We start from the raw sequence: 56952 nt of genomic DNA, 5'->3' as shown, positions 1-56952 counted from the left end.
CCGGATTTGGCAGGTAGCTCGCACCTCCCCGGCATAGTTTGAGATACTCCAGGGCGCGTGCCTGCCCGGTGATCTCGAGGTCGCCGCGATAGACCGGGTCGTGCCAGCCTTCGATGTCGATGGCGCCCTTGTACCCGGCCAGCCTGAGTTCACTGATAACCCGGGTCCAGTCGCTATCGCCGAAACCGGGCGTGCGCATCTGCACGAAGGGCAAGCGGCCGAACACGCCGTGCTCGCGGATGACGTCCCAGCGCACAGTGGCGTCCTTGCCGTGGACATGAAAGATGCGGTGCGCCCATTTGCGGATCTGCGGCATCGGATCGATCAGGTAGACGAGTTGGTGGCAGGGCTCCCATTCGAGACCGAGATTGTCGTTGGGCAATTCGTTGAACATCAGCTCCCAGGCATCCGGATTGTGGGCGATGTTCCAGTCTCCGCCGGCCCAATTGCCGTCCATGGCGCAATTCTCGAAGGCGATGCGCACGCCCTTGTCGGCGGCGCGTCTGGCCAGTTCGCCCCAGACCTCGCGATAGCGCGGCAGGCTGTCGGTCAGCGGTTTCCCGCGGATGCGGCCGGTAAAACCGCTGACCAGCCTGGTGCCGAACAGATGGGCGTTGTCGATGACCGTTTTCCAGGCCTCGAGCACGCCGCGATCGGTGTCGCCGCTCTCGAGCGGATTGCCGAACACGCCGATCGAACTGACGGTCACGTCGGCATCGCCGATCGCCTCTTCAATCTCTCCGGCGAGCCGCGCCAGATCCTTGCCGCCGAGCGTCTGCCAGAAGAAGGGCTGGATGCTCTCGAAGCCGAGCGGCAGGATTTGCCTGATATAGGCGGCCGGGTCTTCTAGATTGGCCCGCACCATGGTGCCGATCCTGATGTCGAGAAGCGGGTTCGGCATGGTCATCCTTCCTGCGATGCGATGTTCACGCGACGACCGGTCTCGGCGCTCTCGATCGCCGCGAAGACCATGGCCAGGCTCTTGATGTTGTCCGAGCCCCGTGTCTCCGGCGCGGTGCCGGTTTCCACGGCTTGCACGAAGTCGGCAATGACGCCGAGATGCCCGCCGATACGGTCGGACGGATCGAGGGGAGGCACTGTCACCGGCCCGACCTTGTCGATCAGGCCCTCGCGCTCCGGCAGCACGACTTCCGCCTTCACCTCGTCATGGCCGTCCCAGATCAGGCTGCCGCGCTCACCGACGATACGCCAGCTGCCCTCCCAACTGGTGCGAAAGCCGTCGGCGCACCAGCTGCCCCGATAGGTGAACATCCTGTTTCGGCCGAGCCCGAAAGTGGCGCTTGCCGACGACCCTTGCCGATACCAGGAATTGGCCGGCTCCCATTCCTGGCAATAGACATCGGCAGGTTCGCCGTTGACCATGTAGCGAGCGGCATCGAAGGTGTGGATCGCCATGTCGAGCAACAGCACGTGGCGCATCTCTTCGCGAAAACCGCCAAAGTGCGGCGCCACGAAAAAATCCGCGTGGATGCTGGTCGGCGCGCCGATGGCGCCTGAATCCAGAAAGCGGCGGATGCGCCGGACATTGGCGACATAGCGGCGGTTCTGAACGACGGCGTGGACGCGGCCGGCGCGCCGCGCGGCGTCGACGATGGCGCGGGCGTTGGCCGGACTGTCGGCGAGGGGCTTTTCCGTCAGCAGGTGACAGTGATGGGCAAAGGCCGAATTGGCCACCTCGCGGCGGGCGGCCGGAACGACCACGTCGAACACCGCATCGGCTTTGGTCTGATTCAGAATGACGTCGAGATCGGTGCCGATCGCGGCCCCGGCAAGGTCGTATTCGCGGGCTCGCTGGCGTGCCCTGTCGGCGTCGAGGTCGACGAGACCGGCAATCCTGATTTCAGGGGACTGACGGGCGGCCTCGAGCCACGTTTTGCTCATGGCTCCGCACCCGACCAGGACGACATGCAGCATCCGGCGCTCCTCCGCCAACCCCTCCCGGTTGGCATTCACGGTCCTTCCGTAAACGTTTACGATGACACACCCGAAGGCGTAGAATGTCAACCGGATTTGTGGGCCGTTCGTCTGAGTGGCCTTGGCCGCGAGGTCCGCTAATGTTAGCGGGAACGGAAGGGGATTGGTCTTGGCATCCAGCATTCACGATCTTGCGCGTCATTTGAATATTTCGATCGGCACGGTGTCGCGCGCGCTCAATGGGCGCGCCGATGTCAATGCCGAGACGCGGCAGCGCGTGCTCGATGCGGCCCGCCTGCTCAACTATTCACCCAACCAGTCGGGCAGGAACCTGCGCCGAGGCACCACCCATGCCGTCGCGTTCATGCTGCAGCCCCACCCGGGCGATCAGCAATATGGCGAGCCGTTTTTCATTCCGTTCCTGAGCGGGCTGCAAGCGGCACTGGCCGAGCACGGGCTCGACCTGATCATCGTCATGGGCGCGCCCGCCGATTATCAGCAGGAGCGCCTGCGACGGGTCGTCGAGACACGCCGCGCCGATGCCGTGCTGCTGGCCTGGACCCGGCGTGAGGACGATCGCATCGACTATCTCAGCAGGGCCGGCTTTCCCTTTGCGACGCTTGGCCGAAGCCAGTCCGGTGACGAGACCTATCCCTCGCTCGACCTCGATTTCGAGAAGGCGGGCGCCGACGCAGTCGACCGCCTGGTTGCACGCGGCCACCGCCGCATCGCCGCCATCCGGCCGTCACTCGACCTCAACTTCGGCTATCTGTTTCTTGACGGCTATCGCAAGGCGCTGCGGCGGCACGGCATCCACATCGATCCCGAGCTGATCGCCGACGGCTTCATCAACGAAGCCGGCGGCTACGCGGTGACGCCGCAAGTCATGCGCTCGAAGGATCCGCCGACAGCGATCATCTTCAACAATGACGCGATGGCGCTCGGCGGCTGCAAGGCGCTTGCCGAGATGGGGATCATGCCCGGTCAGGGCATCGCGGTGATGGTCATCGTCGATACGCCGCTCTGCCGCTATTTCTCCCCGGCGCTGACCGCTTTCCGCCCGGCATTGGAGCCGATGGGACGGCGGCTCGGCGAAATCCTGCTCGCCTCGCTGCCCGCTTTCGCCGGGCCCACGGGGCCGCAGACCATCAGGGAGGTCTGGCCGCTGGAACTGGTCGCGCGCGACAGCGATTGACCACACGCCTGTGTCCGCCATCCGCATTTGCCGGCTTTCATAGCGAAGTGGCATCTTGAATAGTAAGCACGCTTATTATATGTATCGCTCATGGTTTCAGATGGCATCGATAGATTGGGATTTTTGATCCACGACGTGCAACGCCTGATGCGCAAGCGCTTCGAGGCGCGCGCCAGCGGGCTCGGCCTGTCTTCGGCGCAATGGCGGCTTCTGGTCCGCGTTGCCAAGGAGGCGGGCGTTGCACAGGCGCGGCTCGCCGAACTGCTCGAAATCGAGCCGATCAGCGTTTCACGCCTGGTCGATCGGATGGAGGAGGGCGGCTGGATCGAACGCCGCTCCGACGCGACCGACCGGCGCGTGCGCATGATCTTCCCGACCGAGAAGGCGAATGCGGCTTATGCGGACGTCAAGAGCCTTGCTGGCGAGGTCTATGAGGAATCGCTCAGCGGCGTTTCGCCGGAAGACCGGCGCATTCTGATCCGGGCGCTGGATGTAATCGTGCAAAATCTGACGGACAGCGAAGCTTCGTCGCTTGAAAAGATCAAGAGTGCGGAAGGTGCGGCAGCATGAACGCGGTAGCCAAGGTAGAAGAAAACGCTCCCAAGGTGGAGATGGAAGCGCCGGTCCAGCCGGCATCAACCCCGGTCGCGGTCGCTCCTCCCGTGCAACCCGCGCCGGCGCCGAAGAAGAAGCGCCGCATCGGCCGCTTCTTTTTGATGTTCGCCTTGCCGGCGGCATTGATCATCGGCGGCGGCTATGTCTGGGTGACGGGCGGGCGCTACCAGGAAACGGAAAACGCCAATCTGCAGCAGGCCAAGGTGTCGATCGCCTCTGATACGGCCGGTCGTATCGTCCAGGTCGCCATAACGGACAACCAGACGGTCAAGCAGGGCGATCTCCTGTTCGCCATCGACCCCGAACCCTACCGGATCGCGCTCGCCCAGGCGGACGCCGCGGTTGCTACCGCGCGCCTCAATGTCGAGCAGTTGCGCGCGGCCTATAGCCAGGCGCTGTCGCAGCAGAAGTCCGCTGCCAGCGAGGTCGACTATGCGCAGTCGCAATTCGATCGCGCCGCCGATCTTGCCCAGAAGGGCATCAACGCCAAGTCGTCGCTGGATCAGGCCAAGAACGATCTCGACAAAGCCAGGCAGCAACTGGCTGTTGCCGAGCAAGGCATCATCAGCGCCAAGGCGGCACTCGGCGGCAACCCGGACATCGAAACCGACAAGCATCCGACGGTGATGTCGGCGCTCGCGGCGCGCGACAAGGCTGCCTATGATCTGGAGCAGACCACCGTGAAGGCGCCTGCCGATGGTGTCGTCTATCAAGCCGCGTCCTTCAAGGTCGGCCAGTATGTCGGCTCCGGCACACCGTTGTTTGCGCTGGTCGAGACCGGCGACACCTGGGTTGACGCCAATTTCAAGGAAACCCAACTGACCAACATGAAGCCGGGCCAGAAGGCGGAGATCGTGGTCGATACCTATCCGGGCAGGACCTTCGAGGCGACGGTCAGGGCTATCGGTGCCGGCACCGGCGCGGACTTCTCGCTGCTGCCCGCCCAGAACGCCACCGGCAACTGGGTCAAGGTCACCCAACGCATCCCGGTGCGCCTGGAACTGACCGACCCCGACGCCAAGATGGCGCTGCGCACCGGCATGAGCGCCTCTGTTACGGTCGATACGGGCGTCGCGCGTGGCTGGCCGTCGATCTTCGGTCACGCTACGGCCGGCGAGCCCGCGAAGTAGTCGGCAGAAGCCCGCGGAGACCAGGCGGGTGAAAGCGAGTTGAAGGATTGGTCTGACGGGAGGGGTGGGAAGGATCAGCGTTTGGGCCGAGCCGCGTGGCAGCCGTCCAAAATCTGAAATCTTCGACACGGACCTGTCGGTCCTCAGGTTTCCGGGCGGCAGGCATCCGCTCATCAGAGACTTTCAGTCGATGTAACCCCCACATCGATAATCGCGTCCCACCGCGACGAAGGTCTCTCAACGGAAGGCTTTGCCGCCCGGAAACCCGTTGTACACGTTTCTGTTACCTTCTGGAAGTTCTGCGCCATGAGCACGTCCGAACCATTCAAAGAAGTGCCGCATCGTGGCCTGATCACGGTCGCGCTCATGCTGGCGACGGTCATGCAGGCGCTCGACACCACCATCGCCAACGTCGCGCTGCCGACCATGACCGGCGATCTCGGCGCCTCGCCCGACAACATCAACTGGGTGCTGACCTCCTACATCGTCGCCGCCGCCATCATGACGCCTGTCACCGGCTGGCTCGCCGACCGTTTCGGCCGCAAGGAACTGTTCCTGACGGCGGTGGTTGGCTTCACCATCTTCTCGATGTTGTGCGGCGTGGCGTGGAGCCTGGAAACCATCGTGCTTTTCCGGCTGATGCAAGGTGTGTTCGGCGCCGCGATCGTGCCGCTGTCGCAGACCTTCCTGCTCGACATCAACCCCAAGGAGCGCCATGGTCAGGCGATGGCAATATGGGGCGCCGGCATCATGCTGGGACCGATCCTCGGCCCCACGCTCGGCGGCTGGCTGACCGAGAACTTCAACTGGCGCTGGGTGTTCTTCATCAACCTGCCGGTCGGCATCGTCGCCTTTCTTGGCATGGCGGCCTATCTGCCGGCGGTTGCCCGGCGGGTGCGCAGCTTTGATTTCTTCGGCTTTGCCATGATATCGCTCGGCGTCGGCGCCCTGCAGCTGATGCTCGATCGCGGTGGCGAGGTTGACTGGTTTTCCTCGGTCGAGATATGGATCGAGCTCGGTCTTTCGCTCACCGGCTTCTGGGTGTTCATCATCCACACGATGACATCGGAACATCCGTTTATCGATCCGAAGATTTTCCTCGATCGCAATTTCGTCACCGGGCTGGCGTTCATCTTCGTCATGGGCGTGCTGATCCTGGCCTCGATGTCGCTGCTGCCGCCGATGCTGTCGACCATCTTCGGCTATCCGACGGTCACCATCGGCATCGTCATCGGGCCGCGCGGTGTCGGCACCATGATTTCGATGCTCGTCGTCGGGCGCATCATGGGCAAGGTCGATGCCAGGATTCTCGTCGTCATCGGTTTCCTCCTGACCGCGCAGTCGCTCTACACCATGGCAAGCTTCACCCCGCAGATGGATAACTGGCTGATCCTCAGCTCCGGCGTGATCCAGGGCCTCGGCATGGGCATGGTGTTCGTGCCGCTGTCGACGGTTGCCTTCGCCACGCTCGACGCCCGCTACCGCACCGATGCAACCTCGCTGTTCAGCCTGGTGCGAAATCTTGGCTCGTCGATCGGCGTGTCGGTCGTGACCGTGCTGCTGGTGCGCAACACGCAGATCAACCACGCCGAGCTTTCAACCTTCATCAACCCGTTCAATCCCAATCTCTGGGCGGTCTCGCCGGCGGCCGCCGGCGGCGACCCGACGGCACTGTCGCAGGTCGACCGCATGGTCAATCTGCAGGCGATGATGATTTCCTACGTCAACGACTTCAAAATCCTGATGATCATGACGCTGGCCGCCATCCCGTTCGTCTTCCTGCTGCGCAAGCCGAAAACAGCGCCGGCCGGCGGCGCGCCTGCCGCTCATATGGACTGATGTAGCGGCTGCTCGTCAGCGGATGTCCGCTGCCGGCGATGTCTTTGCTACCTGCCGAGCACCAGCGACCAGTAGCGCAGGTTGGGGTCGCGGCCGTCACGGACATAGGCAAGTCCGAAGCGGTTGAAGTCCGGATCGAGTATGTTGCGCCGGTGTCCCTGCGAATGCATCCAGATATCGAACAGCTTCTGTTGGTCGAAACGGCCGGCCGCGATGTTCTCGGCCGCGGCACCGTGCACGCCATTGTCCCTCATGCGCGAGGCGAAATCCTTGCCCCAGCCGGTGGTGTGGCTCATGTTTTCACGCTGCGCCATGTAGCCGGCCTGCTGCAATGCTGCTTGCTCCAACTGCGCGTCCGGGGTCAGCGGGCCGCGCCCGGCCGTGGCGCGCAGGCTTGCCAGCGTGCCGGTTGCCGAGGAGGAAACCCCGGCGCCTTGCCCTGTCGGCAGCGAGACGGTGCTGCAGGCGGCAAGCCCAAGCAAGGCCGCCAGGCCAGCCGCCTTGAGCCCAGCCGCCTTGAGCCAGGTGCGCCTGTTCAAGTTCGCGATCTGATCGCAATCGATTTTCGAAGTGGTCATGCGTGCCTGACTCGGTCCCGATCATGGCTTTTGCCGGGCAGGCGGTGAAAAATCTCGATCGAAGCGGCCCCTAGTTCACAAGCGTGATGAGGCGGCTGGAGTACATCTCTCGATTTCCGAACACCGCCGTGCAGTCGGTCTTGATGGAAGAGTTGCCTGTCATCTGCACGGTCAAGCCAACAAGCCTCAGGCAGTCCCCCTGACCACTCATGTCCGAATTGCCGGCAAACGAAACGGCCGCGTCAGGCGCATAGACGAATCCGCTAATCACGGAATTTGCGCCGCCATTCAGGGTCAAGGCCGAAACGTTCCCGCGGCTCTGGAAGATGGTGATGCCGGCGTAAGGTCCGCTGGTGGGCGGGGAAAGGTTCACCTTTTCATTGGCATTTATGATGATCTGTGCCCCTTCCGTGAGGAATATGGTTACGCCCTGGCCGCTCAGGCTGCCATTCCCGCCCGGCTTCAGGGTGACGCCGCGCAAGATGTAGACGCCCGGGTTGAACGTGATGTTTCCTGACAATGTCTTGTCGCAATAGGTGCCGGGCGACAGCGTGTAGGTTTTGCCGTTCGGCACCGGCAGGCAAAGTGTGTAGGGGGGAGGGACGATGTCGGCCAGGGGATCGAAGGACGCATATTGATGTTCGAGCGGCGTGCCGCAGGTGAGATTGGCAGCGGGCGGAGAAAGCCCGGAAGTGCCACCGACGGCCGATACGCAGCCCGCCGAGACCTGCGCGGAACCGCCCCTGCTGACGGCATCGGACGCGTCCGAGTTTGCCGCGATCACGCAGTTGCTCATGGCGACATCGGTCGAGCCTTGCAGGCTCACCGCCGCCGACGCATGCGGATCGAGCGCCAGCACGCAGGCCTGGGCGCCCGGGTGCATCTTGACCGTCGCCGACCGGTGAGCTGGCCAGGGGGCAGCGCCGTTGATGAAGCTCGGACGGTTGATGCCGGACGACAGCGAGATGTAATAGGCGCTCGGATCGCCGCTGGCGGTGGCCGAAAAGGCGGAAACGCTGTCTGAATATTCCTGTTGGTCGGCAATGCTCAAATTGGCTGCGAAGAATGTCAGCCCAAGCCCCTGGACATCGTTCGCGCTCATGCTGGGCAGGTATTTGGTGCCGACGGCAAGGCCAGCCGCGTCCAGCGAGTTCTGCAGTTGCGCGGCGTCATCGCTCGTGCCCGTCAGGTCGAGGGTGCCGGCGACGACAGCCATTATCGGCAGCAAGGCTACGGCGGTCGCCATGGCGAAATTGCCGCGTTCGCAAGACCAGAAGCCCTTCAATGTGAACATCGCCCCTCGCCAACGTTTGTAAAGCTCAGGTGATACGCTCTGGGTCTCTACGAGTAATTTAAGCAATAGCTAAAATGCATGGATTCTAAAATGAACTCAGTGGTTCGCCAGACGATGACCGCTCAGCAAACCTTATGAGACGCGGGCGACAATCCCGGGAAGATCGGCTATCATGCGAGCGTTCTTGAAGTGGCAGCTACGGGCAGCCACCCTAGGCGGTGACCGCCCCCCGAGAAAAACGGAGGAAGGTTATGGCCGGGTTTCATGTCATGGCGGACGCGTACGGGATGCATGTGCAACCAGCGGTCCGCCGAATTTCCACGGCGGACCTCTGGGACGCGCTCAGGCTTGGCGCCGAGGACTTCTGGGCCAAGCCCTCGCATTACGTGTTCCTGTGCCTGATCTATCCGGTCGCCGGCCTGATCCTGACGCAGTGGACGTCCGGCTCCAACGCCATCCAGCTCGTCTATCCCTTGATGTCGGGCTTTGCCCTGGTCGGGCCGTTCGCCGCGATCGGACTCTATGAGATCAGCCGCCGGCGCGAGCTCGGCATGAACACCAACTGGCGGCATGCGCTCGATGTTCGCCATTCATCGGCGCTGCCCTCGATAGCGGTTATCGGCATCATGCTGTTCGCGCTGTTCCTGTTGTGGCTGTTCACGGCGCAGTCGATCTACACCAGCCTTTTCGGCGGCGAGCCGCCGGCTTCGGTCGGGGCCTTCCTGCGCGATGTGCTGACGACCAGCAAGGGCTGGAGGCTGATCCTTCTCGGCAACGCGGCCGGCCTGGTCTTCGCGGTGGTTGTGCTGGCGACCACGGTCGTTGCTTTTCCGCTTCTGCTCGATCGGGATGTCGGCGCCGTTTCGGCGATAGAGACCTCGGCGCGCGCGGTCATGGCAAATCCGCTGCAGATGGCGCTATGGGGCCTCATCGTCGCGGTGCTGCTGGTGATCGGCTCGATCCCGCTGTTTGCCGGTCTCGCCGTCGTCATGCCGATCCTCGGCCACGCGACCTGGCATCTCTACCGCAAGGTGGTCGAGCCGGCCCAGATCCGGCCGCTGCGCCGGCCGATGTGACGCTTCAGCGCTGCGCGTCGGTCGCCATCTTCAGCGCCAGCGCCGTCAGCACGGTTCCCATCATCCAGCGCTGGATGACCAGCCACAGCGGGCGTCCGGCGAGGAAGGTGGCGATCGAGCCGGCCGTCAGCGCGATGACGGCGTTGACGCTGAGGCTGATCGATATCTGCGTCGCGCCCAGCACCAGAAGCTGCGACAGGACATGGCCCTTGCCGGGGCTGATGAACTGCGGCAGCAGCGACAGATAGAGAACGGCCACCTTGGGATTGAGCAGATTGGTCATCAATCCCATGGCGAACAGCTTGCGCGGCCGGTCCTTCGGCAGGTCGCGCACCTGGAATGGCGAGCGTCCGCCCGGTTTCACGGCCCGCCAGGCCAGCCACAAGAGGTAGAGTACGCCGGCAAAGCGCAGCACATCATAGGCATAAGGCACCGCGATCAGCAGCGCCGTGATGCCGAACGCGGCCGACAGCACGTAGAACAGGAATCCGACCGCAACCCCGCCAAGCGAGATCAGTCCGGCCTTCGGCCCTTGCGACAGTGAGCGCGAGATCAGATAGATCATGTTCGGACCCGGCGTCAGCACCATGCCGAGGCAGACCAGCGCGAAGGCGAGATGGTTGGCGGTATCGGGCATTGTTCGTTCCCCAGCCTGCCGCGATGGATGAGAGACCATGCGAGCGGCCAATCTGTGCCTGTCACCGCAGGCGCCCGCAAGGGCTTGACGGCGCCGGGCGTTGCGCCAGGGGAACGAACTCGGGTTAGCCGACGACGCGCAGGTTCGACAGCTCGTTGCCGATTTCCTTGAAATCGTTTGCCAGGCTGGCGCCGGTCGCATTCCAGAACAGCTTCGCCGGTTTGCTCGGATCCGTCGCATCCTTGCGGAAGCGCGAATTCGACGAGCAGGATTTCAGCGCATCGATCGCCAGCTTGTCGCTGGCCTTGGTCGTCGACAGGTCGAGCGCCACCGTCATCACCATGATGTTGGCTGCCTTGGCGTTGTTGCAGAGCGTGGCCATCTGCTCGTTGAGGGCATTGGTGTAGTTGCCGTTCGAATAGTCGAACTGACCGATGGCGCTCGATGTGCCCATGAACAGGCGTCCGACCGAGGTGCCGTTGTAGCCGGGGTTGAGGTAGCCGAAGGACGCGTAGGTCGATTTCGAATTGGCGGGGTCGGAATAGCCCAGCGAGGATGGCGTATAATAGGTGTTGGCGCCGTCGGTCAGCACGATCACAACCTTGTCGTTGCCTCTTTCGGTTTCCGGGCGCCCTTGCGTGAACGGCTCTCCGCTCGAGACCACCCGCCAGCCCCAGGCCATGCCCTCGGGAACATTGGTGCCGCCATTCGGCTGCATCAGGTCGATCGCCGCCTTGATCGAGGTGAGCCCGTCGGCGACGCTGACATCGGTCAGCGGCGTGATCGGGTTGGTGGTGCAGCTGTAATTCGGCCCGTTGCCGGCAGGCAGTGCCGGCGCATCGATCGGCCGCGGCTGGAAATATTTGGCCATGTTGCGCAGCCGCGATTGGCCGCTGCTGCTTGATGGATCGTCGTTCCACCAGCTGTTGATGGCACCATAAGTTACCGGTGCGGCCTCGTCGGGGTCCTGGGTGAGTCTCCAGTGATTGCCGGGTTCGTCGGGCGCGAACATCGGCACGAACATCGTTGCCGGATCGCCGACCCCGATGCCGGTGTTGGCCGAGCCACCGGACGGCGTGGCGTCGTTGATATTGTAAGGGTAGGGCCGTGCCTCGACGCAGCCTTGCCAACTGGCGAACGGACCGTAGGAATCGACATAGTCATATTCGTTGTGGCTGCTTTTGCAGGTGTTGTTCGAATTGTATGCGTCGCAGACCACGCGCTTGCTATTGACGACACGCTCGTGGTTGGTGACGACCTTCATGTCGCGATAAAGCGAAAACCGGGTCAGCATCTGGCCTTCCTCGGTTCCCCAGCCGGTGCCACGCTTGTACCAGATGCCGTTGGTCTGCTGGGCGTATTTGTTGGCGCCGTTCAGCGTCGACCAGTCGAAATTCTCGTTCGATACCGGCGACAGACCCTCGGTGTCCATCCACGAGGCGTTGCCGTTGCCGGGGCCGACATTGACGGAGGCGGCAAAGGGCACGAGGCCGAATTGCACCGGCCTGTCGACCTGCTTGATCATCGCGGCCTGCTGGGCAAGCGTGTCGACCAGTTGCTTGGCCGCTGTTTTGAGCAGATCGATGCGCTTTTGTCCTGAGCCGGTGCCGGGCGTGACCATCGATCCGGAATTGTCGAGCACCAGGGCAACCTCCAGCGTATTTTTCAGCCGTACTTCCGAGCATGCAGTGAAACCGATATCGGTTTCGCCGGTGCCGCCGAGCAGTATCTTCGCCGTCGGCAGGAAATAAGGATCGTAGGTCAAGGTGCTGCAAATCTTCATTGTTCCGCCGCCAGCGGTGCTGCTGGGCAATGTGAGATTGAGCGTCGCCTTGGCGGGATCGATGCTGTTCAAATTGGCGTTGAAAAAGTCGAGCGCGTAGGCTCTCAGCTGATCGTCGGTGGCGCCTTCCGTCAGCCGGCGGGCCGTGGCGAAGTTGGCGGCGTCGAGCGCGTTCATCACCATCTGCTTTTCACGGTTCATTTCCGTGAAATCGACCGCGATCGCCAGGCCGCCCATCAGAGGCACCATCGCCACAGCCGTCATGAGAGCATAGTTGCCGCGCCTGTCGCGGCGGAACTGACGCCAGATTTCAAACATGCTTGCAGCGGCCCCCGCCGACGGATTCTCGGCCGGCGCCAGCTTTCCACAAAACGCTGAAGGACGGGTTTGGGAAACCGCTCTATTGCTTGGTCGGCGCTTCACCAACCGCTAACCAATCAAGGCCGCGGCTTGCGCCGCAATTCGCGCCGATCAAGGCGAAAGCTGGTGACAGCATGGGCCGGTTCGGATAATTCGAACCGGCCGCGGGGAACCGTCGGCCGCTGTAACCGCAACGATCACACTGAAGGAAACGGCATGGCGGATTCGCCTGAAATCGTCGGCTCGCTCGAAGACGTCTCGAAAGCCTATTCGGCAATTTTTTGCGATGTCTGGGGGGTGGTGCACAATGGCGAATGGCATTTTCCGGCAGCCGCGGCTGCGCTGGCGGCGGCAAGGGCGGACGGCACTCCTGTCGTTCTGATCACCAATTCGCCGCGCCGCAGCGCCGATGTCGTGGAGCAGATGAGCGTGATCGGCGTCCCGCTATCAGCCTATGACCGTGTGGTGACCTCGGGCGACGTGACCCGTGATCTGATCGCGGAGGGCCCGCGCAAGGTCTTCCACATCGGCGCCGACCGCGATCTGACCCTTTATGACGGCCTCGATGTAGAACTCGTCGAGGAGTTCGAGGCCGCCGGCGTCGTGTGCACCGGACTGTTCGACGACGAGGTCGAAAAACCCGACGACTATACGGAACTGCTGCGCCGGTTGCGCGCCAGGAACCTGCCGTTCATCTGCGCCAATCCCGATATCATGGTGGAACGCGGCGAACGGATCATCTGGTGCGCCGGCGCGCTCGCGCGCGACTACGCGCAGCTCGGCGGTCGCACGCTGATCGCCGGAAAACCCTACGCGCCGATTTACGAGGTCGCGATGAAGGAGGTGGCCGAGATCCTCGGCCGGTCGGTTGAGCGTTCGCGAATACTGGCAATCGGCGACGGCATGATGACCGACGTCAAGGGCGCTGCCGACAATGGTTTCGACGTCCTCTATGTCTCTGGCGGCATTCATGCCCGCGACTATGGCGATCCATCCCGGCCGGATCCGGCAAAGCTCGGGCTCTTCCTGGAGCGGCACGGCTATCGTCCGGTGGCCGTGATCGCAAGACTGCAGTAGGTGGCAATGGTGGCGTTCCAGCATCTTACGACAACCGCGCCGCTGCCCGCCGATCTGCGAGGGGGCGTGGTCGCGATCGGCAATTTCGATGGCGTCCACCGCGGCCATCAATCCGTGCTCGAACGGGCATTGGCGGAGGCCGTGCGGCGTGGCGTACCGGCCCTGGTGCTGACCTTCGAACCGCACCCGCGAACGGTTTTCAGGCCTGATCTGCCGCTTTTCGTGCTGACGCCGCCGCCGATGAAGGCGCGCCTCCTGTCGCTGCTGGGCTTTGCCGCGCTCGTCGAGCAGCCCTTCACGCGCGACTTCGCCTCGCTGTCGGCGGAAGCCTTCGTCACCGATGTGCTGGAGAGGGCGCTGGGCATTACCCACGCCGTGACCGGTTTCGATTTCCATTTCGGCAAGGACCGCCAGGGCGGGCCGGCTTATCTGATGGCTGCCGGCGAGCGCCACGGCTTCGGTGTTACCCTCGTCGACGCCTTTCGCGACGAAGGCGCCGAGGTGGTTTCGTCGAGCCGCATCCGTGCCTTGCTTTGCAAGGGCGAGGTGGCCGAGGCCGCCGGTCTGCTTGGCTATCGCTTTACGGTGGAAAGCGAGGTTGTCGGCGGCCAGCAACTCGGGCGAACGCTCGGCTTTCCCACAGCCAATATGAGGCTTCCGGCGGAAGCCACGCTCAAGGAAGGGATCTACGCCGTCCGCTTCCGTCGCGCGGACGGTACGCTGCACGACGGCGTCGCCAGCTTTGGCCGCCGCCCGACCGTCGACGACAATGGCGCGCCGCTCCTGGAAACCTTCGTCTTCGATTTTTCCGGCGATCTCTATGGCGAGACTTGCGAGGTGTCGTTCTTCGGCTTCCTGCGCAGCGAGATCAAGTTCGACGGGCTCGACGCATTGGTCGTGCAGATGAAGCGCGATGAAGCCGAGGCCCGCGCGCTGCTTGGCGGCGTCAAGCCGCTCTCCGGCCTGGACGCCGCGGTGGCGTTCTGAAGCATGATCCCGAAAGGGGAAACGAGTTCCTATTTCTTCAACGCAAGGCCGACGGCGATGAAGGTCCAGCCCTGGAAGATCAGGTCGATCGCCAGGAACAGTCCGAGCACCCACAGGCTGTTGACCGGCCAGCCCATGGCGATGATCAGGCCCGCGAGCACGCTGATGACGCCCGCCGCGACAATCCAGCCCCAGCCGCGCTCCGGACGGTGGCTGTAGCCGACCCAGGCCCGCAGCGCGCCGGAAGCTACGAGCGCGATGGCCAGCAGGAAGGTCAGCACCGCCGAGGCGAGCAGCGGATTGTCGAAAGCGAAGAACCCTGCGACCGCATAAAGCAGTCCGCTGAGCAGCCAGTAGAAGAAGCGGCCCCAGGTCTTGACCCCGAAAGCATGCATGATCTCGATGATGCCGGCCACCAGCATCAGCCATCCGACAACGTAGACGGAAGCCACCGTGGCGATGAACAGATTGCCGAAGGCTACACCGCCGAGGATCAGCAGCACCACGCCCAGACCGACGAACCATCCCCATTTGTCACGCGTCCGGCCGATCGCGTTCTTCAGAGTATCGCCGTGCAAGGTCATGTCGCCACCTCCATAGAGGACCCCCAGCATGCAGGGAGGTTACCCTCGGCGCCGACCCGCGTCCAGCCGATGGCGGGCGCGATGGTGCAGGCAATGCGCGCTGGATGTCTTGCCCTTAAATCAAATTTTACCAAAGCCTCGTCAAAGCTGTCGCCGCAGGGCAGTTGTATCGTGTTAGTGGAGTGACCATGAGTCAGGTCGGGAAGATTTCTGTAGCCGTGGCTACTGTCGTGCTCGCCATGTCAGGCGCGGCCGAAGCCGGTGATGGCGCTTTCGGCTGGCTGTCCGGCGACTGGTATCTGACGGTCGGCGCGACCGGCCTGGTGGCGCCCAATTTCGAAGGCGGCAAGAAATACATGCTGAGCGCCCAGCCCATCATTTCGCTGGGCAAGGCCGGCCCTGCGGCTCGCTTCACCTCACGCAACGACAATATTTCGCTGGCGCTTGTCGACGACGGCGGCGTCCGTGCAGGCCTGACCGGCAAGTTCCTGTTCTCGCGCGACGACGGCGATGCCGACGAGCTCAGGGGGCTCGACCCGGTCCGCTGGGGCGGCGAGGTCGGCGGCTTCTTCGAATTCTATCCGACGGACTGGATGCGCGCGCGCGCGGAATTGCGGCATGGCATCCGAGCCCATAACGGCTTTGTCGCCGACATCGCCGCTGATGCTTTCTACGACCTGACGCCAACCGTCAGGATCTCGGGTGGCCCGCGCGTGTCGTTCGCCTCGGCGAACTATTTCGATGCCTATTACGGTGTCAACGCGCAGGAAGCCGTGGCCTCGGGCCTGAGCCAGTACAATCCCGGCGGCGGCCTGAAATCCGTCGGCCTCGGTGGCGCGGTGACCTGGAAGGTGACCGATCCGATGACTGCCAGCCTGTTTGGCGAATATTCGCGCCTGGAGGGTCCGGCCGCCGATTCCAGCCTGGTCAGGGAGCGTGGCGACCGCAACCAGTTCATGGTCGGCGTGTCGACCACCTACCGCTTCGACTTCAAGATGTAAGCGAATCGAACGAGACGCTTTATTCCTGCGCTCTTCTCCGCTAAAAGCCCAGCAATGACGAGCTTTTTGCGCCTTCACGCGCCGACGATACGAATTACCAGCCCGGTGTTCCCAGCAGCCTGAAGGCTGTAGGAGCCGCCGGGAATATTGCGCGCGGCCTCTCGCGCTTTTCCAGATCATCAAAGCATGTCGCCCCGAGTGGGCCCCTTTTTGGGAACGGCATGCGTGTAAAATAGAGTTTCACGCCGCAAGCCACGTGGCCCGGCATGCACATGGCAGACCAATGACCGACGAAACCCAATCGACGATCGACTATTCGAAGACCCTTTATCTGCCGCAGACGGAGTTTCCGATGCGCGCCGGCCTGCCCGAGAAGGAGCCGGTGCTGGTCAAGCGCTGGCAGGACATGGACCTCTACCGCAAGCTGCGCGAGAGCGCGGCGGGGCGCACAAAATACGTGCTGCATGACGGTCCGCCCTACGCCAACGGCAACATCCATATCGGCCACGCGCTGAACAAGATCCTCAAGGACGTCATCACCCGCTCATTCCAGATGCGCGGCTACGACTCGAACTATGTGCCCGGCTGGGACTGTCACGGCCTGCCGATCGAATGGAAGATCGAGGAACAATACCGCGCCAAGGGCAAGAACAAGGACGAGGTGCCGGTCAACGAATTCCGCCAGGAATGCCGTGAATTCGCCGCGCACTGGATCTCGGTGCAGGGTGGAGAGTTCCAGCGTCTCGGTGTCATCGGCGACTTCAAGAACCCTTATACGACCATGGCCTTCCACGCCGAGTCGCGCATCGCCGGTGAATTGTTGAAGTTCGCCATGTCCGGCCAGCTCTACCGTGGTTCCAAGCCGGTGATGTGGAGCGTCGTCGAGCGGACTGCGCTCGCCGAGGCCGAGATCGAGTACCAGGATTACGAGTCCGACACGATCTGGGCGAAGTTTCCGGTGGCCAATCTCGTCGTCGCCAGTGTCGTGGACGGGCAGCCGGCGGAGCTCGATCCGGACCTGAGCGGCCGGTCGCTTGACCTGCTGGATGCTCATGTCGTCATCTGGACGACGACGCCGTGGACCATCCCGGGCAATCGTGCCGTCAGCTATTCGCCGCGTGTCGCCTATGGTCTCTACGAAGTGACGGCGGCCGAGAATGCGTTTGGCCCGCAGCCAGGCGAGAAGCTGATCTTTGCCGATGCGCTGGCAGAGGAAAGCCAGGCCAAGGCCAAGGTCATCTTGAAGCGTCTTCACGGCATCAGCGCCGAACAGCTTGGAAATCTTGTGCTTTCGCATCCCTTCAAGGGCCTCGGTGGCGGCTATGAATTCCCGGTTGCGATGATTGCCGGCGACCATGTCACCGACGATGCCGGCACCGGCTTCGTGCACACCGCGCCCGGCCATGGCCGGGAGGACTTTGATGCCTGGATGGACGCAGCGCCCGCGCTGCGCCAACGTGGCATCGACACCGAAATCCCGTTCACCGTCGACGATGCCGGCTTCTTTACCAAGGACGCGCCGGGCCTCGGCCCGGACCGCGAAGGCGGAGCCGCGCGCGTCATCGACGACAATGGCAAGAAGGGCAACGCCAACCAGGCGGTCATCGACGAGCTGATCAAGCGCAACGCGCTGTTCGCGCGCGGCCGGCTGAAGCACAGCTACCCGCATTCATGGCGTTCGAAGAAGCCGGTCATCTTCCGCAACACGCCGCAATGGTTCGTCTACATGGACAAGGACCTCGGCGACGGCACCACGCTGCGGGGCCGCGCGCTGAAGGCCATCGACGAAACGCGCTTTGTCCCGGCCGCCGGCCAGAACCGCATTCGCGCCATGATCGAGGAGCGCCCGGACTGGGTGCTGTCGCGCCAGCGCGCCTGGGGCGTGCCGATCGCCGTCTTCGCCGACGAGGATGGCAATGTGCTGAAGGATGAGGCCGTCAACCGCCGCATCATGGACGCCTTCGAGGCGGAAGGCGCCGACGCCTGGTTCGCGCCCGGCGCCAAGGAGCGCTTCCTCGGCAATCACGATGCCTCCAAATGGAAGCAGGTGATGGACATTCTCGACGTCTGGTTCGATTCGGGCTCGACACATGTCTTCACCTTGGAAGACCGGCCCGACCTGAAGTGGCCGGCCGACGTCTATCTCGAAGGCTCCGACCAGCATCGCGGCTGGTTCCACTCCTCGCTGCTCGAAAGTTGCGGCACCAGGGGCAGGGCGCCTTACGACACCGTCGTCACCCATGGCTTCACCATGGACGAGGATGGGCGCAAGATGTCGAAATCGCTCGGCAACACGGTCGTGCCGCAGGATGTGATCAAGCAGTCCGGCGCCGATATCCTGCGGCTCTGGGTGGTGACGACCGACTATTGGGAAGACCAGCGCCTCGGCAAGAACGTGCTGCAGACCAACATCGACGCCTATCGCAAGCTGCGCAACACCATACGCTGGATGCTGGGCACGCTCGCCCATGACGATGGTGAGGTCGTTCCCCTGGAGACGATGCCGGAGCTTGAGCGGCTGATGCTGCACCGGCTGGCCGAACTCGACGAGGTGGTACGCCAGGGCTACGACGCCTTCGAGTTCAAGCGCATCACACGCGCACTGCTCGATTTCATGGTGGTCGAGCTGTCGGCCTTCTATTTCGATATCCGCAAGGACGCGCTCTACTGCGACGGCCCGTCGAGCGTGAAGCGCAAGGCCTCGGTCCAGGTGGTGCGCCATCTCTTCGACTGCCTGGTGAAATGGCTGGCGCCGATGCTGCCCTTCACCATGGAGGAGGCGTGGCTCGAGCGTCATCCCGATGCGGTGTCGGTGCATCTCGACGAGTTCCCGCAAATCCCTGCGGGTTGGAGGAACGAGGCGCTGGCGGAGAAATGGCGCAAGGTCAGGCAGGTGCGCCGCGTCGTCACCGGCGCGCTCGAGATTGCGCGTGCCCAGAAGGTGATCGGCTCCTCGCTGGAGGCTGTCCCCGTGGTCACGATCAACGATGCGGCGCTCGAGGCGGCGATATCGGACGTCGACATGGCTGAAATGGCCATCACCAGCGATCTCGTCATTGCCCATGGCGAGGCCCCGCGAACCGCCTTCGCCCTCGATGATGTCAAGGGCGTTGCCGTGGTCGTCGAGAAAGCGGAGGATCGCGGCCTGGTCAAATGCGCGCGTTCCTGGCGCTACACCGCCGATGTCGGGCAGGATTCCGAGTTCCCGGATGTTTCGGCACGGGATGCCGCGGTGCTGCACGAACTGAAAGCGCTGGGAAGGCTCTAGTGCCTGTCGCCCAAAGAAGTGCACAAATGCCACGCCGCGCGGGTGCAAACCCGCCCGTGCGTTGCCCTTAACGAGTGGTTGAGGTAAACACGCGAAACTCCGGAAGACAAATTGTCGCCGGATTTCCGTCGCAAGTGCTTGCACGATGGGGACCGGACACAAGGCCGGTGCGATCGAGAGGTTGTCTAGAGTGGGACTTTTTGGCATGACCGAAAGATATAACGCGCGCCTTGCGCTGCTGGCGCCGCTTGTCGCATCGGGCGTCGCTTTGTCCGGCTGCATGGGCTCTCCGACCTACGGCACCGACAAGACCGCCGCCGAGCAGCTGGCCGGCGATCTTACAGGCGCCGTTTCCTTCGCGCCGAAGCGCAAGGACCCGATCGACTACAAGCCACGTCCCACCCTGGTGAAGCCGGCACCTGGCCAGAAGGAAGCGCTGCCTGCCCCGCAGGAAAGCATCCAGACGGCAAACGCCGGTTGGCCCGAATCGCCCGAGCAGCGCCGCGCGCGCCTGCGCGCCGACGCCACCGCACACCAGAATGATCCGGCCTACCAGTCGGAGATCGTCGATGACGTGCAGACGGATCCGGCTTCGGTGAAAAGGGCGATGGAGGAATCAGGATCCAGCCACCCGCCGGCGTGGAAACCCGCCGATTCCGACAAGGGCCGCGCCGCCGAGATCCAGCGCCGCCTTGCCGAGAGCAAGCAGGGCGATCCGAACACGCGTAAATACCTCAGCGAGCCGCCATTGGCCTACCGTGTCGCCTCCGATGCCGCGCCGCAGAACGAACTCGGCGAAGACGAGTACAAGAAAGAACGCGCTCTCAAGGCAAAGGCCGAGGGTAAGAAGGGCGGCTGGTTCGACTGGTTGCAGTAAGAACAAGTCGCCCAGGTCTTGCGGCGGCCTTGGCTCAGTCTCGACGTCCCCTGAAAAAATCCTTCAGCAGCAGGCCTGCTTCGGTCTCGGCCATGCCCGGATAGATGTCGGGCGTGTGGTGGCAGGTCGGAGAGGCGAAGAAGCGCACGCCGTTGACGACGGCGCCGCCCTTTTCGTCGGCCGCACCAAAATAGAGACGGCGCAGCCTGGCGAAGGAGATTGCCCCGGCGCACATGGCGCAGGGCTCCAGCGTGACATAGAGATCGTGGCCGGTGAGCCGCTCGCTCGAGAGTTTGCCGCAGGCTTCACGGATCACCAGCATCTCGGCATGGGCCGTCGGGTCCGCAAGCTCGCGCGTGCGGTTGCCGGCACTGGCAATAACCGCGCCGCCATTGGCGATGACCGCGCCGACCGGCACTTCGCCACGCAAGGCTGCCGCTTCGGCCTCTTTTAGCGCCAGGGCCATGAAATCCGGCCTCTTCAAGGGGTTTGTCTTCCCATTATATCCTCGCCACCCGGCGGTGATCCTGTTATGGAGCGCATCAACCCGAAAAATCGGACTCGATTTTCGGAAATGATCATGCGCCAAATCAAAAGTGCTACAGCGTTCGTTGCGCGCCGAACGGATGCGCCACGCTGTAGCAGCGCAAACGGACAAAGGCCACATGGACGACAACGACAAGAAATCACCGCGCAAAGCCGGCCCGGGCAGGAGTGGCCCGAAATCGGCAGGTGCACGTGGCCGCGATGCCGGCAAGGGCGGGAAGCCGTCCTTTGCTGCGAAAAAACCTTATGCGCCACGTGGCGATCGGCCGATGGACGCCGACGGCGACCGGCCGAAGCGGGACTTCAAGGGCGGCGACAGGCCATTCAGCAAGGGACCGCGCCCCGAAGGCAAGCCTTATGAAAAGCGCGAAGGCCCGCGCAAGCCCTATGCGCCGCGTGGCGACCGCCCGATGGCGGCCGAAGGCGAGCGCAAGCCATATGAAAAGCGTGAGGGACCACGCAAGCCCTACGCGCCGCGCGGCGACCGCCCGATGGCAGCCGAAGGCGAACGCAAGCCCTATGAGAAGCGCGAGGGACCACGCAAGCCCTACGCGCCGCGTGGCGACCGTCCGGTCTCTACTTCGGCGGAGGGCGGTGAAAAGCGCTTCGACCGTCCCAAGCGTGATTTCGGAGATCGTCCGAAGCGGGATTTCGCTGACCGTCCAAAGCGTGACTTTGGCGGCGACAGACCCAAGCGTGATTCCGGTGATCGGCCGCAAGGCGCGTCTGGCGGGGGCTTCAAGCCGCGCTCGCGGCCTGCCGAAGCAACGGAAGAAGCCGGCGAGCGCATCGCCAAGCGGCTGGCACGCGCCGGGCTCGCCTCGCGCCGCGACGCCGAGGAGTTGATCGCCGCCGGCCGCGTCAAGGTCAATGGCAAGGTGCTGGCTTCGCCGGCGTTCAACGTCATGCCCAATGACATCATCCATCTCGATGGCATGGAAATCCCGCCGATCGAACGTACGCGCCTGTTCCTGTTCCACAAGCCGGCCGGCGTCGTCACCACCAACCGCGATCCGGAAGGCCGCAAGACCGTCTTCGACGTGCTGCCGGCCGAACTGCCGCGGCTGATGACCATCGGCCGCCTCGATATTAACACCGAAGGCCTGCTGCTGCTGACCAATGATGGCGGCCTGTCGCGCGTACTCGAACTGCCGGCCACTGGCTGGTTGCGCCGCTACCGCGTGCGCGTTCATGGCAAGGTCGAGGAAAGCGCGCTCGCCGGCCTGCGCGAGGGCATTGCCGTCGACGGCGTCTTCTACGGCGCCATCGAAGCCAGCTTGGATCGCGAGCAGGGCTCCAACGCCTGGCTGACGATCGGTCTGCGCGAGGGCAAGAACCGTGAGGTCAAGAACATCCTCGGCGCGCTCGGCCTCGACGTCACGCGGCTGATCCGCATCTCCTACGGTCCGTTCCAGCTCGAGGATCTCGCCGAGGGCCATGTTCTGGAGATCAAGGGCCGGGTGCTGCGCGACCAGCTCGGCGAGCGCCTGGTCGAGGAATCCGGCGCCAATTTCGAGGCCGAGATAACAAAACCGTTTTCCAACCAGCCGGTGCGGCGCACCGAAGTGCGTGAGGTCGAGCCCGAACGGCCGAAGTTTACGCGAGATGGCGAGCGCCGGCCGATCGGCGAGGGCGGGCTGATCAAGAACCGCAAACGCCGGGAAGGCAGCCGCGACGAGGCGCTCGGCAAACTGTCGACGAGCCCCGACAGGGGTGAGAGACCAGAAAAGAGCTTCGGCGATCGCGGTCCGCGACCGGAGCGCGGCGGCTTTGGCGATAAGCCGCGCGGAGGTTTTGGCGACAAGCCGCGCGGCGGATTCGGTGACAAGCCTCGTGGCGGCGGCAAGAAACCCGAACGCGAGCAACGGCCGATCGAGCCGCCGGGCCAGCGCAAGGCCAATGTCTGGATGGCGCCGGGAGCCCGGCCGATCGGCAAGGGCAGGGCGGAGGCCGATGCGGCCAAGGCGGCCGAGAACAAGGCACGCAAGGCCTCGTTCAAGCCGTCTTATGGCAAGCCCGCCGGCAAGCCAGGTGGCGTGAAACCGTTCGGCAAGCCGCGTGGCGAACGTCCAGGAGGCGCCGGTGGCGGCGAGCGGCCGCGCGGCGGCCCCAAGGGCCCCCGGACAAGATGAGAATTGTCGGCGGTGAGTTTCGCGGGCGTCCGCTGGCGACGCCCCGCAGCAGCGCCATCCGCCCGACGACCGATCGCACCCGCGAGGCCGTCTTCAACGTCCTGGCGCATCGCTTTGCCGGGCAACTGGACGGCGCGCGCGTGCTCGACCTGTTCGCCGGCACCGGCGCGCTTGGCCTGGAAGCCCTGTCGCGCGGGGCATCCTATGGCGTCTTCATCGAGGAATCGGCCGAGGGCCGTGGTCTGATCCGCGACAATGTCGAAGCCTTCGGCCTGACCGGACGCACCAAGATCTTCCGCCGCGACGCAACCGGCCTTGGCGAGGCGGGCACGCTGGCGCCGTTCGGCCTGGTCTTTGCCGATCCGCCCTATGGCAAGGGCCTTGGCGAGCTAGCCCTGCGGTCGGCCCAGGCCGGCGGCTGGCTGCGGCCAGGCGCACTCTGTGTGGTCGAGGAGACGGCGGTGGTTCCCTTCGAGCCAGGCCCGGGCTTTTCCGTGCTTGATGAGCGCAACTATGGCGAGACCGTGATCCGCTTCATCGAAGCTGCCTGAGAGGCCTGCTTTCAGCCGTGGCCTCTTTGCCGCCGCCTTTGCCGGCAACATGACCAACAATTCACTTTGCTTGTCGCCAGCGCCTTGCCTATCGTCGCTGCATGAAACCGGAGCCATCGATGACATCAAGGACTGAATGGCTTCGGGCCACGCTGCTGGCGACGTCGCTGGCATTGTTCATGACCGCCCCCGTCCTGGCGGACGGCCCCGTATTGCCAAGCACAGTGCCGGCCGAGTTCAAGGTCACGGACTTCCTGCTCGACAACGGCATGGAAGTGGTCGTCATTCCCGATCACCGCGCGCCGATCGTCACCCACATGGTCTGGTACAAGATCGGCAGCGCCGACGAGCCGCCGGGCAAATCCGGCATCGCCCATTTCTTCGAGCATCTGATGTTCAAGGCCACGGCCCACCACGCGGCCGGCGAGTTCGACCGCGCCGTCTCCGACATTGGCGGCTCCAACAACGCCTTCACCTCCTACGACTACACCGCATTCCATGAGACGGTGGCACCGTCGGCGCTCGAGCTGATGATGAGCTTCGAAGCCGACCGCATGCGCAACCTCATCCTCACCGATGACGTCATCAAGACCGAGCGCGATGTCATCCTGGAGGAGCGCCGCTCGCGCATCGACAACAATCCGCAGGCCGTGCTCGACGAAGAGGTCGATGCCACGCTATGGCAGAACCAGCCCTATCGCATCCCGGTCATCGGCTGGATGCAGGAGATGGAGCAGCTGAACCGCACCGACGCGGTGGCGTTCTACAACAAATACTACCGGCCCAACAACGTCGTGCTGATCGTGACCGGCGATGTCGAACCGGACACGGTGAAGGCGCTGGCCGAGAAGACCTATGGCAAGGTGGCGCGCGGGCCGGACCTGCCGCCGCGCGTCCGCCCGGTCGAGCCGGAGCAGAACACCAGGCGCACGGTCACGCTTTCCGATGCTCGCGTCAGCGTGCCGAGTTTCTCGACGCAATGGGTGGTGCCATCCTACCATACCGCCAAGCCGGGCGAGGCCGAGGCGCTCGACCTGCTGGCCGAGATTCTCGGCGGCGGCAACCGCAGCCGGCTTTACCAAGCCCTTGTCGTCAAGCAGGGCATTGCTTCCGGCGCCGGTGCGTACTTCCAGGGCACCATGCTCGACGACACCAATTTCACTGTCTACGGCGCGCCGCGCGGTGACGCCAAGCTGGCCGACGTCGAAGCCGCGGTCGATGCGGAAGTGGCACGCATCGCCAGCGACGGCGTCACCCCGGACGAGCTCGAAAAAGCCAAGGACCGCTATGTCAGGTCGATGATCTTTGCTCGCGACAAGCAGGATTCCATGGCCAACATCTATGGCTCGACGCTTGCCACCGGCGGCAACGTCCAGGATGTGCAGCAATGGCCGGACCGCATCCGCAAGGTCACCGCTGACGAGGTCAAGGCCGTTGCCGCGCGCTATCTGGTATTGGCCCGCTCGACGACCGGCTATCTCTTGCCGCAGCAACAGGCGGGGAATTGATGATGACGAACCAGTTTAGCGGCGCGTTGACGTCTCCCCGCCAGGCTCCCCCTTCTCCCCTCGCGCGAGAAGGGAAGGCCCTCCACGCCCTCGCAACCTTCTTCCTCTCCGTGCTCTTCCTGGTTCTGCCGGCGCTTGCCGCCCGCGCCATGGAGATCCAGTCCGTTACCTCCTCGAAAGGCGTCACGGCTTGGCTGGTCGAGGACTATTCCGTGCCGGTGGTCGCCGTCCGCTTCGTCTTCGGCGGCGGCTCGACGCAGGATCCGGTGGGGAAGGAAGGTCTCGCCAACCTGATGACCGGCCTGTTCGACGAGGGTGCCGGCCCGCTCGACTCGGAAGCCTTCCAGATCAAGCTCGATGATGCCGGGGCCGAAATGAGCTTCGACGAGACCCGCGATGGCATCTACGGTTCCATGCGCATGCTGGCCGAACAGCGCGACGAAGCCTTCGACCTGTTGCGTCTGGCGGTCAATGAGCCGCGCTTCGACCAGGCGCCGATCGACCGCATCCGCGCGCAGGTCCTGTCCGGCATCATCGCCAACGAGAACGATCCCGACACGGTGGCGCAGAACCGGTGGGCGCGCGCCGTCTATGGCGACCACCCTTATTCGCGTTCCGACCAGGGCACCAGGCAGAGCATCGCCGCCGTCACGCAGGCCGATCTCGAGGCCCTGCACAAGGCGGTGTTCGCGCGCGGCGGCTTGCATGTCGCCGTGGTCGGGGCCATCGACCCCGAGACCCTGAAGAAGAAGCTCGACATGGTGTTCGGCGACTTGCCGCGGGACCAGGCGCTCGCTCCTGTAGCCGATATCGAGCCCAAGCTGGCGCAGCATATCGAGGTCAATTACGACCTGCCGCAGACATCGCTGCAGCTCGCCTGGCCGGGCGTGAAGCGCAAGGCGACGGATTTCTTCCCGGCGGTGCTGATGAATGAGATCCTCGGCGGTGGAACTTTCACCTCGCGCCTGTTCCAGGAGGTGCGCGAAAAGCGCGGGCTCGCCTACAGCGTCAATTCCTCTCTGGTCAACCAGGACCATGCCAATGCGCTGATCGTCACCACTGGTACGCGCTCCGATCGCGCGGCCGAGACGCTCGCCATCGTGCGCGACGTCGCCAAGCGCTTGGCCGTGGATGGCCCGACCGAAGCCGAACTGGCGGCGACCAAGAAATATCTGATCGGCGCCTATGCGATCAGCAATCTGGATTCGTCGAGTTCCATCGCCGCCACGCTTGTCGAGCTGCAGATTGACGATCTCGGCATCGACTATATGCAGCGCCGGGCCGGCTATATCAACGCGGTGACGATCGATCAGGTCAAGGCGGCGGCGAAGAAGCTGCTGACGACCGAGCCGACCATCATGGTGGTCGGGCCGCCGCTGGCGGGAGCCGGCAAGGGATGAGCCCCACTTTCGGCATAGCGTTCGGCGGTGGCGGCGCGCGCGGTCTGGCGCATATCCATGTCATCGAGGCGCTGGACGAGCTCGGCATCAAGCCGGTGGCGATAGCCGGCTCGTCGATCGGCGCCATCATGGGCGCCGGCATGGCCTCGGGCATGACCGGCAAGGATATCCACGACTATGCCCGCTCGATCCTCGGCCGCCGCGCCGAGGTGGCGAGCCGCATGTGGCGGGCGCGGCCGGGCACGATCGCGGAAGCCATGCAAAATGGCATCCGCGTCAGCCAGTTCAATGTCGAGCGCATCCTGAAGGCGTTTCTGCCCGAGGCTATTCCCGAATCCTTCGCCGGATTGAAAATCCCGCTGAAGGTGACAGCAACCGACTATTTCGGCCACAAGCTCGCCGTGTTCGACGATGGCGACCTGCATTCCGCCCTTGCTGCCTCTGCCGCCATTCCTGCCGTCTTCCGTCCGGTGACGCGCGACGGCAGGCTGCTGATCGACGGCGGCATCTACAACCCCGTGCCCTTCGACCTGATCGAGAAGGATGCCGATATCATCATCGGCGTCGACGTGGTTGGCGCGCCGGAAGAGGCCGACCGCAAGCAGCCGACCTCCGTCGACCTGATGTTCGGCGCCACGCAGCTGATGATGCAGTCGATCATCGCCAACAAGCTGAAACAGTGCCAGCCCGACATACTGGTCCGCCCGGCGGTGTCGAAATACCGCGTCCTCGATTTCCTGAAGATCGAGGCCCTGATGAGCGAGACGGTTGAAATCAAGGATCGGCTGAAGCGGGAGGTGGAGGTCGCAATTGAACGGCGTTCCGCCAAGGTCGAGGCAAAAAGGACAAGAACGCCAGCCAGGTCGTGATCGCGGTCAGCGAGACTGCGAGGCTACTTTGTGCCGTGTCGGCGGGGCATCAATGCCGAGGCGGCAACAATGCCTCTGCTTCGCTCAGTCCTTCGCCCGCTCCACATAGGACCCGTCCGCCGTCATCACCACGACGCGGGTGCCAGGCGCAATGTGCGGGGGCACGGTGGTGCGCACGCCGTTGGAAAGCACGGCCGGCTTGTAGGAAGACGATGCCGTCTGGCCCTTGGTCGTCGGCTCGGTCTCGACCACTTCGAAGGTGGCGCGCTGCGGCAGCACCAGGGCGATCGCGATGCCGTTGAACTGTGACACCTGCACCGGCATGCCTTCCTTCAGATAGGGCGCCGCATCGCCGACCACGGCTTCAGACACCGCCACCTGGTCATAGGTTTCCGGGTTCATGAAGTGATAGCCTTCGCCATCGGCGTAGAGGAAGGTGTGCTCGCGCTCCTCGACATAGGCGCGCTCCACCTGTTCGGTGGTGCGGTAGCGCTCCGACACCTTCACCCCGTCGCCGATGCGGCGCATATCGAGCTGCGTCACGGGCGTGCCCTTGCCGGGGTGGATGTTTTCGGCAAAGAGGATCACATAAAGCTTGCCGTCCTTGTCGACGACATTGCCTTTGCGGAGCGAACTGGCGATGACTTTCACCACGGTTTTAAATCCTGCGAGAGTTGACTGGCGTTTGCCGGCTTGCGCGGCGCTGAATGGGGGCCTAGCGCATCTTGGCGCGAACCGCCAGCCCCCTCGGCGAACCGAAGCGCGCTGATGACCGCCGCGTCGCCCTGGTGGACGCCGCATGTCCATGCCGACCGCCGTCCGCGCCTGATGCTGCGCAACGGGCTGACGGCTGCCTTGCGCGACTGGTTCGCCCGCAACGACTTCATCGAGGTGGAGACGGCGGCGCTGCAGGTCTCGCCCGGCAACGAGGCGCATCTGGCGGCCTTCGCCACCGAAGCGGTCGGGCCGGATGGCGCCCGCTCGCCGCTTTATCTCCACACCTCGCCGGAATTCGCCTGCAAGAAACTGCTTGCGGCGGGGGAGCAGCGCATTTTCAGCCTGGGGGCCGTCTACCGCAACCGCGAGCGCGGTCCCTTGCATCATCCCGAATTCACCATGCTCGAATGGTATCGGGTGGGCGAGACCTATGAAAGCCTGATGCGCGACTGCGCCGATCTGCTGGCGTTGGCCGCGACACGGGCAGGGGCCACGCACTTCTCTTTCAGGGGCCGCGACTGCGATCCGTTTTCCGAACCGGAGCGGCTGACCGTGGCGGACGCCTTCAGCCGCCACGCCGGGATCGATCTACTGGCCACGGTCGCGCCCGATGGCGGCACGGACCGGGACGCGCTGCATGCCGCTCTGATCCAGGCCGGTCTGCGCACCGCGCCTGACGACAGCTGGGCCGATTTGTTCAGCCGCGTGATGGTGGAAAAGATCGAACCCAATCTCGGCCTCGGCCGCGCGACCATTCTTTGCGAGTACCCGGTCGCCGAGGCGGCACTGGCGCGGCCGAGCCCGAGGGATCCGCGCGTCGCCGAACGCTTCGAGCTCTATTGCTGCGGCGTCGAGCTCGCCAACGGCTTTGGCGAACTGACCGACGCGGCCGAGCAACGCCGGCGCTTCGTCATCGGGATGGACGAGAAAGAGCGCGTTTATGGTGAGCGCTACCCGCTGGACGAGGACTTCCTCGCCGCGTTGGCCATCATGCCGCAGGCCAGCGGCATCGCGCTCGGCTTCGATCGGCTGGTGATGCTGGCGACGGGCGCGCAGAAGATCGAGGACGTGATCTGGACTCCGGTCGTGGCATCTTGAAGACGAGCTGCCGCCCCTTTGATCTCAATGCGCGAATACCTGCTCCAGCGAGCGAAAGCCCTTGAATTCCAAGGCATTGCCCGAGGGATCCCGGATAAACAATGTCGCTTGTTCGCCGGGCTCGCCCTTGAAGCGGACCATCGGCCGCTCCAGCCAGTCTATGTCGTCGCGCGCTTCCAGCCGCGTCGCCAGGCGCTGCCAGTCGTCCATCAAGAGCACAGCGCCGAAATGCGGGATCGGCACCAAAATGCCGTCGACCTTGCCGTCGCTTGCAGCTCGCGCGGCCTGCGGCCGCAAATGCGCCGACATCTGGTGGCCGTAGAGGTCGAAATCGACCCAGGTCGCCGACGAGCGGCCGATCGCACAGCCCAGCACCTCGCCATAGAAAGTTCGGGTTTCATCGAGATCACGGACTGGAAAGGCAAGATGGAAAGGCGTCATGGCGAAGGCTCCAGTTAGGCAAAAACCGCGACGTCCGCTCTTTGCGGGCGCTTCGATGGCGATTTGGTCGCAACATCCTGATTGCCCTTCTGCCATTGCACAAGCGGCAGTGGAACAATAGATGGTGCGGCAGCACCTGCCTTCCGGACAGGCTGAAGAAACAGGATCAAGTGCATGACCGACAAGCTCGACGCCGCGAAATTGACGGACCGTGTCGCGGCCCTGGTCGAGGCCGCCAAACGCGCTGGCGCCGATGCCGCGGACGCCGTCGCGGTGCGTGGCCGCTCGACCGGTGTTTCGGTGCGGCTTGGCAAGGTCGAAAACACAGAGGCGTCCGAGGGCGACGACGTTTCGCTGCGGGTGTTCGTCGGCCAGCGTGTGGCCAGTGTATCGGCCACCGCAGCGTCCGATCCGAAGGCCCTTGCCGAGCGCGCCGTCGCCATGGCCAAAGTGTCCCCCGAGGATCCCTACCAGGCTCTTGCCGACCCCGCGCTGCTCGCCAGACAGACGCGCGATCTGGACCTGTTCGATGCAACCGAAGTGTCGGCGGACCAGTTGAAGGAGGCGGCCCTTGCGGCCGAGGCGGCGGCTCTCGCCGTCAACGGCGTAACCAATTCGGCCGGCAGCAATGCCAGCGCCGGGCTGGGCGGGCTGGTTCTGGCCACCTCGCACGGTTTTCTCGGCCAGTATGTCGCCTCGCGCTTTTCGCGCTCGGCCAGCGTGATCGCCGGCGAGGGCACCGGCATGGAACGCGACTACGAATTCTCCTCGCGCCAGCATTTTGCCGATCTCGACGCGGCCGAGGATATCGGCCGCCGGGCCGGCGAACGGGCCGTGCGTCGCCTTGGCGCGCGCAAGGCGGCGACCGGATCGGTCGACGTGGTGTTCGACCCGCGCGTCGCGCGCGGCATTGCCGGCCACATCGCCGGGGCCATCAACGGCGCTTCCGTCGCGCGAAAAACCTCGTTCCTGCGCGACATGATGGGCAAGCAGGTGGCCGCGTCCGCCATCACCGTCACTGACGAGCCGCTGCGGCGCCGTGGCCAGGCCTCGCGCCCGTTCGATGGCGAAGGCGTCGAGGGCGAGAAACTCCTGATGATCGAAAAGGGCGTCCTCAATCACTGGTTCCTGTCGACATCGGCGGCCCGGGAGCTCGGCCTCGTCACCAACGGGCGCGGCACGCGCGGCGGCTCCTCCGTCTCACCGTCTTCCACCAATCTTGCCATCGAGCCAGGCGAAAGGTTGCCGGAAGACCTGATCGGCTCGCTCAAGAGCGGCTTCTACGTCACCGAAGTGTTTGGCCAGGGCGTAGACATGCTCACCGGCGAATACAGCCGCGGCGCTTCGGGCTTCTGGATCGAAAATGGGGCGCTTGCCTATCCGGTCGCCGAAGTCACCATCGCCTCGAACCTGAAGACGATGTTCCTCAACATGATGCCCGCGAATGACCTTGATCGCAATTTCGGCACCGCCGCCCCGACGCTCCTGATCGAAGGCATGACCCTTGCCGGAGCATGAGCTGACCACCGCCGGTGCCGATCTGGACCTGCCGCTGCTGCGCGACGCCGCCCGCGAGGCGGGTCTCATCGCCATGCGCTACTTCGGCAACAATCCGCAGGTCTGGATGAAGGGCGGCACCTCGCCGGTCAGCGAAGCCGATCATGCCGCCGATGCGTATCTGCGCCAGACGTTGCTTGCGGCACGGCCGGATTATGGCTGGCTGTCGGAAGAGACGGCCGACGACCCGGCGCGGCTTTCGGCGCGCCGCACCTTCGTTGTCGACCCGATCGACGGTACGCGCGGCTTCCTTGAAGGCCAGCGCGCCTGGTGCGTCAGCGTCGCCGTCGTCGAGAATGGCCGCACGCTCGCCGGCGTGCTCGAATGCCCGGCGATGGACGAGACCTATTCCGCGCTGCCAGGCCAGGGCGCATTCCGCAACGGCAAGCGCATTGCGGTGCGCAAGCCAGGCGACAAGCCCGAGATTTCCGGCCTGAAGCAGTTGATCGACCTGATGCCGGCCGGCTGGCAGGAGCGGCTGCAACGGGCGCCCTACAGCCCTTCGCTTGCCTACCGCCTGGCGATGATCGCCAGTGGCACGCTCGACGGCACCTTCGTCAAGCCGAACGCGCATGACTGGGACATCGCCGCCGCAGACCTCATCCTGCGCGAGGCAGGTGGCCAACTGCTCGACCCGCATGGCCACGCGCCGTCCTATGCCGGCGAGGTGACCCGCCACGGTGCGCTCGCGGCCGGCAGCGGCGAACTGCTGGCCGTGCTGGTCGACGTCATAGCCGGGCTGGATGGCTGAAAGCGTTTTTCGAAGGTTCCAAAGTCGGCGGCTTTGGTCTAGACCTGTCACAAACTCACGATATGTGAAGGACCGACATGGCCGCGGAAGACGGAAAGAAACAGCTTTTGCATCTGGTGTTCGGCGGCGAACTGAAGAAACTTGGCGGCACCGAGTTCCGCGATCTCGATGCGCTCGACATCGTCGGCGTCTATCCGGACTATCAATCCGCGCACACGGCGTGGAAGGCCAAGGCGCAGGCCAGCGTGGACAATGCCCATATGCGTTATTTCGTCGTTCATCTGCACCGTCTGCTGGATCCCGATAGCAAGGCCGCCGGTTGACTTCGATGGAGCATGATCTGGCGAAAGAGCCAGCCGGCGAGGCCGCGCCCACGGGCAGGGGCCGCAGCCGTACGACCAAGGCCTTCTGGCGCAGGATTCGCGAACCGCTCGCGCAGTCGCGATTCGTCAAGAACGCCATTGCCAGCCTGCTCGCGCACTTCGTGCGGCTGGTTCGCGCGACCAGCCCCCTGGTCGCCGGATCGGCGCGCTTTTCGGGCGGCGCCTATGCCGAGTTCGAGCCGGGGATCATTGCTCTGTGGCATGGCCAGCACCTTTTGACGCCGGCCTATTACCCCAAGCGCAAGCCGCTGGTTGCCATGGTGTCGCGTAGCGCCGATGCCGAGCTCAACGCCCTGATGCTGGAGAAATTCGGCATCGAGGCGGTGCGCGGTTCGGGCGGGCGCGACAATGCCAGGCATCTCGACAAGGGCGGGGCCAAGGCGCTCATCGCCCTCAAAAAGTCGCTCACATCAGGCAAGAACGTCGCCATGATCGCAGACATTCCCCACGGTACCCCGCGCGATGCAGGGCTCGGTATCGTTCTCCTGGCTCGCCTCTCCGGCCGGCCGCTGCTGCCCGTCGCCATCGCCACCAGCCGCCGCAAGGTGCTGGAAAAGAGCTGGGACAAGACCACCATCAACCTGCCCTTCGGCCGCTCCGCCGTGACCATCGGCACGCCGATCTTCGTGGCGGCGGATGCCGATGACGCCGAAATGGAACGCAAGCGCCAGGAAATCACCACCGCCCTCAATGCCGCGACCGCCGAGGCCTACCGCCTCGTGGATGGCCCGCGGTGAGCGGCCGCTGGGCCCGCACCATGTTGTCGGCATACCGTTTTGCCGGCGCGGCCGCCTATCCGTTGGTCGGGCCTTACGTCGCCTGGCGCACCTCGCGCGGCAAGGAAGACCGCAATCGCCGCCGCGAGCGCTACGGCGTCGCCGGCCGGCCGCGCCCCGAGGGCCCGGTGATCTGGATCCATGCCGCGAGCGTCGGCGAGACCTTGGCCGTCGTGCCGCTTGTCGAAAGCATCCTCGATTATGGCGTCAACATCGTGCTGACGACCGGTACGGTCACTTCGGCCCAGGTCGTCGACGAGCGGCTCGGCGACCGCATCATCCACCAATATGTGCCACTCGATCTGAAGCCGGCGGTCAGCCGCTTCCTCGATCACTGGAAACCCGATCTGGCGATCATCGCCGAATCCGAGATATGGCCGATGACCATCCTCGAACTTGGTGCCCGCCATGTGCCGCAGGTGCTGGTCAATGGCCGGCTCTCCGATCGCTCCTTCATGTCTTGGAAGAAGCGGGCCAACATCGCCGAGGCCCTGTTCGAGAATCTGGCCCATGTCGTTGCCCAGTCCGACGTCGACGGCGAGCGTTTTCGGGCGCTCGGCGCCCGGCCGGTGACGGTGTCGGGCAATCTCAAGGTCGACACCAACCCGCCGCCGGTCGACTTGCGAGCGCTTGGCACATTGCAGCGGCAGATCGGCGATCGGCCGACCTGGGCGGCGATCTCGACCCATGATGGCGAGGAAGTGGTCGCCGCGGAAGTTCACGCGACGCTGCACAGGCGTCACCACGGCCTTTTGACGATCGTCGTTCCGCGCCATCCCGATCGGGCCGAAGACCTTGCCGCGCAGATTTCCGGCATGGGCCTTAAAGTCGCGCGGCGCAGCAAGGGCGACCGTATCGGGGCCGATACCGATATCTTGCTTGGCGATACGATCGGCGAAATGGGCTTGTATCTCCGGTTGACCGAAATCGCTTTCGTCGGCCGCTCGCTGACCTCCGAAGGCGGCCAGAATCCGCTTGAGCCGGCCATGCTCGACACCGCCGTTCTCGCCGGGCGCAACGTGCAGAATTTTCGCGAGGCCTATCAGCGCCTGCTCGACAGCGGCGGCGCCAAGCTGGTGCGCGACCGCGACATGCTGGCCGGCGCCGTCAATTTCCTCCTGACCAACGAAGTGGCGCGCCACGAGATGATGGCGGCGGGGATCGCGACTGTCGAAGAGATGCGCGGCGCACTGGCACGCACGCTCAAATCGCTCGAACCCTATATCCAGCCGCTGGTGGTCAAGGCGCGCCTGAAGGGCGCCAACGGGCGTTAGAATGGCCTCCGAAGCACCGCCATTCTGGTGGGAAGAGCCGGACTGGAAGGTCCTGGCGCTGTCGCCGCTGTCGGCTGTCTACGCGCTGGTTGCCGGTCGCGGCATGCGGCGGGCCCGGCGCGAGAAGATCCAGGCGCCGGTTCTGTGTATCGGCAATTTCACCGTCGGCGGCACCGGCAAGACGCCGGTGGCGATCGCGCTCGCCCAACAGGCCAAGCGCATGCATCTGAAGCCCGGGTTCCTGTCGCGCGGCCACGGCGGTTCCTTCGCCGAGCCGCATGTCGTCGATGTCAGCCATGACAGCGCCAGGCATGTCGGCGACGAACCGCTGCTGCTGGCCGAACATGCCCCGGTGGCGGTGACGCCGAACCGTGCCGCCGGCGCCCGGCTGCTGCTGGAAAAACACGGTTGCGATTTCCTGATTATGGACGACGGCTTCCAGAGCGCGCGCATCCACATCGATTATGCGCTGGTCGTGGTCGATGCCCGCTACGGGATCGGCAATGGCCGCGTCATCCCGGGCGGTCCACTCAGGGCCAAGATCGTCGACCAGCTGGTTTTCACCAGCGGGCTGCTGAAGATGGGCGAGGGCACGGCCGCCGACGCCGTGGTCCGCCGAGCCGCGCGTGCCGGCCGGCCGATCTTCGAGGCCCACACGGAGCCGAGCAGCACGGCCGGGCTTGCCGGAAAGCGGTTCCTGGCCTTTGCCGGCATCGGTCATCCCGAAAAGTTCTTCGACACGGTGCGTGACGCCGGCGGCGAAGTGGTCCTGTCCAGGCCCTTCCCGGACCATCACTTCTACGCCGAGGACGAGCTTGCCGAACTGGCCGCGACGGCACGCGCCGAAGGCCTTGGCCTGATCACCACCGCCAAGGACGCCGCCCGGCTGCGTCACGGCGCCCCGCAGGATTTTCTCGACCGTCTCGACGTGCTGGAAATCGACACGGTGTTCGAGCTTGATCACGTGCCCGAACGCATCATCGAGGAAACGCTCGATGCCTGGCGGCAGCGCAAGCTGAGAAACTAACGCTATTCCAGGAAAAGTGCGTAGCGGTCTTCAGTAAGGAATTGCGTAAAACAAAGAAGGAGAGCGGGTCAGATTCTATCATAGACTGAGCCGCTTTTAACTCCGTTTGCGCAACTCCGGATGCACCTCGATTTCGCGGCGCAGCGATGCGGTGGCGTTCACGTAGGGTTCCTGCCTGGCGACGCTCCAGTATTTCAGCTCGTCCAACGGGATGTTTTCGCCCGTCACCGCGCAGCGCACGAACGAGCCCGGGCTGGTGACCTGGAAATCGCCATCGAGATAGCGGATGCGGGCTTCCTTGCCGCCCGGGCCTTCGAAACGGTTCATCATGCAACGGCACTTGAGTTCATCGGGATTCAATCGCCATAAATCGTGGGCAAGGTCAAGCTTGGCGCAATGCTCATATAATATCGCGGTATGGCACGATGGTTGTCAGGAAGCGCCATGGACATCGCCAATGCCAGTATGACGTCTTTGCTGAAAGAAGCGCTCATTCCCGGGCCGGTGCCTTCGCCCAGGGCCGATCCCGCGACCGCGGCTCTGGTCAAAGCGCTCGTCCAGCCGGCGGCGCCCGCGACGGTGCAATCGGCGCAGTTCGCCGCCCAGGTGCTGCAAGGCTCGCTACCGCGGCCGGCCGGTCAAACCTCGCAACGCCTGTCCTCCCCCGAGATCGAGGATGCCTACCGGGCCGTCATGGAACCTGACGCCGCCACCCACCATGCATTGGCACGAGCCTCGACGGGTGGGGCAGGGACGGACACCGATCAGGCTTCGCGCGGCTTCGCTCCGCCGCGGATAACGGCCAACGACAGCACCCCCAAACTCGCGGCGCCGCCGGCCCTATCCACATTCTCGCCGGCCGTCGCTTCGGCCGCGGTGCTGGTCGCGGCCAATGTCAACGCGCCGCAACCGCGCGGCGCCTCCATCCGTCCAGCGGGCCATGCTCCCCGATCCGAGCCAGTTCCGTCGTCGCTGTGGACGATATCGCTCGTGACGGCCATCGTCTCGGCCGCAACCACCACGATCGTGCTTTTGCTGTTCCGTTAAGCGAGTATCACGCGATTTCCAGCAGCGGCCGTCACGTATTCTCCGAGATGCGTCAGAGCCTAATCCTCATCCTGCAGGAAAGCTTCCAGCCTTGCCGAAGCAAGCCCGGCCTGTTCGGCAATGCGCCTGGCGAGATCCGCGGCGGCCGCGCGCGGCCGGCCCACCGGACGATCCAGCCAGTAGGAAACGGGATTGAGCACGGTGCGATCGTCAACGGCGACGAGGCGGCCGGACTGTATCTGGTGCTCGGTGAGCGGCGGCCGCGCCAGCGCGATGCCGAGGCCATGAGCCGCTGCATCGAGCACCAGATTGTAATCCTCGAAACGACGGTCTTGCGGGCGCGGCCGGTAGTCCATGTCCTGCGCGGCCAACCAGGCGCGCCAGCCCGAAGCGTCGGAATCGTTGATCAGCGGGAATTTGAGCAGCCGGGCTGGATCGCCGCTGCCGATCTCCCGTGCGAGGCCCGGCGAGGCGATCGGGAAGAGATATTCTTCGAACAGTTGCACCGAGACACGGCCCGGGATGCGGCCGCGACCGCAGCGCACCGACAGATCGATGCCTTCGTCGGCGAGATCGGCCTGGCGGTTGTCAACATCGAGCACGATGCGCAGGCGGGTGGGATCGTTCTCCAGCGCCGCCATGCGCGGCATCAGCCACAGGCCGCTCACCGAAGGAATGGAGGCCAGGCGCACCACCGCGGTGCCGCGCGGCTCCACCCACCGGTCGGAATTGACCGAGATCAGCGCGAAGGCTTCGGTGGTCCTGAGATGCAGTCGATTGCCTTCGTTGGTCAGCGTCACGCCGCGCGCGCCGCGCTCGAAAACCTTCAGGCCAAGCCAGTCCTCGAGTTTGGCGACCTGCCGGCTGACCGCGCCATGTGTGAGGTTGAGTTTTTCGGCGGCGGCCGAGAAGCTCCCCGTGCGCGCCGCCGCGTCGAAAGCGCGCAACGTCTCCAAGGGCAGCATACTGTTCGAGCTGTGATCCATGCTCACAGGTGACCCTCGATTTGGTCGTTTGTCAATTGACCTGGAAAGGCGTTTCCTGCTCCCGAGACCTGAAGAATCCGAGGCACTGGGATGAGCATGACGACAGGCACGTTGAATTCGACACAGCGGATGGACACCACGGCCGCCATTGCCGTGGCGCTGACGGTGATCGGCTGGGCCTCCGCCTTCCCGGCGATCCGGGCCGGGCTCGCCGCCTTTCAGCCGCTGGAGCTTGGCGCCCTGCGCTTTGCCATCGCCGCCGTGCCGGCGGCGATCTTCCTTGCCGTCAAGCGTCCGGCTCTGCCCAGGATTGGCGATCTCTGGCGCTTCGCCTTTGGCGGCGCCATTTTCGTCGCGCTCTACACGGCGATGCTCAATTTTGGCGAACTGACGGTCTCGGCCGGAGCGGCGGGCTTCATCATCAATGTCAGTCCCATCTTTACCGCCATCATGGCAATGGCGCTGCTCGGCGAGCGCTTCTCCGGCCTGGCCTGGATCGGCACGGTCATCTCCTTCGCCGGCATCGGCATCATCGCCGTCGCCGACGGGCATGGCCTTCATTTCAATGCCGGCGCGCTGCTGGTACTTGGCTCGGCCCTCTGCTCGGCCGTCAACACCATCGTCCAGAAGCCGCTGTTTGCCCGTCATCATCCGCTGACGATCGCGGCGTCCAACATGGTGCTCGGCGCGCTCTGCCTGGCGCCCTTCCTGCCCACCGCTCTGCAACAGGCCGCTGTCGCCAACACTGCCGGCCTCGGCGCCGTCATCTATCTCGGCATCGTGCCGAGCCTGATTGCCTATGCGGCGTGGGCAACCGCGCTGTCGCGCCTGCCGGCGGCGCGTGCCTCGAACTTCCTCTATCTGGTCTCGCCGATGTCGGCCCTGATCGGCTTCTTCTGGCTGGGCGAGGTGCCGACGCTGCTCGGCATGCTCGGCGGCGCGCTGGCGCTCGGCGGTGTCATCGTGGTGAATTTGAAACGCTAATTCAAAAGCTTGCGATCTTTCCCTGACTCGTGTCGGGAACCACCGATTTCATCGCCAGTTGACGGCTGCCGCAAGGCAAGGCAACTGTCACTCGGTCTTGGCGGATGGTCGTCGCGGGCGCTGCGAGGTCGGGATGGGAAGACGTTTTATCTCAACGGTCGTTTGCTTGTTGCTGCTTAACGCGAAAGCCGTCGCGGGTTGGTACCACGTGGAAAACTACGAGGGTTTCCTCGGGCCGTCTCCCATCCATTTCTCCATACAGACATATGATAGCTTAGGCAGCGCGCCAAAGGTCGATGGAAGCTACTTCTACGACGCGAAGCAGAGCCCGATTGCGCTGTATGGCACGGTCACCGGCACCAAGTTCGTGCTTTGCGAGATTTCAGACGACAAGGAATTCTATCGGATAATTGTGCAGGGGCCGAGACCCGCTGTGGATACCACAAGCTGCCCATTCTCCCTCGACCTCAATGGAAACGCTGTGACCGGAAGCTGGAGCAAGGGCACGGATAGATATCCCGTCACTCTCAAGAAAATAGCGAGCCTGGATGACACCGGCGAGGCGAAGATCGATGGCACGGTCGAGATTTCCTTCTGGGCGCAGACAGCCACCGACAGGTTTTCGGGAATTTACACGAATACCAGCGCCGGCCTTTGCATGGAAAAAATGCGTGTCATCAAAAAGAGCAGCCGCAAGGTTGTCCAGGAAATTACCTTCGCCGATGACGACGCGTGCAGTGCCGGCATGCTGATGACGACCATCTATATGAACGTCGAGAAATGGGTGGAGCGAGGCAAGGACGTCATTTCCGTGAATTTTCGAGGCGGTGGCGCCGGAACCGCGGTCGATTACGTCTTCAATTCACGGACAAGGAAATATCAGCGGAGGAAATGAGGCTGGCCGCGCAGCCGGTTCACCGCCGCCCGAACAGCCTCTCGATGTCGGCCAGCTTGAGCTCGATATAGGTCGGGCGGCCATGATTGCAGGTGCCGGAGCCCGGCGTCGCTTCCATCTGGCGCAGCAGAGCGTTCATCTCCTCGGCCTTGAGCAGCCGCCCGGAGCGCACCGAGCCATGGCAGGCCATGGTGGCGGCGATCTTGTCCAGCCGTTCCTTGAGCGTCTCGACCGTATCGTTGTCGGCAATCTCGTCGGCGAGGTCGCGGACCAATTGCTGGACGTTGGTCTCGCCGAGCATCGACGGCGTCTCGCGCACGGCGACCGCACCCGGTCCGAAACGCTCGATGCCGAGGCCGAAGCGGGCGAGCGTTTCGGAATGCACGGCCAGCCGCTCGGCGTCCTCCTCCGGCAGGTCGATAATCTCGGGCAGAAGCAGCATCTGTGACGGCACCGGCCGCGCGTGCAGCGCGTTCTTCAGCGCCTCGTAAACCAGCCGCTCATGGGCCGCGTGCTGGTCCACGATGATGAGCGAATCCCTGGTCTGGGCGACGATATAGTTCTCATGCACCTGCGCGCGCGCGGCCCCCAGCACCGCGCCGAGCAGCGTCTCCGCCGCCTCGCTCTGCCCGGCGCGCGCATCGGCGCTGGCAAGCGGGCCGGCATCGAACGCGGCTTGCTCATTTTCGCCAAATCCGCCCTGTCTTGCGCCGGTGCGTTCAAAGCCCGGGCTGTCGAATTGCATGTCGAGCGGCCGCTGCGGCGGGCGCGCGGGATCGAAGCCGGCGGCGCCTGAAGCGCGATAGGCCGCATCGTAGCTGCGATGGCCATTGGCCGGGCCGGGATGCGCATAGGACGGGCTGCCCGGCCGGAACGCTGCCATCATGCCGGCGGCGCCGGTGGTGGCCGAGCGGATGCCGGCATCGGCCAACGCCTGCCGGATCGCGCCGACGATCAACCCGCGCACGAGGCCCGGATCGCGGAAGCGGACATCGGCTTTGGCCGGGTGGACGTTGACGTCGACGATGGCCGGATCGAGCGAAAGAAACAGTACCGTCACCGCATGGCGGTCGCGCGGCAGGACGTCGGCGAAGGCGCCACGGATCGCTCCGGCGATCAGCTTGTCGCGCACCGGGCGGCCGTTGACATAGGCATATTGCTGCAATGCGTTGGCGCGGGTGAAGGAAGGGATCGACACATGGCCGGTCAGGTGCACGCCTTCGCGCATCGCGTCGATGGCAATGGAATTGTCGGGAAAGTCGGCGCCCATCACCTGCGCGACCCGGCGCAGGCTGCCGTCCGCGCTGTCGTCGGTGGCCGGCAGTTCCAGCGTCGTGCGGTCGGAACCGGCCAGCGTGAAACGCACCCTGGGGAAGGCGATGGCGATGCGCTTGACCACATCGCTGATCGCCGAGCTTTCGGCGCGTTCGCCCTTCATGAATTTCAGCCGCGCCGGCGTGGCGAAGAACAGGTCGCGCACCTCGACGGTCGTGCCGCGATTGGCCGCCGCTGGCTTGATTGGCAGGACGCGGCCGCCCTCGATGCCGATCTCTGCGGCGCTGTCGCTAGAGGCCGTGCGCGAGCGGATCGACAGCCGCGACACCGAGCCGATCGATGGCAGCGCTTCGCCGCGAAAGCCGAGCGAACGAATGTCGTTGATATCCTCGGTGAGCTTGGAGGTGCAGTGGCGTGCGATGGCCAGCGCCAGTTCCCGTTCAGGAATGCCGAAGCCGTTATCGGTGACGCGGATCAGGTTCAGCCCGCCGCCCGATGTGACGACTTCTACCTTGCTGGCCCCGGCATCGAGCGCATTCTCGACCAGTTCCTTGACCACGCTCGCCGGACGCTCGATGACTTCGCCGGCGGCGATCTGGTTGATCATCGTTTCGGAAAGCTGGCGGATGGGCATGCTCTGATCTTACACGGATTCGGTGGGCGCGCGCGAGGCCACTTTACGCCTGCGCCAGCAGCCAATCCCTGACCTTGCGCGCATTGTCGCTGAGCTCGCGGTTCTTCGGCCAGATGACGTAGAACGCGGTGCCCGTCTTCATGATGTGGTCCGTCACCGGCACCAGCAGCCCGGTCGACAGCAGCCGCTCGACAAGGTGGCGCCAGCCGAGCGCGATGCCTTGCCCCTCCATGACCGCCTGGATCACAATCGCATAGTCATTGATGCGCAAGCCACGCTCCGCATTGCGGAGACTGGCTCCGGCCGATTGGAACCATTCGTCCCAGTTCGGGGCCTCGCGATAGGGCTCTTCCAGATGAATGAGGCGGTGTGTCGCCAGTTGCTCGACGGTCTCGGGCCGGCCGAATTTCGTCAGATAACTGGGACCCGCGACCGGAAAGATCTCTTCGTCGGAGAGCGCTAGCGAGTGGTAGTCCGGCCAGTCGCGTGGCACGCCTCCGCGCACGGCAAGCGGAATGCCTTCGGCGATGATGTCGAGATCTCGGTCGCCGGTCTGGATGCGCAGATCGATGCCCGGCAGTTCGTCGCGGAACCGCTGCAGGCGCGGCATCATCCAGAACGAGCCGAAGGCCGTCGAGGCGGCGAGCGTCACATGGCCACCAGTCGCCTGCAGACGCAGGTCCTCCGCCGACTTGCGGATGTGGGAAAGACCGAGCGAGACGTCGGCATGGAAGCGCTCGCCGGCCTCGGTCAGGCTGACCTGGCGGTGGCGGCGCTGGAACAGCGTGGCGCCAAGCTGTTCCTCCAACCCACGCACGGCATAGGAAACTGCGGCCTGCGTCATGCCGAGCTCGCGCCCGGCGGCGGTGAAACTCGACAACCGGCCGGCCGCCTCGAAGACGATCAGGCTGCCGGCGGAGGGCAGGAGGTGGCGAAGGCTTCGCATAAGCTCAGCTTATACAAGAGATCAGGATTTTCCAGCGTCACAGTCGAATTTCACCTCGCTAAGTTGACCGGGATCGAAGGGATGGAGGCTCCATGAACGCACCGGCCACTGAATTGACCGAGCAAACCCATCGCCGTGGTGGTGGCCGTCTCGGGCGCAAGGCGATGAGGAGCGCGCCGATTGCCTCGTTCCCGACCCTGGTGCGCCAGATTCCGGTCTATGAGATCGTTCCCGATGAGGCGGTGGAACTGATCCACGAGGAGTCGCTCAAGATACTCGAAGAAGTGGGCTGCGAATTCCGCGACGACGGAGCCATCGAGCTCTGGAAGGCGGCTGGGGCCGATGTCAGGGAAACGCGCGTGCGTATCGACCGCGCGCTGCTGATGGAGCTCGTCTCGAAAGTCCCATCCGAATTCACGCTCCATGCGCGCAATCCCGAGCGCACGGTCCGCGTTGGCGGCAAGAACTCGATCTTCGTGCCGATGTATGGCGCGCCCTACATACGCGACCTCGACAACAACAGGCGCTACGGCACGCTTGCCGACCTCAACAATTTCCACAAGCTCGCCTACATGGCGCCGGCGCTGCATTCCTCGAGTTCGGTCATCTGCGAGCCGATGGAAATCGCCGTGCCGAAGCGGCATCTGCACATCATCCATTCGGCGCTGAAACATTCCGACAAGCCGTTCATGGGCATCGTGACGTCCAAGGAGCGCGCCGAGGACACGATGGCGATGGCTGCAATCGTCTTCGGCGAGGAGTTCGTCCGCGAAAACCCGGTGCTGGTGGCGATCACCAACTGCAATTCGCCGCTGGTCTGGGACGCCACCATGATCGACGCGATGCGGGTCTATGCAAGCCACAATCAGCCGCTGATCCTGGCGCCGTTCGCGCTCTGCGGCGCCTCGACCGCGGCGTCGGCCGTCGGCGCGGTGGCGCAGGTCAATGCCGAGGCGCTCGCGGGCGTGGCCCTGACCCAGCTCATCCGTCCCGGTTCGCCCCAGATCTACGGCCAGTTCATGGTCACGGTCGACATGAAGACCGGCGCTCCCATGGGCGGCACGCCGGAGGCCGCCCAGATGATGTATCTGATGGGTGCGCTGGCGCGGAAATACAAACTGCCGTGGCGCACATCGGGCTTTCATGTCGGCTCGAAGCTCAACGATGCCCAGGCTGGCTATGAGGCGAACATGCTGATGCATGCAGCCATCCTCGCCGGCGCCAACTACATCTGGCATTCGGCCGGATGGCTGGAAGCGGGTCTCACTTGCGGTTACTCGAAATTCGCCACCGACTGCGAACAGCTTGTCGGCTGGTACAAATATGCCGGCGGCCTGCCTTTCGAAGATTTCAAGGAAGCGATGGCAGCGATCCGCGAAGTCGGGCCGCAGGGCCATTTCCTCGGCACCCAGCACACGCTCGAGCATTTCGAGAAGGCTTTCTTCATGCCGAGCATCATGGACTTCAACTCCTACGAACAATGGAAGGCGGAAGGGGCGAAGGACCACGACACGCGCGGCCGCGAGAAGGCGCGCAACATGCTTGCCGACTATGAGGAGCCGAAACTCGACGAGGGCATTGCCGACGGTCTCAAGGATTTGATCGCGCGGCGCGAGGAAAAACTGCCTGACAGCGTTAGTTGAAAAAGCAGGCAAAGACCTCACGGGAACAACAAGGGGAGAATGACATGACGATTTTCAGAAGCAACGGCGACCGTGTGCCGCCCGCTATCGAAGCGATGGCGGCGGAAGCGAAGGCGGGTCGCATGGACCGGCGCGAGTTCCTGGCGCTGGCCAGCGCGCTTGGTGCGTCGACGGCATTTGCCTATGGCATGATCGGCCTCGCCGCGCCGACGCAAGCTGTGGCCGAGGAACCGAAGAAGGGCGGGACGCTGCACGTCTCGATGGCGGTGAAAGCGCAGAAGGATCCGCGCACTTACGATTGGGTGGAACTGGCCAATGTCTCGCGTTGCTGGCTGGAGCCGCTGGTGCGCTACACCAGGCAATTCACCTTCGAGCCGGTGCTGCTCGAAAGCTGGGACATCAACGACGACGCCACCGAATACACGCTGCATGTGCGCAAGGGCGTCGCCTGGAACAATGGCGATGCCTTCAGCGCCGATGACGTGGTGCACAATGTGACGCGCTGGTGCGAGAAGGGCGTCGCCGGCAACTCGATGGCGGCCCGCGTCGGTGCGCTGATCGATGCCAAGACCGGCAAGGCCAGGGACGGCGCCATCACCAAGGTCGACGACAACACGGTCAAGCTGAAGCTCAGCGAGCCCGATATTTCGCTCATTCCCAATTTCACCGATTATCCGGCGCTCATCGTGCACCGCAATTTCGACGCCGATGGCGCCGACCCGATCAAGAAGCCGATCGGCACGGGAGCGTTTGAGTTGGTCTCTTACGACGTCGGCCAGAAGGCGGTGGTCAAGCGCCGCGAGAACGGCAAATGGTGGGGCGGCGAGGCGCCACTCGACGGTATCGAATTCATCGACTACGGCACCGATTTCAACGCCACGGTGAACGCGTTCGATTCCGGTGAAATCGACCTCAATTTCGAGTCGCCCGCCGACTTCATCGACATTCTCGACAAGATGGGGCTGCAGAAGTCTGAGGTCGCGACCGCCACCACGCTGGTTGCCCGCACCAACATCACGCACAAGCCATACGACGATCAGCGCGTTCGCAATGCGCTGCAGATGGCGGTCGACAACAACGCGGTGCTGCAGCTCGGCTATAACGGCCGCGGCACGGTCGGCGAGAACCACCATGTCAGCCCGATCCATCCCGAATACTATGCCCTGCCCAAGAAGGAGCGCGACGCCGCCGGCGCCAAGAAGCTGATGACGGACGCCGGTCAGGCCGACTTCGAGCACGAGCTGATCACCATCGAGGACGACTGGCAGAAGAACACCGGCGACGCGATCGCCGGCCAGCTGCGTGACGCCGGCATCAAGGTCAAGCGCACGGTGCTGCCGGGCTCGACCTTCTGGAACGACTGGACGAAATATCCCTATTCGATGACCATCTGGTACATGCGCCCGCTCGGTGTCCAGGTGCTGGCGCTGGGTTATCGCACCGGCGAGGCGTGGAACGAATCGGCCTATTCCAATCCCGATTTCGACGCCAAGCTCAAGCAGGCGCTCTCGCTGATCGACGTCGCCAAGCGCAAGGAGGTGATGAAGGATGTCGAGCAGATCCTGCAGGACTCCGGCGTCATCATCCAGCCGTTCTGGCAGAAGCTCTACAGCCACACGAACAAGAAGGTGAAGAACTACGGCGTCCACCAGACCTTCGAGATGGACCTCCAGAACGTCTGGCTGGACGCCTGACGCCAGAAGTTCTGCCACACAGCGCCGGCGCCCTTGCGCCGGCGCAATGCCGCCGATGGGGAAGAATTTGCATGTCCGGCCGGGTCTTCAAACGTTTGTTCGAGCCGGCCACCTTGCGTGGCAAAACATTGCGCAACAGGATCGTGTTTGGAGCCCATACGGCGAACATGGCCGAGAACGGGCTGCCGACCGAACGCCATGTCGGCTACTACGCCGAACGCGCCATCGGCGGGGCCGGCATGATCGTGGTCGAGCCGATGCCCGTGCATCAGGCCGCCGTGCTTACCCGTGGCAATTTCAGCCCGTCCGATGACCGCGTCATCCCGCATTTCCGCAAGGTGACGGAGGCGATCCGCGGCAACGGCGCCGTCGCCATCCAGCAGCTCTACCATGTCGGTCAGCACGCGGACGCGGACAACTCGTTTCACCCCGGTTGGTCGCCTTCCGGCCTGCCGAGCTACCACGATTCCGACGGCTCGCATCGGATGTCCGAAGCCGAGATCGAAGAAACGATCGACGGCTTCGTCCAGGCCGCGCGCCGTTGCCACCAGGCCGGCTTCGACGGCGTCGAGGTCTGGGCGGCGTACCATTCGATGCTGGACCAGTTCTGGACACCTTGGTCGAACCGCCGGGACGACCGATGGGGCGGCAGCCTCGAAAACCGCACCCGCATGAGCCGTGAGGTGATGACCAGGATTCGCCGGGAATGCGGCGATGATTTTATCATCGGTCTCGCGATCAATGATGAGCCCGAAGTCGAAGTGGCGCTGAAGCGCGAAGCGCTGGCCGAGATCATCGACCTCCACGACCGCGATGCCTTGATGGACTATGTCACTTGCGGAACGGGTTCCTACTTCGATTTCTACAAGATCATGCCGACCTTTGTTTACCCGGAGAAGCTCGGTGCCGACCTGGCGTCCGTGCTCAAATCCACCGTGCGTCACGCGTTGATCACCGCCGAGAGCCATATCCGCACGCCCGAGAACGCCGAGAGCGTGCTGAGCGAAGGCCGTGCCGATCTCGTTTCCATCGTGCGTGGGCAGATCGCCGATCCGCATCTGGCTGCAAAGGCTGCCGCCGGCCGGCCGCAGGACATTCGCGGCTGCCTGTCCTGCAACCAGATGTGCTGGGGCCGGCGCAGCCGTGACTACTGGATCAGCTGCGTCATCAATCCTTCCGCGGGGCGGGAATGGGAGTGGGGCGGCGACCGCTTTGCTCCGGCCGGCCAGCCGAAGCGCGTACTGGTCGTGGGTGGCGGCCCGGCCGGTCTCGAAGCGGCGCGCGTGGCGGCCGAGCGCGGCCATCGCGTCATGCTGGCCGAGGCATCCGACCGCCTTGGGGGGCAGTTCCGTCTTGCCGGACTGCAGCCGCGCCGTGCCCAGATTCTGGACCTGATCGACTGGTATGAGCGCCAGCTCGGCCAGCTCCAGGTCGATATCCGCTACGGGCAGTATGTCGAAGCCGACGATGTCGAGCGCGAGGGCGCCGATCACGTCATCGTCGCGACCGGCTCGATGCCGCCGGACGGCGCTTTCCAGCGGGCCTTGCCGCATTGGGAGAGCATTCCGGGCGACGGTCCGGTGCTCTCGGCCGAAGCGGTGATGGCGCGCGAGGCGAGGCCGGGAAAAAATGTTCTCTTGCTGGACGACGGCGGCAATTGGAAGGGCTGCGGCACCGCCTGGAAACTCGCCGAGGATGGTCACAACGTAACGCTTGTGACACCGGACGCCCTGGTCGGCAAAGAGCTTCAGCGAATGGCCGTCGATGCGCCGCTGCGACGGGCACTCGCCAAGCTGAAGGTGCGGTTTGTGACCGAGAGCGCCGTCGTTCATTGGGACGGCAGGGTGGCCAGGATCGCTTCGCTGCTCGACCGGACCGAGCAGCAGGTCGAGGCCGACGCTTTGGTATTCGCCGCCACCAGCATGGCGCAGGACAGCCTGTCCATCGAGCTCGAAAGGCGCGGAATTGCGCATACCTCCATCGGCGACTGTACCGCCTCCAGACAGGCGGCATTTGCCATTCATGACGGGCGCAAGGTGGCGCTTGGTCTTTGACCATCGCGAAAGGCGCCATGCCAGGCAAGGCATGAACGGGGCTGATGTCTGAATGCGTATCAGGTCAATCAAAGTCTATCAGATGCTTCTGCCTGTTAAAGGCGGTGCCTACCGGATGGCCAGCGACACCGTGCAGAATTTGGACAGCACGCTGGTTGAAGTCACCACCGAGGATGGACTGTCAGGCTGGGGTGAGACTTGCCCGATCGGCCCTGTTTATCAACCCCAGCATGCTCTGGGCGCGAGAGCGGCAATTGCTGAAATAGCGCCGGGACTCATCGGCGAGGACACAGCGTCCATGCGCCGCCTCGCCAAACGAATGGACGAACGGCTGAACGGTCACAACTATGCCAAGGCGGCCTTGGACATAGCTCTCCTCGACCTCGCCGGCCAGCGGCTGGGCGTCCCTGTTTCAACACTTCTCGGTGGTGCGCTCACCGATCGCGTGCCGTCATACTACTCGACGACCGTCGGTGCTCCGGACGAGACCGCGCGTATTGCCGCCGACAAGGTCAACGCCGGATATCCACGGCTTCAGATCAAGATCGGCGGGCGGGATCTCGAACAAGACGTCGCCACTGTGCACAAAGTATGGGAGGCGGTTGGCTTCAGGGCCCGCATAGCCGTCGACGCCAATCGCGGCCTGACTGCTGCCGCGGCGCTGCACATCGATCGGCTTTGCCAGGCAATCCCGTTCGTGTTCGAACAGCCTTGCAACACCATGGAGGAAGTCGCAGGCCTCAAAGGGCGCGTTACGCATCCGATCTATCTCGATGAGAGTACCGAGGATTTGAATGCCGTGCTTCGGGCAGTTTCGTCAGGTATCGCCGACGGATTCGGATTGAAGGTCACCCGTCTTGGTGGTCTGACCAAGATGGCCACGGTCCGCGACCTGTGTGCGATACGATCTCTTCCGCACAGCTGCGACGATGCCTGGGGCGGAGACGTCATCGCCGCGGCATGCGTCCACCTCGCCGCTACCGTCGAGCCGAGACGTTTTGAGGGAGCCTGGATCGCGCAGGAGTACATCGAAGGGCATACTGATCCCGCAAACCCGATCGTGATCGAGAACGGGCATATACGCGTCCCGCAGATCCCAGGGCTCGGTGTCAAGCCTGAGCGCTCCCAACTCAACGCGCCGATCGCCACTTTCGGAAACTAAGGATCGTTGGATTTGATCTATGCAAGCAGACGCGCCGCCCGGAGGAGGCTTCATGAGCCGCAAAAAAGCCGATATGCACGATGCGTGGTATTGATTGCCTTCCGCAGTCAAACATTCGGGGAAATCCATGCATTCGGGGAAATCCATGAAACTGCTGCTCGCTGCCATCCTGTCGATTGCCACACCAGCCGCGGCATTGGCCGGCCCGGCGTCCGACGCCGTGAAGTTCTTCTATGTCCCGCAGGTCAAGTTCGAGGCCGACGCGCAATACCGCGATCGCTTCACCGAGCCGGTGACGAAACTGTTCGACCTCAACGACCAGGCCAACAAGAAGAATCCGGACCAGGTCGCCTGTATCGACTTCGACCCCGGCCTCGACGCGCAGGATTTCGACCAGAAGGCCCTTTCCAGGACACTGAAGCTGTCCGAGACGGTGGAGGGCGATACGGCGCAGGTGGTGGCGAGTTTCAGTCTTTTTCCGGAAGGAGACGATTCGCAGCGCGAAATGCACTGGTCGCTGAAGAAGGTCGACGGCAAGTGGAAGATATCGGACATTGCATCGAAGACCAGCGACTGGACGCTGAGCCAGCTCGAATGCATGGCGGGCCAAGATCCGGAGTGATGCGATGGCCGGTCGCACGCTTCTTTTGTTCTCGGCCGTGTGCCTGCTGGCGGCGGACTTGAACGGCGCGGCCGCTCAGGGGCTGTTGGGCGCGCCGCCGGCAAAAGCTCCGGCCGGGACCGCGCCCGATGACAGCGTGACGCCGCCGGCAACCCCGCCTGGCGGCGCCGCGGAGCCGCCGACCCCACCCGTCGCATCGCCGCCAAGCGAGCCTGCCGCTCCAATCCAGCCGGGGTCGCCGACCGCGGTGGTGCGGCCGTTCTACGATCAGGTCGGCCTGGAGGTCGATCCTGCTCAGCGCGGCCATTTCATCGATCCGGCGAAAGCCGTGCTCGACAAGAGCGATGCCTTGCGCAAATCCGGGCAGGGCGAGTGCCTGGACCCCAACATGGCGCTCGACAATGCGGACTACGACAAGGCCGAGATCGACAAGAGCCTGAAGACGCTCGAAGCGATCAATGGCGACCAGGCCAAGGTGATCGTCGCCTTCGTCGTCGCCGGTAACCCGCACCGCCTCGAATGGAAGTTCAAGAAGGTCGATGGCGAATGGAAGATAGCGGACCTTTTGTCGGTGACCGGCGAATGGGCGCTCAGCCAGTACCAGTGCGAATGATGGCCGAACTAGCCGCGCCCGCGATAGGGGGTGACGCCGGTATCCGGCAGCCAGGCGCCTTCGGGCGGAGCGCCGGTCTGCCAGAACACATCGATCGGAATGCCGCCGCGCGGATACCAATAGCCGCCTATGCGCAACCAGAGCGGCTTGGTCGCGGCCACGATGCGGCGTCCGATCATCACCGTGCAGTCTTCATGGAAGGCGCCATGGTTGCGAAACGAGGTCATGAACAGCTTGAGCGACTTCGATTCCACCAGGGCGGCATCGGGTGCGTAGTCGATGACGATGTGGGCGAAATCCGGCTGTCCGGTCACCGGGCAGAGCGAGGTGAATTCCGGGCAGGTAAAGCGCACGATCGCCGGCGGCCCGTCGCCGCGCGAAAACGGCACGGTTTCCAGGACCGCGGCTTCGGGGCTCTGTGGCGTCTCGACGTGCGTGCCGAGCTGGGTGAGATTTTTGGTATCGATCATATGCGGTTTCCCTTGGATTTGCCGCTCATTAGCACAAATTAAAACGGCAGGAAGACGATGACCAGCAACGACCCGCTTCTCCAACCCTACCAGCTCAAGCATTTGACGCTGAAGAACCGGGTGATGTCGACCAGCCACGAGCCGGCTTACTCGGAGGACGGCATGCCGAAGGAGCGCTACCGGCTCTACCATGCCGAAAAGGCCAAGGGCGGCATGGCGCTGACCATGACCGCCGGCTCGGCGATCGTTTCGCGCGACAGCCCGGCTGCCTTCGGCAATCTGCACGTCTATGACGACCGCATCGTGCCGTGGTTGGCCGAACTCACCGATGCCTGCCACGAGCATGACTGCAAGGTGATGATCCAGATCACCCATCTTGGCCGCCGCACGGGTTGGAACAAGGCCGACTGGCTGCCGGTGCTCTCGGCTTCACCAGTGCGCGAGCCGGCGCATCGCGCTTTCCCCAAGACCATCGAGGAGTGGGACATCGAGCGCATCGTCGCCGACTATGCGTCGGCCGCCCAGCGCTGCCAGGCGGCCGGGCTCGACGGCATCGAGTTCGAATCCTACGGCCATCTGATGGACGGCTTCTGGTCGCCTGCCACCAATCATCGCGATGACGAGTATGGCGGTTCGCTCGACAACCGCCTGCGCTTTACCAACATGGTGCTCGATGCGGTGCGGGCGGCGGTCGGCGAGAAATTCGTCGTCGGCATCCGCATGGTCGCCGACGAGGATTTCGACAAAGGCCTGTCGAAGGAGGAGGGCGTCGAGATCGCCAGGCGGCTGGCCGGCTCCGGCAAGCTCGATTTCCTCAACATCATCCGGGGCTCGATCGAGACCGACGCGGCGCTCACCAAGGTCATTCCGGTGACCGGCATGCGGTCGTCGCCGCATCTCGATTTCGCCGGCGAGGTGAGGGCGGCGACGAAATTCCCGACCTTCCACGCGGCGCGCATTTCCGATGTCGCCACCGCGCGCCATGCGATCGCCACCGGCAAGCTCGACATGGTCGGCATGACTCGCGCCCATATCGCCGATCCGCACATCATCAAGAAGGTGATGGAGGGCCGCGAGCACGAGATACGTCCCTGTGTCGGCGCTACCTATTGTCTCGACCGCATCTATGAAGGCGGCGAGGCGCTATGCGTTCACAATGCGGCGACCGGCCGCGAGGCGGATATCCCGCACGTCATTGTCAAGACGGAAGGGCCCAAGCGGAAAGTGGTGGTCGTCGGCGCCGGCGCTGGTGGGCTGGAGGCGGCGCGCGTCGCAGCCGAGCGCGGTCATCAAGTCACGATCCTCGAGGCATCATCACAAGCTGGCGGCCAGGTGCGTCTGGCGACCCAGAACCCGCGCCGCAAGGAATTGATCGGCATCATCGACTGGCGGCTGGCCGAACTCGACCGGCTCGGCGTCGAGATCCGCTATGACACCTGGGCGGAACAGGACGATGTTCTGGCGCTGGCGCCCGACGTCGTGGTGATCGCCACCGGTGGCCTGCCGCAGAACCCGCCGCTGGCCTCCGGCGACAATCTCGTCACCTCGAGCTGGGACATCATGGCCGGCAGCGTCAAGCCGGCCGAAAATGTGCTGCTCTACGACGACAATGGCGGCCATCAGGGCATGGGCGCGGCCGAACTGATTGCCAACAGCGGCTCGAAGCTGGAACTGGTTTCGCCGGAACGCTTCTTCGCCCCCGAAATGGGCGGCATGAACCACGTACCCTATGTCAGGGCCTTCCAGGAAAAGGGCGTCACCGTCACCATCAATACCCGCCTGCGCTCGGTGCGGCGCGAGGGCAATCAACTGATCGCGGAACTCGCTTCGGATTTCGCCGATGGCTGGCGCGGAGAGCGCAGGGTCGACCAGGTGGTGGTCGAGCACGGCACGGCGCCGCTCGACGATCTGTATCTTTCGCTGAAACCGGTGTCGAAGAACGGTGGTGCGGTTGACTATGAGCGTCTGGCCAACGGCGGCGACATTTTTCCCAAGCGCAACGCGGATGGCGGCTTCGTGCTCTTGCGCATCGGCGACGCGGTTGCCTCGCGCAACATCCACGCCGCCATCTATGACGGGATCAGGTTCGGGATCAGGATTTGATCACGATCGGGTGGCGCGCAACGACCTTTGCAAGGAGAGCCACCTGCCGCTCTGGTCCGTTGCGCGCTGCGCATGATCGGCTTTCACCGGCCGTGCGATTCTAAAACATCTTGGCGGTCGCCATGCAGAGCACGGTGATGACCAGCAGCCCGCCGGCTATGCGTTCGCCCCTGGTCATTTTCGCGCGCAGCGCCGTTTGGGTCGCGGCATCGGCGCCGGCAAGCTGCCTGCTGGCGGAGCCCACAAGCGCGCCTTGCACGCCGGCGGCGATCAGCGCCGTCAAAATGCCGAGCGCCAGTATCTTTTCCATCGAGCCAAAAGCACCCTCATGAAAGAAATACCAGAGCAGCAAACCGGTCAGGAAAGCCAAACCGGCCGCGCCCATTTGCGGCCGGAAGAACCGCTCTGCCCGGATGTCCGGATCGCGGCCAACCGCGATGGTCGTGCCGGCCCAGAAGACGCCGGCCATGACGTGCAGGCCGATGACGGCGATATAAACATATTGCATGACCGCATTCCTCTCATTCGCCCACCGCCTACGCGCCGCAACCCTGTCGCGATGCCATCACTAAGGCAAAATTAGATATCTAACGGTTAGATGTCAATCACGAAGCCAGTTTCACATTCCCACTGCTTGCTCTACTGTCAGATCATGACACCATTTGACCGCCCGCCGGTCGGCATGAATCTCGGCCGAACCGCCAAGCTTGTCGCACAAGCCTTCGACGCTGCCTTGGTTGAAGCAGGCGGCACATTGCCGGTCTGGCTCACGCTGCTGTCTGTCAAGTCGAGCGAGCTTGCCAATCAGCGCGAACTCGCCGGCATGATCGGCATCCAGGGCGCGACGCTGACCCATCATCTCAACGCGATGGAAGCGCAGGGCCTGCTGACGCGGCGGCGCGATCCCGTCAACCGCCGGGTTCACTTGGTCGAATTGACGGAGACGGGAGAAGCGCTGTTCGAGACGTTGCGGCAAGCGGCACTCGTCTTTGACAAGCGGCTTCGCAAAGGGCTGCCAGACGAGCGTCTGGCGGAATTTGCGCAGGTGCTTGCGGCGTTGCGGAAGAACGTAGAGAGCTAGGAATGCCGGCCGGTTGGACGCACTGGCCTCGGCATGCATACCGACCATGAACAGCGTTGCCGGAACCGCGCTGCCTCCAAGACGTCGAGGATGTTGCTTGTACCGTTCAGCGGACCGTCGTCGAAGGTGAGATAGATGGTGCGATCCGCGCCATGGGCAGGCAACGCCGACATAACATGGCTGCCAGGGCAAGCCGAAAGAATGTCATGGAGCCGCTATCCCCTCGCGGTCAGGACAGGCCGCCATTTCCGCGGCTGCTTGTCAAGGCTGGCCGGGTTACGCCAGGCTTCCCTGCAATACCGTCAGCCTGGCTTTCTTCGGCATGCGGGCGGTCAGCCATTCCAGCGCCTTGTCATGCGGCATCGGGAAGGCGATGGAATAGCCCTGCACCTGGTCGCAGCCGATCGCCATCAGCGAATCGAGCTCGGCCTCGGTTTCGGCACCCTCGGCGACGATGGAGATGCCCAGCCCCCGCGCAAGTTCAGTGATGGCGCGCACGATCTTGGAGTTGTCGCCATTCTCATGGATGTTTTGCACGAAGCGACGGTCGATCTTGAGCCTGTCGATCTCGTTGGGATTGACGTGGCTGAGCGAAGCGTAGCCGGTGCCGAAATCATCGAGCTCCAGATGCACGCCGGCCGCCCTGATATGACGCAGCTTCGCCGCGATGCCGGTCTTCTCGTCGTCCAGAATGACGGATTCGACGATTTCCAGCGACAGTTTCTGCGGCGGCAGTCCGGCTTTCTCCAGCGTATCGAACAAAAACGCATCGAAATCATGCTCGCGCAACTCGGTACCCGAGACATTGACTGCAAGCCGGCCGAAAGCAATCCCGGTCCGGTTCCATTCGGCGGCCTCGTTGATCGCCTTGCTGATCACGATACGGCCGATCTCCGGCATGAAGCCGCATTTCTCGGCGACCGGGATGAATTCGCCCGGCGAGATCATGCCGCGCTCGGGATGATTCCAGCGCACGAGCGCTTCGATGCCGCTGATGGTGCCGTCGGTCAGCGAGACCTGCGGCTGGAAATAGACCTGGAACGCCTTTTCGGAAATGGCGACCTTGATGTCGTGTTCGAGCTGCTTGCGGTAGTCGAGTTCGCGGCGCAGTTCCTCGGAGAAGAACGAGAAGTTGCCGCCACCCATTTTCTTGGCGGAGTAGAGCGCCAGATCGGCATGGACGAGCAGGTCCTGCGCATTGTCGGCATCGATCGGATAGACCGCGATGCCGCCGCTGGCGCCCGGGAGAATGGTGGTGCCCTGGAACACGATCGGCTCGTTGATGTGCACCAGGATGCGCCGTGCCAGCATGTTGATGTCCTCGGTGCTGCCGGCTCCGTTGAGGATCATCACGAATTCGTCGCCGCCGAGCCGCGCGCACAGATCCGACGCGCGGCAGGAATCGCGCATGCGCTGTGCCGTCACGACCAGGACATAATCGCCGGCGGCGTGACCCAGCGTATCGTTGATCTGCTTGAAGCGGTCGAGGTCGAGCTGGACTACGGCCAGGCGCTCGCGCCGGCGATGCGCGCCCTTGATCAGCGTCTCGAAATGGTCGGTGAGGAAGGTGCGGTTGTGCAGGCCGGTCAGGCCGTCATGCACCGCGATGAAGGCCATCGAATTGCGCGCGTCGACCAACTCACGCGTCTTGCGCAGGATCGCGTTGGACATCGGCCTGAAGATGAACAGCGCCACCAGCAGGATGACGCCGAGTGTGGCGTAGAACAGAGTGCGGTGGAGGGAGAGCAGCTTTTCGGAGCGCTCGTCGGCATCGGCGCTGATGCGCTGGCCGAGCGCGGCATAGCCCGACAGCGTGGCATTGGCGACCGAGGCATCGAGATTGACGCGGTCGGCGCCGCCCTTGTAGCCGCCATTGTCGCCAAGATTGAGCTGCGATTCCAGTGCAGAGACCAGCCGGTCGCCATTGGCGATCAGGCCAACCGAGAAATAGTCGAGATGGAAGGGCTTGGCGAAAAGCACGCTCTGGATCGACTTCGCATCGAGCTTGGCCGGCGATTGCGGATCCGCGCCCGTCTGCTTGAGCAGCAGATCGTAGTTCGTCTCGAACTCCGCCGTGGCCTGCTTCAGCGCGCTGACCAGCGCCGGCTGCTTGTCGCGCGAGGCGGCGCCCGTTGCGTTGGCCAGAAAGACGATGCGCTGCGACAGCGTCTTCTGCGTGCCGACGATGTCGAGCAAGGTGTTGTTGTGCTGCTGCGTGGCCATCGTCTGCTGCAGCAGGACGAAGGAGGCCGCGACCATGGCGGCAATGATCAGCAGCGCCAGCCAGTAGCCAGCCTTGATCAGCAGTATGAGCTTGCCTGAAACGGTTTGCACCGGCTGCTGAGACATGTTCGGGGGCGGTCCTCTCGCCAACGGATTTATGCGAGCACCATTGAACTGCAAACGTTAACAGGACTGGAAATCGACGGCCGGCCGGCGCGGACGAGAGGCGGAAAGATCACGAAATGGTTATCGGGTTCTTTCGCGGCCGGCCTGCATTTGAGCATTCGTCGGCCCATGCGTTTCCGGGTGGTCACCTGGGCAATGTCGGAACGTCCCAGCTGATGCTGCCCGGCCACCTGATCCGTCGCTTTTGCGATGGATTTTTTGTGCGGGCGGGACGACAGTCTGCCGACGTCAAACGGGGCCCGATCATGACCGCAGCATTTCTCTCCCATATCGACAGCGAGCTTGCCGGGTTGAAATCCGCCGGGCTCTACAAGTCCGAGCGGGTGATTTCCTCGATGCAGTCGGCTGAGATCGAGGTCGGCGGCGAGAAAGTGCTGAACTTCTGCGCCAACAACTATCTCGGCCTTGCCGACAGCGCGGAACTGCGCGCGGCGGCCACGCAGGCGCTCGACCGCTACGGCTACGGCATGGCCTCGGTGCGCTTCATCTGCGGGACCCAGGAAGAACACAAGCAGCTCGAGACGACGATCTCCTCTTTCCTCGGCTCAGAAGACACCATCCTCTACGGCTCCTGCTTCGACGCCAATGGCGGCCTGTTCGAGACGCTGCTTGGCGAGGAAGACGCAATCATCTCGGATGCGCTGAACCACGCCTCGATCATCGACGGCGTCAGGCTGTCGAAGGCCAAACGCTTTCGCTACGCCAACAATGACATGGCCGATCTCGAGGCGCGATTGAAGGAAGCCAAGGATTGCCGCTTCCGGCTGATCGCCACCGACGGTGTGTTTTCCATGGACGGCATCATCGCCAATCTCTCAGGCGTCTGCGATCTGGCCGAGAAATACGACGCCATGGTCATGGTGGATGACAGCCATGCGGTCGGCTTCGTCGGCGGAAACGGGCGCGGTTCGCCCGAGCATTGCGGTGTCGAGGGCAGGGTTGACATCATCACCGGCACGCTCGGCAAGGCGCTCGGCGGCGCTTCGGGCGGCTACACCTCGGGCAAGAAGCAGGTGGTCGACTGGCTGCGCCAGCGCTCGCGGCCTTATCTCTTCTCCAACACGCTGA

At 64.0% G+C, this 56952-nt stretch carries 52 protein-coding genes (2 of these 52 cut by a window edge); 34 read left to right on the top strand and 18 right to left on the bottom strand.

Annotated elements, in window-relative coordinates; translation table 11 throughout:
• Both LB554_RS03615 and LB554_RS03610 read right to left on the bottom strand, forming a co-directional pair.
• Positions 1-901, bottom strand: the 5' portion of a protein-coding gene (locus tag LB554_RS03615; protein ID WP_224583141.1) for a sugar phosphate isomerase/epimerase family protein. It extends 5 nt beyond the left edge of the window; only the first 901 of its 906 coding nucleotides appear in the window; its start codon is at positions 899-901; its stop codon lies off the left edge, out of view.
• A gap of 2 nt (positions 902-903) precedes the next feature.
• A complete protein-coding gene (locus tag LB554_RS03610; protein WP_224583139.1) occupies positions 904-1935 on the bottom strand; it encodes a Gfo/Idh/MocA family protein in 1032 nt (343 codons plus the stop codon).
• A 169-nt stretch (positions 1936-2104) separates the two neighbouring features.
• Between LB554_RS03610 and LB554_RS03605 the strand changes: the two genes are divergently transcribed.
• The 4 genes from LB554_RS03605 to LB554_RS03590 all read left to right on the top strand — a co-directional run bounded on the left by LB554_RS03605 (position 2105) and on the right by LB554_RS03590 (position 6714).
• A complete protein-coding gene (locus tag LB554_RS03605) occupies positions 2105-3130 on the top strand; it encodes a LacI family DNA-binding transcriptional regulator (RefSeq protein ID WP_140661873.1) in 1026 nt (341 codons plus the stop codon).
• A gap of 90 nt (positions 3131-3220) precedes the next feature.
• A complete protein-coding gene (locus LB554_RS03600) occupies positions 3221-3700 on the top strand; it encodes a MarR family winged helix-turn-helix transcriptional regulator (protein ID WP_015318373.1) in 480 nt (159 codons plus the stop codon).
• The gene (locus tag LB554_RS03595) at positions 3697-4875 is read left to right on the top strand and encodes an HlyD family secretion protein (RefSeq protein WP_140617141.1); all 1179 of its coding nucleotides are present in this window, start codon (positions 3697-3699) and stop codon (positions 4873-4875) included. Before LB554_RS03600 ends, LB554_RS03595 begins: the two co-directional genes overlap by 4 nt.
• Before the next feature lie 306 nt (positions 4876-5181).
• The gene (locus tag LB554_RS03590; RefSeq protein WP_224583137.1) at positions 5182-6714 is read left to right on the top strand and encodes a DHA2 family efflux MFS transporter permease subunit; all 1533 of its coding nucleotides are present in this window, start codon (positions 5182-5184) and stop codon (positions 6712-6714) included.
• Positions 6715-6761: 47 nt separating this feature from the next.
• Here LB554_RS03590 and LB554_RS03585 read toward each other — a convergent pair whose 3' ends face one another.
• Positions 6762-7292 carry a CAP domain-containing protein gene (locus LB554_RS03585; RefSeq protein WP_181171209.1) on the bottom strand — a complete coding sequence of 177 codons (531 nt, stop codon included), beginning with the start codon at positions 7290-7292 and terminating at the stop codon, positions 6762-6764.
• Positions 7293-7362: 70 nt separating this feature from the next.
• The gene (locus LB554_RS03580; RefSeq protein ID WP_140617257.1) at positions 7363-8586 is read right to left on the bottom strand and encodes a TadE/TadG family type IV pilus assembly protein; all 1224 of its coding nucleotides are present in this window, start codon (positions 8584-8586) and stop codon (positions 7363-7365) included.
• Positions 8587-8837: 251 nt separating this feature from the next.
• Between LB554_RS03580 and LB554_RS03575 the strand changes: the two genes are divergently transcribed.
• Positions 8838-9662, top strand: a complete 825-nt coding sequence (locus LB554_RS03575) for a DUF2189 domain-containing protein (protein WP_224583136.1) — start codon at positions 8838-8840, stop codon at positions 9660-9662.
• A gap of 4 nt (positions 9663-9666) precedes the next feature.
• Here the strand turns inward: LB554_RS03575 and LB554_RS03570 are convergent, their stop codons facing one another.
• Both LB554_RS03570 and LB554_RS03565 read right to left on the bottom strand, forming a co-directional pair.
• Positions 9667-10299: a LysE family translocator gene (locus LB554_RS03570; RefSeq protein ID WP_224583135.1), complete on the bottom strand. Its 633-nt coding sequence runs from the start codon at positions 10297-10299 to the stop codon at positions 9667-9669.
• A 124-nt stretch (positions 10300-10423) separates the two neighbouring features.
• Entirely contained in the window at positions 10424-12400 is a 1977-nt protein-coding gene (locus LB554_RS03565) for a TadE/TadG family type IV pilus assembly protein (RefSeq protein ID WP_224583134.1), read from the bottom strand.
• Between the two features lie 258 nt (positions 12401-12658).
• Here LB554_RS03565 and LB554_RS03560 point away from each other — a divergent pair, with 258 nt between their 5' ends.
• Together LB554_RS03560 and LB554_RS03555 are read left to right on the top strand one after the other, a co-directional pair.
• Complete coding sequence (locus LB554_RS03560) at positions 12659-13519, top strand: TIGR01459 family HAD-type hydrolase (protein WP_224583133.1); 861 nt, start codon at positions 12659-12661, stop codon at positions 13517-13519.
• A gap of 6 nt (positions 13520-13525) precedes the next feature.
• A complete protein-coding gene (locus tag LB554_RS03555) occupies positions 13526-14506 on the top strand; it encodes a bifunctional riboflavin kinase/FAD synthetase (protein WP_224583201.1) in 981 nt (326 codons plus the stop codon).
• 29 nt (positions 14507-14535) lie between these two features.
• Here LB554_RS03555 and LB554_RS03550 read toward each other — a convergent pair whose 3' ends face one another.
• Complete coding sequence (locus LB554_RS03550) at positions 14536-15090, bottom strand: HdeD family acid-resistance protein (RefSeq protein WP_015318363.1); 555 nt, start codon at positions 15088-15090, stop codon at positions 14536-14538.
• Between the two features lie 188 nt (positions 15091-15278).
• On the opposite strand from LB554_RS03550, the gene LB554_RS03545 reads away from it, so the two are divergent.
• From LB554_RS03545 to LB554_RS03535, 3 genes are all read left to right on the top strand, one after another.
• Positions 15279-16091 carry a MipA/OmpV family protein gene (locus tag LB554_RS03545; protein WP_015318362.1) on the top strand — a complete coding sequence of 271 codons (813 nt, stop codon included), beginning with the start codon at positions 15279-15281 and terminating at the stop codon, positions 16089-16091.
• A gap of 283 nt (positions 16092-16374) precedes the next feature.
• Positions 16375-19359, top strand: a complete 2985-nt coding sequence (ileS, locus tag LB554_RS03540; protein ID WP_224583132.1) for an isoleucine--tRNA ligase — start codon at positions 16375-16377, stop codon at positions 19357-19359.
• Between the two features lie 205 nt (positions 19360-19564).
• Positions 19565-20236, top strand: a complete 672-nt coding sequence (locus LB554_RS03535; protein WP_224583131.1) for a hypothetical protein — start codon at positions 19565-19567, stop codon at positions 20234-20236.
• A gap of 34 nt (positions 20237-20270) precedes the next feature.
• Here LB554_RS03535 and LB554_RS03530 read toward each other — a convergent pair whose 3' ends face one another.
• The gene (locus tag LB554_RS03530) at positions 20271-20720 is read right to left on the bottom strand and encodes a nucleoside deaminase (protein WP_041163474.1); all 450 of its coding nucleotides are present in this window, start codon (positions 20718-20720) and stop codon (positions 20271-20273) included.
• Positions 20721-20901: 181 nt separating this feature from the next.
• Here LB554_RS03530 and LB554_RS03525 point away from each other — a divergent pair, with 181 nt between their 5' ends.
• From LB554_RS03525 to LB554_RS03505, 5 genes are all read left to right on the top strand, one after another.
• Positions 20902-22914, top strand: coding sequence for a pseudouridine synthase (locus tag LB554_RS03525; protein ID WP_224583130.1), 2013 nt, complete (start codon positions 20902-20904; stop codon positions 22912-22914).
• Entirely contained in the window at positions 22911-23465 is a 555-nt protein-coding gene (gene rsmD / locus LB554_RS03520) for a 16S rRNA (guanine(966)-N(2))-methyltransferase RsmD (RefSeq protein ID WP_015318357.1), read from the top strand. The genes LB554_RS03525 and rsmD overlap by 4 nt, the downstream gene beginning before the upstream one ends.
• Before the next feature lie 119 nt (positions 23466-23584).
• Complete coding sequence (locus tag LB554_RS03515; protein ID WP_224583129.1) at positions 23585-24973, top strand: M16 family metallopeptidase; 1389 nt, start codon at positions 23585-23587, stop codon at positions 24971-24973.
• A gap of 2 nt (positions 24974-24975) precedes the next feature.
• Positions 24976-26373, top strand: a complete 1398-nt coding sequence (locus tag LB554_RS03510; RefSeq protein ID WP_224583127.1) for a M16 family metallopeptidase — start codon at positions 24976-24978, stop codon at positions 26371-26373.
• On the top strand, positions 26370-27242 hold the full coding sequence (locus LB554_RS03505; protein ID WP_140617132.1) for a patatin-like phospholipase family protein: 873 nt from the start codon (positions 26370-26372) through the stop codon (positions 27240-27242). The genes LB554_RS03510 and LB554_RS03505 overlap by 4 nt, the downstream gene beginning before the upstream one ends.
• Before the next feature lie 84 nt (positions 27243-27326).
• Here LB554_RS03505 and efp read toward each other — a convergent pair whose 3' ends face one another.
• Positions 27327-27896 carry an elongation factor P gene (efp, locus tag LB554_RS03500; protein WP_015318353.1) on the bottom strand — a complete coding sequence of 190 codons (570 nt, stop codon included), beginning with the start codon at positions 27894-27896 and terminating at the stop codon, positions 27327-27329.
• Between the two features lie 114 nt (positions 27897-28010).
• Between efp and epmA the strand changes: the two genes are divergently transcribed.
• Entirely contained in the window at positions 28011-29057 is a 1047-nt protein-coding gene (gene epmA, locus LB554_RS03495; RefSeq protein WP_224583126.1) for an EF-P lysine aminoacylase EpmA, read from the top strand.
• A gap of 24 nt (positions 29058-29081) precedes the next feature.
• On the opposite strand, the gene LB554_RS03490 is transcribed toward epmA, so the two are convergent.
• Positions 29082-29498 (bottom strand): VOC family protein, encoded by a 417-nt coding sequence (locus tag LB554_RS03490; protein WP_015318351.1) that lies wholly within the window; start codon positions 29496-29498, stop codon positions 29082-29084.
• Positions 29499-29672: 174 nt separating this feature from the next.
• Between LB554_RS03490 and LB554_RS03485 the strand changes: the two genes are divergently transcribed.
• The 6 genes from LB554_RS03485 to lpxK all read left to right on the top strand — a co-directional run bounded on the left by LB554_RS03485 (position 29673) and on the right by lpxK (position 35266).
• Positions 29673-31016, top strand: coding sequence for a TldD/PmbA family protein (locus tag LB554_RS03485; protein WP_224583125.1), 1344 nt, complete (start codon positions 29673-29675; stop codon positions 31014-31016).
• A complete protein-coding gene (locus LB554_RS03480; RefSeq protein ID WP_015318349.1) occupies positions 31003-31806 on the top strand; it encodes a 3'(2'),5'-bisphosphate nucleotidase CysQ in 804 nt (267 codons plus the stop codon). Before LB554_RS03485 ends, LB554_RS03480 begins: the two co-directional genes overlap by 14 nt.
• A 77-nt stretch (positions 31807-31883) precedes the next feature.
• Positions 31884-32129, top strand: a complete 246-nt coding sequence (locus LB554_RS03475) for a DUF4170 domain-containing protein (protein WP_015318348.1) — start codon at positions 31884-31886, stop codon at positions 32127-32129.
• A gap of 5 nt (positions 32130-32134) precedes the next feature.
• The gene (locus LB554_RS03470) at positions 32135-32926 is read left to right on the top strand and encodes a lysophospholipid acyltransferase family protein (RefSeq protein ID WP_224583124.1); all 792 of its coding nucleotides are present in this window, start codon (positions 32135-32137) and stop codon (positions 32924-32926) included.
• A complete protein-coding gene (waaA, locus tag LB554_RS03465) occupies positions 32923-34239 on the top strand; it encodes a lipid IV(A) 3-deoxy-D-manno-octulosonic acid transferase (protein WP_224583123.1) in 1317 nt (438 codons plus the stop codon). Before LB554_RS03470 ends, waaA begins: the two co-directional genes overlap by 4 nt.
• Position 34240: 1 nt before the next feature.
• On the top strand, positions 34241-35266 hold the full coding sequence (lpxK, locus tag LB554_RS03460; RefSeq protein WP_224583121.1) for a tetraacyldisaccharide 4'-kinase: 1026 nt from the start codon (positions 34241-34243) through the stop codon (positions 35264-35266).
• 96 nt (positions 35267-35362) lie between these two features.
• On the opposite strand, the gene LB554_RS03455 is transcribed toward lpxK, so the two are convergent.
• On the bottom strand, positions 35363-35596 hold the full coding sequence (locus LB554_RS03455) for a DUF2093 domain-containing protein (RefSeq protein WP_010915490.1): 234 nt from the start codon (positions 35594-35596) through the stop codon (positions 35363-35365).
• A gap of 114 nt (positions 35597-35710) precedes the next feature.
• On the opposite strand from LB554_RS03455, the gene LB554_RS03450 reads away from it, so the two are divergent.
• Positions 35711-36313 carry a hypothetical protein gene (locus tag LB554_RS03450; RefSeq protein WP_224583119.1) on the top strand — a complete coding sequence of 201 codons (603 nt, stop codon included), beginning with the start codon at positions 35711-35713 and terminating at the stop codon, positions 36311-36313.
• A 59-nt stretch (positions 36314-36372) separates the two neighbouring features.
• Here the strand turns inward: LB554_RS03450 and LB554_RS03445 are convergent, their stop codons facing one another.
• Positions 36373-37299, bottom strand: a complete 927-nt coding sequence (locus LB554_RS03445; protein WP_083883064.1) for a LysR substrate-binding domain-containing protein — start codon at positions 37297-37299, stop codon at positions 36373-36375.
• 90 nt (positions 37300-37389) lie between these two features.
• Between LB554_RS03445 and LB554_RS03440 the strand changes: the two genes are divergently transcribed.
• Positions 37390-38283, top strand: a complete 894-nt coding sequence (locus LB554_RS03440; RefSeq protein WP_224583117.1) for a DMT family transporter — start codon at positions 37390-37392, stop codon at positions 38281-38283.
• Positions 38284-38416: 133 nt separating this feature from the next.
• A complete protein-coding gene (locus LB554_RS03435) occupies positions 38417-39178 on the top strand; it encodes a hypothetical protein (protein WP_140617122.1) in 762 nt (253 codons plus the stop codon).
• 19 nt (positions 39179-39197) lie between these two features.
• Here LB554_RS03435 and mutL read toward each other — a convergent pair whose 3' ends face one another.
• Both mutL and LB554_RS03425 read right to left on the bottom strand, forming a co-directional pair.
• Positions 39198-41087: a DNA mismatch repair endonuclease MutL gene (gene mutL / locus LB554_RS03430; RefSeq protein WP_224583116.1), complete on the bottom strand. Its 1890-nt coding sequence runs from the start codon at positions 41085-41087 to the stop codon at positions 39198-39200.
• 43 nt (positions 41088-41130) lie between these two features.
• Entirely contained in the window at positions 41131-42033 is a 903-nt protein-coding gene (locus tag LB554_RS03425) for a LysR substrate-binding domain-containing protein (RefSeq protein WP_015318339.1), read from the bottom strand.
• Positions 42034-42125: 92 nt separating this feature from the next.
• Here LB554_RS03425 and LB554_RS03420 point away from each other — a divergent pair, with 92 nt between their 5' ends.
• The 6 genes from LB554_RS03420 (at position 42126) to LB554_RS03395 (ending at position 49821) form a co-directional block, all read left to right on the top strand.
• On the top strand, positions 42126-43676 hold the full coding sequence (locus tag LB554_RS03420) for a trimethylamine methyltransferase family protein (RefSeq protein WP_140874365.1): 1551 nt from the start codon (positions 42126-42128) through the stop codon (positions 43674-43676).
• Positions 43677-43720: 44 nt separating this feature from the next.
• On the top strand, positions 43721-45370 hold the full coding sequence (locus tag LB554_RS03415; protein WP_224583114.1) for an ABC transporter substrate-binding protein: 1650 nt from the start codon (positions 43721-43723) through the stop codon (positions 45368-45370).
• A 71-nt stretch (positions 45371-45441) separates the two neighbouring features.
• The gene (locus LB554_RS03410; RefSeq protein WP_224583112.1) at positions 45442-47424 is read left to right on the top strand and encodes an FAD-dependent oxidoreductase; all 1983 of its coding nucleotides are present in this window, start codon (positions 45442-45444) and stop codon (positions 47422-47424) included.
• 52 nt (positions 47425-47476) lie between these two features.
• The gene (locus LB554_RS03405; protein WP_140661892.1) at positions 47477-48586 is read left to right on the top strand and encodes a mandelate racemase/muconate lactonizing enzyme family protein; all 1110 of its coding nucleotides are present in this window, start codon (positions 47477-47479) and stop codon (positions 48584-48586) included.
• A 145-nt stretch (positions 48587-48731) separates the two neighbouring features.
• Complete coding sequence (locus LB554_RS03400) at positions 48732-49208, top strand: DUF3828 domain-containing protein (RefSeq protein ID WP_224529983.1); 477 nt, start codon at positions 48732-48734, stop codon at positions 49206-49208.
• A 4-nt stretch (positions 49209-49212) separates the two neighbouring features.
• Positions 49213-49821, top strand: a complete 609-nt coding sequence (locus LB554_RS03395; RefSeq protein ID WP_140617116.1) for a hypothetical protein — start codon at positions 49213-49215, stop codon at positions 49819-49821.
• A gap of 8 nt (positions 49822-49829) precedes the next feature.
• Here the strand turns inward: LB554_RS03395 and queF are convergent, their stop codons facing one another.
• Entirely contained in the window at positions 49830-50291 is a 462-nt protein-coding gene (gene queF, locus LB554_RS03390) for a preQ(1) synthase (RefSeq protein WP_015318332.1), read from the bottom strand.
• Between the two features lie 57 nt (positions 50292-50348).
• On the opposite strand from queF, the gene LB554_RS03385 reads away from it, so the two are divergent.
• Positions 50349-52394, top strand: coding sequence for an FAD-dependent oxidoreductase (locus LB554_RS03385; protein WP_224583110.1), 2046 nt, complete (start codon positions 50349-50351; stop codon positions 52392-52394).
• Between the two features lie 100 nt (positions 52395-52494).
• On the opposite strand, the gene LB554_RS03380 is transcribed toward LB554_RS03385, so the two are convergent.
• A complete protein-coding gene (locus LB554_RS03380; protein WP_015318330.1) occupies positions 52495-52902 on the bottom strand; it encodes a hypothetical protein in 408 nt (135 codons plus the stop codon).
• Positions 52903-52992: 90 nt separating this feature from the next.
• On the opposite strand from LB554_RS03380, the gene LB554_RS03375 reads away from it, so the two are divergent.
• Entirely contained in the window at positions 52993-53475 is a 483-nt protein-coding gene (locus tag LB554_RS03375) for a MarR family winged helix-turn-helix transcriptional regulator (RefSeq protein ID WP_224583108.1), read from the top strand.
• Here LB554_RS03375 and LB554_RS03370 read toward each other — a convergent pair.
• Both LB554_RS03370 and LB554_RS03365 read right to left on the bottom strand, forming a co-directional pair.
• A complete protein-coding gene (locus LB554_RS03370; RefSeq protein ID WP_224583106.1) occupies positions 53472-53648 on the bottom strand; it encodes a polysaccharide deacetylase family protein in 177 nt (58 codons plus the stop codon). The genes LB554_RS03375 and LB554_RS03370 overlap by 4 nt on opposite strands.
• A gap of 103 nt (positions 53649-53751) precedes the next feature.
• Positions 53752-55824, bottom strand: a complete 2073-nt coding sequence (locus LB554_RS03365; protein ID WP_140720881.1) for a putative bifunctional diguanylate cyclase/phosphodiesterase — start codon at positions 55822-55824, stop codon at positions 53752-53754.
• Between the two features lie 305 nt (positions 55825-56129).
• On the opposite strand from LB554_RS03365, the gene LB554_RS03360 reads away from it, so the two are divergent.
• Positions 56130-56952 carry the 5' portion of a glycine C-acetyltransferase gene (locus tag LB554_RS03360; protein WP_140874360.1) on the top strand. 365 nt of this gene lie beyond the right edge of the window, so only the first 823 of its 1188 coding nucleotides appear in the window; its start codon is at positions 56130-56132; its stop codon lies beyond the right edge, outside the window.

The organism is Mesorhizobium sp. CO1-1-11 (assembly GCF_020164995.1).
Taxonomy (GTDB): domain Bacteria; phylum Pseudomonadota; class Alphaproteobacteria; order Rhizobiales; family Rhizobiaceae; genus Mesorhizobium; species Mesorhizobium australicum.
This window is presented reverse-complemented; position numbering and strand designations above follow the sequence as displayed.

Bases quoted from the DNA above. Each gene is read 5' to 3' on its own strand.
- epmA (WP_224583126.1), top strand. From the start codon at position 28,011: ATGACCGCCGCGTCGCCCTGGTGGACGCCGCATGTCCATGCCGACCGC.
- LB554_RS03545 (WP_015318362.1), top strand. From the start codon at position 15,279: ATGAGTCAGGTCGGGAAGATTTCTGTAGCCGTGGCTACTGTCGTGCTC.
- LB554_RS03475 (WP_015318348.1), top strand. From the start codon at position 31,884: ATGGCCGCGGAAGACGGAAAGAAACAGCTTTTGCATCTGGTGTTCGGC.
- LB554_RS03585 (WP_181171209.1), bottom strand. From the start codon at position 7,292: ATGACCACTTCGAAAATCGATTGCGATCAGATCGCGAACTTGAACAGG.
- LB554_RS03610 (WP_224583139.1), bottom strand. From the start codon at position 1,935: ATGCTGCATGTCGTCCTGGTCGGGTGCGGAGCCATGAGCAAAACGTGG.
- LB554_RS03405 (WP_140661892.1), top strand. From the start codon at position 47,477: ATGCGTATCAGGTCAATCAAAGTCTATCAGATGCTTCTGCCTGTTAAA.
- queF (WP_015318332.1), bottom strand. From the start codon at position 50,291: ATGATCGATACCAAAAATCTCACCCAGCTCGGCACGCACGTCGAGACG.
- LB554_RS03555 (WP_224583201.1), top strand. From the start codon at position 13,526: ATGGTGGCGTTCCAGCATCTTACGACAACCGCGCCGCTGCCCGCCGAT.
- LB554_RS03370 (WP_224583106.1), bottom strand. From the start codon at position 53,648: ATGTCGGCGTTGCCTGCCCATGGCGCGGATCGCACCATCTATCTCACC.
- LB554_RS03570 (WP_224583135.1), bottom strand. From the start codon at position 10,299: ATGCCCGATACCGCCAACCATCTCGCCTTCGCGCTGGTCTGCCTCGGC.
- LB554_RS03505 (WP_140617132.1), top strand. From the start codon at position 26,370: ATGAGCCCCACTTTCGGCATAGCGTTCGGCGGTGGCGGCGCGCGCGGT.
- LB554_RS03365 (WP_140720881.1), bottom strand. From the start codon at position 55,824: ATGTCTCAGCAGCCGGTGCAAACCGTTTCAGGCAAGCTCATACTGCTG.
- LB554_RS03560 (WP_224583133.1), top strand. From the start codon at position 12,659: ATGGCGGATTCGCCTGAAATCGTCGGCTCGCTCGAAGACGTCTCGAAA.
- LB554_RS03385 (WP_224583110.1), top strand. From the start codon at position 50,349: ATGACCAGCAACGACCCGCTTCTCCAACCCTACCAGCTCAAGCATTTG.
- lpxK (WP_224583121.1), top strand. From the start codon at position 34,241: ATGGCCTCCGAAGCACCGCCATTCTGGTGGGAAGAGCCGGACTGGAAG.
- ileS (WP_224583132.1), top strand. From the start codon at position 16,375: ATGACCGACGAAACCCAATCGACGATCGACTATTCGAAGACCCTTTAT.
- LB554_RS03415 (WP_224583114.1), top strand. From the start codon at position 43,721: ATGACGATTTTCAGAAGCAACGGCGACCGTGTGCCGCCCGCTATCGAA.
- LB554_RS03450 (WP_224583119.1), top strand. From the start codon at position 35,711: ATGGACATCGCCAATGCCAGTATGACGTCTTTGCTGAAAGAAGCGCTC.
- LB554_RS03525 (WP_224583130.1), top strand. From the start codon at position 20,902: ATGGACGACAACGACAAGAAATCACCGCGCAAAGCCGGCCCGGGCAGG.
- LB554_RS03445 (WP_083883064.1), bottom strand. From the start codon at position 37,299: ATGGATCACAGCTCGAACAGTATGCTGCCCTTGGAGACGTTGCGCGCT.
- LB554_RS03435 (WP_140617122.1), top strand. From the start codon at position 38,417: ATGGGAAGACGTTTTATCTCAACGGTCGTTTGCTTGTTGCTGCTTAAC.
- LB554_RS03510 (WP_224583127.1), top strand. From the start codon at position 24,976: ATGACGAACCAGTTTAGCGGCGCGTTGACGTCTCCCCGCCAGGCTCCC.
- LB554_RS03395 (WP_140617116.1), top strand. From the start codon at position 49,213: ATGGCCGGTCGCACGCTTCTTTTGTTCTCGGCCGTGTGCCTGCTGGCG.
- LB554_RS03410 (WP_224583112.1), top strand. From the start codon at position 45,442: ATGTCCGGCCGGGTCTTCAAACGTTTGTTCGAGCCGGCCACCTTGCGT.
- LB554_RS03590 (WP_224583137.1), top strand. From the start codon at position 5,182: ATGAGCACGTCCGAACCATTCAAAGAAGTGCCGCATCGTGGCCTGATC.
- LB554_RS03595 (WP_140617141.1), top strand. From the start codon at position 3,697: ATGAACGCGGTAGCCAAGGTAGAAGAAAACGCTCCCAAGGTGGAGATG.
- LB554_RS03455 (WP_010915490.1), bottom strand. From the start codon at position 35,596: ATGATGAACCGTTTCGAAGGCCCGGGCGGCAAGGAAGCCCGCATCCGC.
- LB554_RS03515 (WP_224583129.1), top strand. From the start codon at position 23,585: ATGACATCAAGGACTGAATGGCTTCGGGCCACGCTGCTGGCGACGTCG.
- mutL (WP_224583116.1), bottom strand. From the start codon at position 41,087: ATGCCCATCCGCCAGCTTTCCGAAACGATGATCAACCAGATCGCCGCC.
- LB554_RS03470 (WP_224583124.1), top strand. From the start codon at position 32,135: ATGGAGCATGATCTGGCGAAAGAGCCAGCCGGCGAGGCCGCGCCCACG.
- LB554_RS03400 (WP_224529983.1), top strand. From the start codon at position 48,732: ATGAAACTGCTGCTCGCTGCCATCCTGTCGATTGCCACACCAGCCGCG.
- LB554_RS03565 (WP_224583134.1), bottom strand. From the start codon at position 12,400: ATGTTTGAAATCTGGCGTCAGTTCCGCCGCGACAGGCGCGGCAACTAT.
- LB554_RS03380 (WP_015318330.1), bottom strand. From the start codon at position 52,902: ATGCAATATGTTTATATCGCCGTCATCGGCCTGCACGTCATGGCCGGC.
- LB554_RS03535 (WP_224583131.1), top strand. From the start codon at position 19,565: ATGACCGAAAGATATAACGCGCGCCTTGCGCTGCTGGCGCCGCTTGTC.
- LB554_RS03580 (WP_140617257.1), bottom strand. From the start codon at position 8,586: ATGTTCACATTGAAGGGCTTCTGGTCTTGCGAACGCGGCAATTTCGCC.
- LB554_RS03490 (WP_015318351.1), bottom strand. From the start codon at position 29,498: ATGACGCCTTTCCATCTTGCCTTTCCAGTCCGTGATCTCGATGAAACC.
- LB554_RS03600 (WP_015318373.1), top strand. From the start codon at position 3,221: ATGGTTTCAGATGGCATCGATAGATTGGGATTTTTGATCCACGACGTG.
- LB554_RS03550 (WP_015318363.1), bottom strand. From the start codon at position 15,090: ATGACCTTGCACGGCGATACTCTGAAGAACGCGATCGGCCGGACGCGT.
- LB554_RS03575 (WP_224583136.1), top strand. From the start codon at position 8,838: ATGGCCGGGTTTCATGTCATGGCGGACGCGTACGGGATGCATGTGCAA.
- LB554_RS03425 (WP_015318339.1), bottom strand. From the start codon at position 42,033: ATGCGAAGCCTTCGCCACCTCCTGCCCTCCGCCGGCAGCCTGATCGTC.
- LB554_RS03375 (WP_224583108.1), top strand. From the start codon at position 52,993: ATGTCAATCACGAAGCCAGTTTCACATTCCCACTGCTTGCTCTACTGT.
- LB554_RS03485 (WP_224583125.1), top strand. From the start codon at position 29,673: ATGACCGACAAGCTCGACGCCGCGAAATTGACGGACCGTGTCGCGGCC.
- rsmD (WP_015318357.1), top strand. From the start codon at position 22,911: ATGAGAATTGTCGGCGGTGAGTTTCGCGGGCGTCCGCTGGCGACGCCC.
- LB554_RS03420 (WP_140874365.1), top strand. From the start codon at position 42,126: ATGAACGCACCGGCCACTGAATTGACCGAGCAAACCCATCGCCGTGGT.
- LB554_RS03440 (WP_224583117.1), top strand. From the start codon at position 37,390: ATGAGCATGACGACAGGCACGTTGAATTCGACACAGCGGATGGACACC.